The sequence below is a fragment of the Colwellia sp. MB3u-4 genome (genome assembly GCF_014077065.1).
Classification (GTDB): Bacteria; Pseudomonadota; Gammaproteobacteria; order Enterobacterales; family Alteromonadaceae; genus Cognaticolwellia.
This window is the reverse complement of sequence record NZ_JACGVE010000089.1, coordinates 115,344-173,014: the sequence shown is the minus strand read 5'-3', so window position 1 is coordinate 173,014 and position 57,671 is coordinate 115,344. Positions and strand designations below refer to the sequence as shown.

General features: G+C 36.2%; 48 protein-coding genes (2 of these 48 cut by a window edge). 20 read left to right on the top strand and 28 right to left on the bottom strand.

Features of this window, described 5'->3' with window-relative positions; all coding sequences use genetic code 11:
- The 4 genes in view from H4J61_RS16375 to H4J61_RS16360 are tightly spaced (at most 37 nt apart) and all read right to left on the bottom strand, a layout consistent with a single transcriptional unit that may run on beyond the window.
- A protein-coding gene (locus tag H4J61_RS16375; RefSeq protein ID WP_182186328.1) for a TIGR03016 family PEP-CTERM system-associated outer membrane protein crosses the window boundary here: on the bottom strand, positions 1–1,616 show its 5' portion. The gene continues 13 nt to the left of window position 1, outside the view; 1,616 of the gene's 1,629 nt are visible here — the first part of the coding sequence; it begins with the start codon at positions 1,614–1,616; its stop codon lies beyond the left edge, outside the window.
- Positions 1,573–2,433: an XrtA-associated tyrosine autokinase gene (locus H4J61_RS16370; protein WP_182186326.1), complete on the bottom strand. Its 861-nt coding sequence runs from the start codon at positions 2,431–2,433 to the stop codon at positions 1,573–1,575. Before H4J61_RS16370 ends, H4J61_RS16375 begins: the two co-directional genes overlap by 44 nt.
- 3 nt (positions 2,434–2,436) lie before the next feature.
- On the bottom strand, positions 2,437–4,029 hold the full coding sequence (locus H4J61_RS16365; protein WP_182186324.1) for an XrtA system polysaccharide chain length determinant: 1,593 nt from the start codon (positions 4,027–4,029) through the stop codon (positions 2,437–2,439).
- Positions 4,030–4,066: 37 nt separating this feature from the next.
- Positions 4,067–4,690 (bottom strand): XrtA/PEP-CTERM system exopolysaccharide export protein, encoded by a 624-nt coding sequence (locus H4J61_RS16360; RefSeq protein ID WP_259363405.1) that lies wholly within the window; start codon positions 4,688–4,690, stop codon positions 4,067–4,069.
- Between the two features lie 258 nt (positions 4,691–4,948).
- Between H4J61_RS16360 and H4J61_RS16355 the strand changes: the two genes are divergently transcribed.
- Positions 4,949–6,358, top strand: a complete 1,410-nt coding sequence (locus H4J61_RS16355; RefSeq protein ID WP_182186322.1) for a TIGR03013 family XrtA/PEP-CTERM system glycosyltransferase — start codon at positions 4,949–4,951, stop codon at positions 6,356–6,358.
- 30 nt (positions 6,359–6,388) lie between these two features.
- Here the strand turns inward: H4J61_RS16355 and H4J61_RS16350 are convergent, their stop codons facing one another.
- From H4J61_RS16350 to H4J61_RS16310, 9 genes are all read right to left on the bottom strand, one after another.
- Entirely contained in the window at positions 6,389–7,555 is a 1,167-nt protein-coding gene (locus H4J61_RS16350; RefSeq protein WP_182186319.1) for a hypothetical protein, read from the bottom strand.
- Positions 7,556–7,568: 13 nt separating this feature from the next.
- Positions 7,569–8,546, bottom strand: coding sequence for a polysaccharide deacetylase family protein (locus H4J61_RS16345; protein ID WP_182186317.1), 978 nt, complete (start codon positions 8,544–8,546; stop codon positions 7,569–7,571).
- A gap of 2 nt (positions 8,547–8,548) precedes the next feature.
- Positions 8,549–9,718 carry a hypothetical protein gene (locus H4J61_RS16340; RefSeq protein ID WP_182186315.1) on the bottom strand — a complete coding sequence of 390 codons (1,170 nt, stop codon included), beginning with the start codon at positions 9,716–9,718 and terminating at the stop codon, positions 8,549–8,551.
- Positions 9,715–10,887, bottom strand: coding sequence for a glycosyltransferase family 2 protein (locus tag H4J61_RS16335; protein WP_182186313.1), 1,173 nt, complete (start codon positions 10,885–10,887; stop codon positions 9,715–9,717). The genes H4J61_RS16340 and H4J61_RS16335 overlap by 4 nt, the downstream gene beginning before the upstream one ends.
- Positions 10,887–11,411, bottom strand: coding sequence for a serine O-acetyltransferase (locus H4J61_RS16330; protein ID WP_259363403.1), 525 nt, complete (start codon positions 11,409–11,411; stop codon positions 10,887–10,889). The genes H4J61_RS16335 and H4J61_RS16330 overlap by 1 nt, the downstream gene beginning before the upstream one ends.
- A 1-nt stretch (position 11,412) precedes the next feature.
- Positions 11,413–12,618, bottom strand: coding sequence for a glycosyltransferase family 4 protein (locus tag H4J61_RS16325; RefSeq protein WP_182186311.1), 1,206 nt, complete (start codon positions 12,616–12,618; stop codon positions 11,413–11,415).
- Complete coding sequence (locus H4J61_RS16320) at positions 12,615–13,256, bottom strand: polysaccharide deacetylase family protein (protein ID WP_182186309.1); 642 nt, start codon at positions 13,254–13,256, stop codon at positions 12,615–12,617. The genes H4J61_RS16325 and H4J61_RS16320 overlap by 4 nt, the downstream gene beginning before the upstream one ends.
- 85 nt (positions 13,257–13,341) lie before the next feature.
- Positions 13,342–14,484 carry a glycosyltransferase gene (locus H4J61_RS16315; protein ID WP_182186307.1) on the bottom strand — a complete coding sequence of 381 codons (1,143 nt, stop codon included), beginning with the start codon at positions 14,482–14,484 and terminating at the stop codon, positions 13,342–13,344.
- Positions 14,474–15,814, bottom strand: a complete 1,341-nt coding sequence (locus tag H4J61_RS16310; protein WP_182186305.1) for a phenylacetate--CoA ligase family protein — start codon at positions 15,812–15,814, stop codon at positions 14,474–14,476. The genes H4J61_RS16315 and H4J61_RS16310 overlap by 11 nt, the downstream gene beginning before the upstream one ends.
- A gap of 215 nt (positions 15,815–16,029) precedes the next feature.
- On the opposite strand from H4J61_RS16310, the gene H4J61_RS16305 reads away from it, so the two are divergent.
- Entirely contained in the window at positions 16,030–16,311 is a 282-nt protein-coding gene (locus H4J61_RS16305) for a hypothetical protein (RefSeq protein ID WP_182186303.1), read from the top strand.
- A 441-nt stretch (positions 16,312–16,752) separates the two neighbouring features.
- The gene (locus H4J61_RS18100) at positions 16,753–18,687 is read left to right on the top strand and encodes a tyrosine-type recombinase/integrase (RefSeq protein ID WP_182186301.1); all 1,935 of its coding nucleotides are present in this window, start codon (positions 16,753–16,755) and stop codon (positions 18,685–18,687) included.
- Positions 18,688–18,963: 276 nt separating this feature from the next.
- Here the strand turns inward: H4J61_RS18100 and H4J61_RS16295 are convergent, their stop codons facing one another.
- The 5 genes from H4J61_RS16295 to H4J61_RS16275 all read right to left on the bottom strand — a co-directional run bounded on the left by H4J61_RS16295 (position 18,964) and on the right by H4J61_RS16275 (position 25,257).
- Entirely contained in the window at positions 18,964–20,295 is a 1,332-nt protein-coding gene (locus tag H4J61_RS16295) for an O-antigen ligase (RefSeq protein WP_182186298.1), read from the bottom strand.
- Positions 20,296–20,299: 4 nt separating this feature from the next.
- Positions 20,300–21,823 (bottom strand): oligosaccharide flippase family protein, encoded by a 1,524-nt coding sequence (locus H4J61_RS16290; protein ID WP_182186295.1) that lies wholly within the window; start codon positions 21,821–21,823, stop codon positions 20,300–20,302.
- A 119-nt stretch (positions 21,824–21,942) separates the two neighbouring features.
- Positions 21,943–23,004, bottom strand: coding sequence for a GNAT family N-acetyltransferase (locus H4J61_RS16285; RefSeq protein ID WP_182186293.1), 1,062 nt, complete (start codon positions 23,002–23,004; stop codon positions 21,943–21,945).
- Between the two features lie 379 nt (positions 23,005–23,383).
- Entirely contained in the window at positions 23,384–24,508 is a 1,125-nt protein-coding gene (locus H4J61_RS16280; protein WP_182186291.1) for an acyltransferase, read from the bottom strand.
- A 35-nt stretch (positions 24,509–24,543) separates the two neighbouring features.
- Entirely contained in the window at positions 24,544–25,257 is a 714-nt protein-coding gene (locus H4J61_RS16275) for a sulfotransferase family 2 domain-containing protein (RefSeq protein WP_182186288.1), read from the bottom strand.
- Between the two features lie 51 nt (positions 25,258–25,308).
- Between H4J61_RS16275 and H4J61_RS16270 the strand changes: the two genes are divergently transcribed.
- Together H4J61_RS16270 and H4J61_RS16265 are read left to right on the top strand one after the other, a co-directional pair.
- Positions 25,309–26,259: a DUF5672 family protein gene (locus H4J61_RS16270; protein ID WP_182186286.1), complete on the top strand. Its 951-nt coding sequence runs from the start codon at positions 25,309–25,311 to the stop codon at positions 26,257–26,259.
- A gap of 186 nt (positions 26,260–26,445) precedes the next feature.
- Positions 26,446–27,357 carry a glycosyltransferase family 2 protein gene (locus H4J61_RS16265; RefSeq protein ID WP_182186283.1) on the top strand — a complete coding sequence of 304 codons (912 nt, stop codon included), beginning with the start codon at positions 26,446–26,448 and terminating at the stop codon, positions 27,355–27,357.
- A 282-nt stretch (positions 27,358–27,639) separates the two neighbouring features.
- Here the strand turns inward: H4J61_RS16265 and H4J61_RS16260 are convergent, their stop codons facing one another.
- Positions 27,640–28,602 (bottom strand): glycosyltransferase family 2 protein, encoded by a 963-nt coding sequence (locus tag H4J61_RS16260; RefSeq protein ID WP_182186281.1) that lies wholly within the window; start codon positions 28,600–28,602, stop codon positions 27,640–27,642.
- Between the two features lie 98 nt (positions 28,603–28,700).
- Entirely contained in the window at positions 28,701–29,579 is an 879-nt protein-coding gene (locus H4J61_RS16255) for a glycosyltransferase family A protein (RefSeq protein WP_182186278.1), read from the bottom strand.
- 161 nt (positions 29,580–29,740) lie between these two features.
- On the opposite strand from H4J61_RS16255, the gene H4J61_RS16250 reads away from it, so the two are divergent.
- The 5 genes from H4J61_RS16250 (at position 29,741) to H4J61_RS16230 (ending at position 35,979) form a co-directional block, all read left to right on the top strand.
- On the top strand, positions 29,741–30,892 hold the full coding sequence (locus H4J61_RS16250; protein ID WP_182186276.1) for a glycosyltransferase family 4 protein: 1,152 nt from the start codon (positions 29,741–29,743) through the stop codon (positions 30,890–30,892).
- Positions 30,893–30,915: 23 nt separating this feature from the next.
- Positions 30,916–31,908, top strand: coding sequence for a glycosyltransferase family 2 protein (locus H4J61_RS16245; protein WP_182137280.1), 993 nt, complete (start codon positions 30,916–30,918; stop codon positions 31,906–31,908).
- Between the two features lie 104 nt (positions 31,909–32,012).
- Complete coding sequence (locus H4J61_RS16240) at positions 32,013–33,083, top strand: glycosyltransferase family 4 protein (RefSeq protein ID WP_182186273.1); 1,071 nt, start codon at positions 32,013–32,015, stop codon at positions 33,081–33,083.
- A gap of 9 nt (positions 33,084–33,092) precedes the next feature.
- A complete protein-coding gene (locus H4J61_RS16235; protein ID WP_182186271.1) occupies positions 33,093–34,070 on the top strand; it encodes an endonuclease/exonuclease/phosphatase family protein in 978 nt (325 codons plus the stop codon).
- Between the two features lie 349 nt (positions 34,071–34,419).
- Positions 34,420–35,979: a hypothetical protein gene (locus tag H4J61_RS16230; RefSeq protein WP_182186268.1), complete on the top strand. Its 1,560-nt coding sequence runs from the start codon at positions 34,420–34,422 to the stop codon at positions 35,977–35,979.
- Positions 35,980–36,094: 115 nt separating this feature from the next.
- Here H4J61_RS16230 and xrt read toward each other — a convergent pair whose 3' ends face one another.
- A complete protein-coding gene (gene xrt, locus H4J61_RS16225) occupies positions 36,095–37,471 on the bottom strand; it encodes an exosortase (RefSeq protein WP_182186265.1) in 1,377 nt (458 codons plus the stop codon).
- Positions 37,472–37,676: 205 nt separating this feature from the next.
- On the opposite strand from xrt, the gene prsT (H4J61_RS16220) reads away from it, so the two are divergent.
- From prsT (H4J61_RS16220) to H4J61_RS16205, 4 genes are all read left to right on the top strand, one after another.
- Complete coding sequence (gene prsT, locus H4J61_RS16220; protein WP_182186263.1) at positions 37,677–40,442, top strand: XrtA/PEP-CTERM system TPR-repeat protein PrsT; 2,766 nt, start codon at positions 37,677–37,679, stop codon at positions 40,440–40,442.
- A 112-nt stretch (positions 40,443–40,554) separates the two neighbouring features.
- Positions 40,555–43,326, top strand: coding sequence for an XrtA/PEP-CTERM system TPR-repeat protein PrsT (gene prsT, locus H4J61_RS16215; protein WP_182186260.1), 2,772 nt, complete (start codon positions 40,555–40,557; stop codon positions 43,324–43,326).
- 227 nt (positions 43,327–43,553) lie between these two features.
- Entirely contained in the window at positions 43,554–44,432 is an 879-nt protein-coding gene (locus H4J61_RS16210) for a PEP-CTERM sorting domain-containing protein (RefSeq protein WP_182186258.1), read from the top strand.
- A gap of 498 nt (positions 44,433–44,930) precedes the next feature.
- The gene (locus H4J61_RS16205; protein WP_182186255.1) at positions 44,931–45,800 is read left to right on the top strand and encodes a PEP-CTERM sorting domain-containing protein; all 870 of its coding nucleotides are present in this window, start codon (positions 44,931–44,933) and stop codon (positions 45,798–45,800) included.
- 352 nt (positions 45,801–46,152) lie between these two features.
- On the opposite strand, the gene H4J61_RS16200 is transcribed toward H4J61_RS16205, so the two are convergent.
- The 3 genes from H4J61_RS16200 to H4J61_RS16190 form a co-directional block, all read right to left on the bottom strand.
- A complete protein-coding gene (locus H4J61_RS16200; protein ID WP_182186253.1) occupies positions 46,153–47,034 on the bottom strand; it encodes a ThiF family adenylyltransferase in 882 nt (293 codons plus the stop codon).
- 83 nt (positions 47,035–47,117) lie between these two features.
- Positions 47,118–47,951 carry a PEP-CTERM/exosortase system-associated acyltransferase gene (locus H4J61_RS16195; RefSeq protein ID WP_182186251.1) on the bottom strand — a complete coding sequence of 278 codons (834 nt, stop codon included), beginning with the start codon at positions 47,949–47,951 and terminating at the stop codon, positions 47,118–47,120.
- A 145-nt stretch (positions 47,952–48,096) separates the two neighbouring features.
- Positions 48,097–48,918 carry a patatin-like phospholipase family protein gene (locus H4J61_RS16190; protein WP_182186249.1) on the bottom strand — a complete coding sequence of 274 codons (822 nt, stop codon included), beginning with the start codon at positions 48,916–48,918 and terminating at the stop codon, positions 48,097–48,099.
- A 113-nt stretch (positions 48,919–49,031) separates the two neighbouring features.
- Here H4J61_RS16190 and H4J61_RS16185 point away from each other — a divergent pair, with 113 nt between their 5' ends.
- Entirely contained in the window at positions 49,032–49,796 is a 765-nt protein-coding gene (locus H4J61_RS16185) for a serine protease (protein WP_182186247.1), read from the top strand.
- Between the two features lie 51 nt (positions 49,797–49,847).
- Here the strand turns inward: H4J61_RS16185 and H4J61_RS16180 are convergent, their stop codons facing one another.
- The 3 genes from H4J61_RS16180 to gpmM all read right to left on the bottom strand — a co-directional run bounded on the left by H4J61_RS16180 (position 49,848) and on the right by gpmM (position 53,459).
- Complete coding sequence (locus H4J61_RS16180) at positions 49,848–50,600, bottom strand: divergent polysaccharide deacetylase family protein (RefSeq protein WP_182186244.1); 753 nt, start codon at positions 50,598–50,600, stop codon at positions 49,848–49,850.
- Between the two features lie 94 nt (positions 50,601–50,694).
- Positions 50,695–51,888 carry a murein hydrolase activator EnvC gene (locus H4J61_RS16175; RefSeq protein ID WP_182186242.1) on the bottom strand — a complete coding sequence of 398 codons (1,194 nt, stop codon included), beginning with the start codon at positions 51,886–51,888 and terminating at the stop codon, positions 50,695–50,697.
- A 29-nt stretch (positions 51,889–51,917) separates the two neighbouring features.
- Positions 51,918–53,459: a 2,3-bisphosphoglycerate-independent phosphoglycerate mutase gene (gene gpmM / locus H4J61_RS16170; protein ID WP_220461295.1), complete on the bottom strand. Its 1,542-nt coding sequence runs from the start codon at positions 53,457–53,459 to the stop codon at positions 51,918–51,920.
- Between the two features lie 294 nt (positions 53,460–53,753).
- On the opposite strand from gpmM, the gene H4J61_RS16165 reads away from it, so the two are divergent.
- The 4 genes from H4J61_RS16165 to gpsA all read left to right on the top strand — a co-directional run bounded on the left by H4J61_RS16165 (position 53,754) and on the right by gpsA (position 56,048).
- A complete protein-coding gene (locus H4J61_RS16165) occupies positions 53,754–54,179 on the top strand; it encodes a rhodanese-like domain-containing protein (RefSeq protein ID WP_182137296.1) in 426 nt (141 codons plus the stop codon).
- A gap of 27 nt (positions 54,180–54,206) precedes the next feature.
- Positions 54,207–54,461, top strand: a complete 255-nt coding sequence (gene grxC, locus H4J61_RS16160; RefSeq protein ID WP_404842453.1) for a glutaredoxin 3 — start codon at positions 54,207–54,209, stop codon at positions 54,459–54,461.
- Positions 54,462–54,527: 66 nt separating this feature from the next.
- A complete protein-coding gene (gene secB / locus H4J61_RS16155; protein ID WP_182137297.1) occupies positions 54,528–55,037 on the top strand; it encodes a protein-export chaperone SecB in 510 nt (169 codons plus the stop codon).
- A gap of 3 nt (positions 55,038–55,040) precedes the next feature.
- The gene (gene gpsA / locus H4J61_RS16150; protein ID WP_182186237.1) at positions 55,041–56,048 is read left to right on the top strand and encodes an NAD(P)H-dependent glycerol-3-phosphate dehydrogenase; all 1,008 of its coding nucleotides are present in this window, start codon (positions 55,041–55,043) and stop codon (positions 56,046–56,048) included.
- A gap of 414 nt (positions 56,049–56,462) precedes the next feature.
- Here the strand turns inward: gpsA and trmL are convergent, their stop codons facing one another.
- Positions 56,463–56,927 (bottom strand): tRNA (uridine(34)/cytosine(34)/5-carboxymethylaminomethyluridine(34)-2'-O)-methyltransferase TrmL, encoded by a 465-nt coding sequence (gene trmL, locus H4J61_RS16145; RefSeq protein WP_182186235.1) that lies wholly within the window; start codon positions 56,925–56,927, stop codon positions 56,463–56,465.
- A gap of 112 nt (positions 56,928–57,039) precedes the next feature.
- Here trmL and H4J61_RS16140 point away from each other — a divergent pair, with 112 nt between their 5' ends.
- A protein-coding gene (locus tag H4J61_RS16140; RefSeq protein WP_310649816.1) for a cation diffusion facilitator family transporter crosses the window boundary here: on the top strand, positions 57,040–57,671 show its 5' portion. It continues 268 nt past the right edge of the window; 632 of the gene's 900 nt are visible here — the first part of the coding sequence; the start codon lies at positions 57,040–57,042; the stop codon falls past the right edge of the window.

Sequence of the window (57,671 nt, the reverse complement as noted above, 5' to 3'; positions counted from 1 at the left end):
GTAATTTTGGCGCTAACGCGGCCTTCTTCATAATTGAGCGGAGCATTGCCAGAGCTTCTGTTTAGATAGCTCACAGCGACATTAAAAGACAATGCACTATTTAAGGATGTTTCGTAGTCTAGTTGGTAACGTCGATACCTATCAGTACGCTCTAGCTCGGTATCAAGTTGCAAGCTAGTTTCAGTATAAGATAAAGTAAAACCAGCACTAGAACGGCCACTGACTCTTCGTTTTATGCTTAAACTTGCTGAGCTCAATTCGTCTTCAATACGGGTGTCGAGATTTTCTCTATTTTGCTGACTCGCATTAAAACTAATCGTTGTGCGTGGCAGTGTCAGTGAAGAGTTCCAGCTCAGTGTTTTATTAAGTGAAAAAACGTTATCTTCTACTAAAGTAAAATCTTGAATTGCCAATATCACAAAGCCCTGACCGTTAGGGTCATTAGGATTGTCAGGAATAATAGTGTCACCCTCACTGAGAATACACTCCTCTATCAGTAACGAATTATTATTGGGGCATAAATAAAACCCGACGATGTTAGCCGCAAAATTATTACGAGTTAAGGTCTGAATATCTTCAACATAACTAATGGTGTTGGTTAAACGTCTATTTCTATGTGTTAAATCAAGGCCATAACTATTACCATAAAAGCGTTCAGAAAAATTTGCGGATAGTTTGGTACGGGTTGATGGTTGCCATAGCACCGCAGCATCAACATAGGGTTTTTGCTCATCGCCATCAATATCGAGTTTTTTGCCAATCGGCTTATTATACGAAGTATCGAGACGCAGTCGGGGAGAAATTAACCAGCGTACACCTACACCATATGAATTTGATTCTATTGAACGATTTGAATTATTTAAATCACCACTATTGTCTTCATTATAGTAGCGAACAAAAGGATTAATTTTATAGTCAGTGATTAACCCTATTATGGCTTCGCTTTGGCTCTGTTTACCATTCCGGTTATTGTTGCTTAGCTTTTGATAATTATGCTCTAGTGACCAAAAGGCATGTCGAGCGCTTGTGCCGTTGGTACTGTTGATATTGGCAACTACACCTTGACGATTACCAATGTTATCTTCTGAGTTGGTTTGACGATAGCCCAGAGTAGAATTTAAGATAAAATCACTATTATCAATATTATACTCAAGGCCACCGTTATAGGTTTCTACTCGCACAGTATCGGCTGAGACGATATCTGCTAAAGCATTTCTACTGCGATTACGTGATTGGTTTGAAACGTTCACATCACCAAAAAGTACAATGCCGTTAGGCCAAAGCTGAAGCCGTAAATCACTCGCTATCGTGTGGTAGTCATTATCAAGTTTATGATTATGGCTATACAGTGCATAATTACTTTGCGACGACAAAGTAAATTTTGCTTGTTGTGCGGTATAACTGGTTTTTATATTAACCCCAGCTTGGCTTACTAAGCTAGATTGTTGATTGTTAAGAACTAAACCAACATTGTCAGTATAGGTTTCATCAAGATTAATGCTCGGGTCAAATTGCCAATCACCTGCAAAAGCAAAGTTAGAGTAAATCAATGCGAAAAAAACACTAGTGAGTTTAGTTTTTTGTGCCATACCCATAGCCGTAGCCGTAGTAGCCATACAAATCCTTATGAGATCTTATTGCTTTATTAAGTACCAGCCCCAAAGCTAAATTTTCGTTGAGGTGTTCAGTTGCCGCCTGTATATCAACAATTGAGGTTTTTGATTCCTCAACAACAATGACTGCTTGCCCCATTAAATTTGCTAATACCAGTGTTTCTGTGACGCCAATTAATGGCGGGCAATCAAAAATAACGATACGATCGGGATAACGATTAGCCAACTCATTAGCCAATGTGGCCATTTTCTCACTGGCTAATAATTCGTTAGACAAATGGTGTAGTTTCCCAGCCGGTATTAATTTCAATTTATTAATATCGGTATTGTAAATTATATCGCTTACGTGTTCTGTTTTACCCAGTAAATAATCAATCATACCAAGCTGCTCTTCAATACCTAATTCACGCATAACACTTGGCCGTAGAACATCTGCATCGACAAGCAATACCGTTTTATCTTGTTCAAGCGCTATACTTAACGCTAAGTTAATTGCAACAAAGGTTTTACCTTCGTTGGGTTTAGCACTACTGACCATAATTAAATTACTATGGTGTAGTGTTTTTGCCGCTTTACCAAAAGCATTGTTCAGCAGTATTCGCTTGATTTTACGAAATTCGTCTTTGATACTTTTCCGAGTACCGTTATCAATGAGATAACCGCGCTCTGCTAAAGCTATTTTATCAAGGGACAATTCTTGCTTTGGACTTGCGTCAATAGACTCTCTATTGATCTCTTCTAGCGGATATTGAGCCTCCTTAACGGAGGTTTCCAAATTTTTCTGCTGTTGTTTTGCTCGCGCTTTTTCGATAATACTCATAAATTATAAAATCCCTCTAATCGGCGCTAATATGACATTGGGTGCAATGGCATAAAGCATAAAAAATGCCAGCATGATGAAGAGCACACTATTAGAAATAATAAAAATCAGGGTTTTTCGTTTATGCCAACGTTGCAAGCCAAGATTTTCTGTGGCTGACACCACACCAAAGACAGGAATACCCGTAATTTTTGCTACCTGACTACTAGAGGTAACCACGGGATTAACTTGACTAAATAACAGAGATAAGCCAACACCAACACCAAAAGCAAAAATAGTCGAACCCACTAAAAATAGCACGCGTTTGGGTCCAACGGGTGCAGTTGGGGCTCGAGGTGGGTCAATAACTTTAAATTGTATTGGGTTTGTTGTTTCATTGGCTTGTTGAGCTAACAGTGCTGTTTCTTTGCGGTTGAGTAATTGTTCATATTTCTCTTTTGTAATGTTATAGCCACGATTCAATGAGGTTAACTCTGCTTCAATTTCTGGCAAAATGTGAATTTTGCTTTCAAGCTCTTTAACTTGCCGGCGATAATCATTTGCTCGAACAGTAGTTGATGCCACTTGATTTTCTAACTGATTCACTTGTATTTGCAATTGTTGTATAACGGGGTTTTGGCTGCTTAAAAGCTTACTGCCATCGTCATTTTTAGTGCTACTTAAATATTCATCAATTTCTTCACTGCGTTGATTATTTAAGTGAGCAAGTCTGCGTTTAACTTCTTTAACATCAGGGTGCATTTCAGTGTAACGTAATTGCAGTGAATCTAAATTTGCTTCTAATTCAGCAATACGACCGTCATAAGTGGTTTGAATACTATAGGAATTCTTAATGTTATTTTGAGCATTACCACCACTGGACGGAGAAGAGCTTAATTGCGCTTTCGCAGACTTTAATTGAGTCTCTAATTCACGTAAACTTAAATCAATTACTTTTAGTTGCTCTTTTACAAGATTTAACTTTTGATAATAGCCGCCATATTGACCGGGTAAAACGCCACTATATTTTTGTTTGAAATCGGTCAACCTAGACTCAGAGGCTAATAAGCGATTTTCATAGTCTTTGATCTGGGTATCTAAGAATTTTTGTGCTGAGTTGGAATCGTTTCGATTTTCACCTAACGTATTCTCAATAAAAACAGTTAATGCAGAATTAACAACATTTTTTGCCATTTCAGGATCTTTATCTAGATAAGAAATGGTAAAAATATTGTCTGCACGACCACCCGTTTTTCTAATCGTAATATTAGATTTTAAGCGATCAATTAATGACTCATAAGCTGCAGGCGTGGTGGCTTGCACATCTAAATCTGTCATACGCGTTATGCGCTCTAGATTTGGGCGACTTAACAGCGTTTTAATCATTAAACGGATTTGTGTTTGGGGATTTGTTTCAACCGTTAAACCTTTTAACAACGGACCCAGGATAGATTGAGTATCTGCGTATATACGGGCATCAGACTCATACACATTATCAAGTTGAGCAATATAAACCCACGCTAACGGGCATATTAACCAAGTTGATATAATAATAAAGCGACGCTTAAGCCAAATCCCTTTAAGGTAATCTATAATTTGTTCTATAATTTCTTGCATTCCCGACCTCTAAAACAGGTAAATAAAGCTATTACGTTTAAAACCATGTTTCAGGTATTACGATAATATCGCCAGGTAATACATCAACATTTGCTGATATTTCCCCATTTTTAATTAGGTCTTCAATAAATATGTCATATTGTTTTTGTAGACCATTTTCTATACGCACTAATATTGCCCCGTTACCATTGGCAAACTCAGTTAAGCCACCAACGCGGATCATAACGTCTAATAAGGTCATATGTTGAATGTAGTTTACTGCTTTGGGCTGGGCTGCCTCACCAATAATGCGAATTTGCTCACTGAAGGGGCCAACAAAATTATTGACCGTTACGGTCACAACAGGTTCTCGCAAATAGGTAGCAAGTATTTCTTCAATTGAACGGGCAAGTTCTGTGGGTGTTTTGCCTGATACGGGAATATCTTCAACTAGCGAAGTGGTGATCATACCATCAGGACGGACGATAAACGTGCCAGAAACCTCAGGATTACGCCAAACAAAAATATTGACCACATCGCCTGCACCAATTAAATATTTGTATGAGTCAACATCAACAGTGTTTGACGGGTGAAGCTGGGCAGGTGGTAATGTAGGCGAACTACATCCGGTTACAATATAACCTAGGGCAAGAAATATAAGTGCTTTTAATGTATTAGTCATGCATTTTTCCATGGTATTAACCTTTTTATTTACAACCGTTTTTTATATAAGCGATCAGATTGTATTTGATTTTTACATCTGATGCACATTATTTAATATATTGTAAAGATATTGTAAATCAAGTGCATTAAATATACTAACATTTGCACATACTAATCTTTACATTTAGTAATGAATCAACTCTAATAAACACCTGAGAAAATAAAAGCATTGCATGCTGGTTTATTTTTATTCACTAAAAAGGAACTTTCCAACCTTATGTCGAGCCTTAAATTTCGCGACTTATCTTCGGGTAGCAAGTCTTTAGTCCTAATCGAATTTTTCTGTTTTGCGGGGGCACTTTTGCTGAGCTTATACTTAAATATTTTATTTCATTTTGTTGCTTACGATACACAAAACATCACTTTAAACGTGTTGTTTATCCACGCAGTTGTTTTTGCTTTAATGGTTCAGCTTTCATGTTTGGCAATGGGACTTTATAACTCAAAATTAAGGGAGAACTTGCGAGGCGTAATGAGAAGATTACTGGTGTCGGTCGCCATCGGTTTCTTTATTGTTTCTTTGCTCAATCCTATTTACGGTGCTGACGCATTAGCTATTGAGCTACTAGCTATGGCGTCATTGATAAGTTTGTTCATAGTGAGTGCTGTGAGGTATTTAACGCTACGAATAGACTTTTTTGGTTTCAATAAGCGCAACATCCTAGTATTAGGAGGAGGTGAACGTGCCTCGATTATAGAAAGGCGAATGCGTCGTGATGTTGATCGACAAAACTTTTTTATGCATGGCTTTGTTGTCCTTAATGGCGATGCTGACCATGGCATCATCAATGAAAACATCATTAAGTTAGATACCTCATTAGTTAATTACGCGTTAGAGCATCAAATTGATGAAATTGTTGTGGCCAACGACGAGCGCCGAGAAAATCTTCCTGTGGATGAACTTTTTGCCTGCAAAATTAGGGGCGTTGAAATAACAGAAATCCTTGACTTTATAGAGCGTGAAACGGGTCAAATTGCTGTTAATTTAATTTATCCAAGTTGGGTTATATATTCGAATGGCTTTGCATCATCTAATCATTTACGAAACACTTTAGACTGGATTTTTAATGCGGGTATGGGCTTGATTTTACTGATGGTCACTTGGCCTATTATGCTCATTACTACCCTATTAATTAAGTTAGATGAAGGCTTAAAAGCGCCTGTTTTTTATTCTCAAGAGCGTGTTGGCGTAGATGGCCAAGCCTTCAGTATTATTAAATTTAGAAGTATGCGACTTGATGCAGAAAAAAATGGTGCTCAAATGGCCTCAGAAAATGATGATAGAACGACAAGAATTGGCAAGTTTATTAGAAAATATCGCATTGATGAACTACCACAAATATATAACGTAATGCTGGGTGAAATGGGTTTTGTTGGCCCTCGTCCCGAGCGTCCAGAGTTTGTTCAGCAGTTGATTAAGAATATTCCATACTATAATGAACGTCATAACGTTAAGCCGGGCTTAACAGGCTGGGCGCAACTTAAGTACCCATACGGCGCTACAGAAAATGACTCTTTAGAAAAACTAAAATACGATTTGTATTACATCAAACATCGCAGCTTTATGTTGGATTTGTTGATCTTAATTCGTACCGTTGAAATAGTGCTTTTTGGCAAAGGGCGTTAGCCCAATACTTGCCTACATAGTATAAATAAGTTATTTCCTAGAAAGCCTTCTACAAAGTGAGCTTAAAGCCCCAATTATTTGTATGAAGCCTAATTTAATTGAAGGATAGGGGTCTGACCACGAAAAGTAGATAAAAGCGTGCTTACTTTTTGTTAAATTAACCAGATACTCTTTACCAATATTAAATAGCGACTCATTATCGCTCAAGCGGGAAAAGAGGTCTTCATATAAGCTCATGAATATTACACCTTCTTCCATAGCTTTTATTTCAGGCAGAGGCTCTTTTTTTGCAAATAAATATGTAGCGTAAGCGTTGTTGACTCCGCAAGATGTATCGAAGTAATTACACATTCCTAATCGAGGGTTGATTTCAATGTATTTATAAATATGATCCAAAGGGTCTTGTTTAAATTCGATCATCGCGGGACCAGTATAATTTAAAGCTTTGCCTAATTTTGCGGATAAATCGATAATTGATTGATTGTATTTACTAATTGCATAGCTTGTCACTCCATAATGTGATGGAGAAAGGCGTAAACGATTAAAAGTAAAAGCTTGTGTCATTTTACTATTTTCATCAAAAAAACAGTTACAGACCCATTGTTGATTATCTTTACCTTGAATTATTTCTTGTGCTATTAAGCTGGATAAAACATGTTTAAACCTTTCGAAAAAACTATCTAATTGCTCCTCAGTCTCAATAATAATATTTTTGCAACCCAGTACCATATGTTTATGAGAACGCGGTTTTATGATAATTGGTAGAGATAATGTTTGAATTAACTGCTCTGGATTAATAATACTTTGAACTGTTTTTGGGATGGGTATAATCCTATTTATAATCTCTGTTTCTTTTGCTTTATCGATTAGTATTTCAGAAAGTTCTTTATTGGGAATGATAAAGGTAAAATTTTCTTTCAATTCAGTTGAGTTTTCAGTCAAAAATGTCACAAACCAATCAGATGTCGGGATTATAATACTATCCTTTGGCTGATTTGAAAGTATACCTAATAACTGTTTGTGCTGTTCAATATCATTTTTACCATCAAGATAAAACTTTAATTCAGGGAGTCTTGATTGGTGGATTATATCGCCTTTACTGCGTGAAATAACTTGGCACTTGATGCCTTGTAAATTGAGGCTTCTAACTACACCTAAGCCATTTGGGCCCGCCGCTAGTATTATAGTGTTTGACATATTAGTTAAAGTCCTACTTATGTTTTACAATTATCTGGCGTAATTGGCTTATGGAACAGTTATTATCAACAGGCAATCGCTTATATTGATATCGCTCTTTCTTATTCAAGTTACTAATAATTCCTGGTATAAATGAGAAGGCAAGTTCATAATTAGCTTGTTCTACTAATAACTTACTATCTTCTGTAAACGCAGCTTTCCCACCAACAGGATATGCGAACGAAGTAACCTTTATACCCAGTTTTTCTTCTATTCTTTTTTTAGAAAGTACTATTTCTTCATTTTGTTGTTTTTTACTTAAGTGTGATAATATGTTATGGCTTAAAGTATGTGAGCCAATATGCATGCGACTTTCAGACATTTCTTTTACTTGTTCCCAGTCCATAAACAATTTAGTATCTCTAGCATTGTCTGTCATTTTAGATTGGCAAATATTCTCTAATTCTTTAATTTTATCTTCCATAGAACGCATTTTATCTTGTTTTATTTTTTTCAAAATGGTCCGGATATTCAACGTTATTGTGCCTGTAGAAATATCTATAGCTTCATTCCAATCACAAAACTTAATTAATGCAACCTTACTATGCCTTATAATCCAAGCTATTTCATCCCACCATGGGATACCCGGAGAATCAAGGTGATTTGTTGCAATAAAGAAAGCAGCAGGTGTGCAATACTTTTTCAGGATAGGAAATGCAATAGAATAGTTATCAATGTAACCATCGTCAAAAGTAATTAAAGCATATTTTTTATGGATAAATTCATTTTTGTTAATTATATTTATCAGGTCATCAACACTTATTACACAAAAAGTATCATTATAAAACTGAATGTGTTTTTCAAATAACTCTTCGGTACAGCTGAAAACATTAGGATCAAAAGGGCTTTTATTCATATCGCCAATACGATGATAATTAAAGCAATATATTCCATTCGGTAAAAATGGCCATACAATGTTGCTATGAACTTTACGAATAAAAGATTTAAACATATTTACTTTACCTTATACTTAGGGGCTAAGATATTGTAATCACGATATAAATTAGGGTTGCCATCTTTGCCATCTTCAGCTGCTTTTACAATGTTGTACATTTCTCTTGCAGAAACATAATGTAGTGAATACTCATTACCATCATTATATTTATCTTCAAGATATTGGCACATTTCTTCGAATGGCTTGCCCAGCAAAGTATTCATATCCTGTTCTTGCGTGCCGTGTGTATGAATTTTGATAAATAACCAATCAGGTTTACCCTTGACTGTAATCGCGGTATCAACCCATAAATTGACTCTGTCTTTGGTTGGTGGCATTGATGCGCGAACATCACTGTTTTCAATTTGTGGGAAAATGCCTTTTTTTCGGTTTTTCCAATTTATTCCAATAGGTCCCGTTATGAGCATTAAGTCACCAGATTCACTAACCCCGACTTCCACTTCAACGCCTTTGTTGTGTGGTACTGCAACACATGGGTCACAAGTTGCGTAATAAATTTCATTTACTTGTGCAGGTTGAGTGTCGCTCGGTGCAGATGGAAAAGTAAAGTCGGCGTAACAGCCCGTTTCTTTTAGGATTGATATTTCATTATCTACACCACACATTTTTTTATCAGACCTACTATTTGCTAAACACCAATTACCATGAATGAAAGTATATTGAAGCTTTCCTGTAGATTCATTTCTGACAAAGGCTCCATGATTTTCATGCAATGTCTCAGTGAAACGTTCTAAAGTAACTTTTAAATTTTCACTGGTATCATTATCATGATGTAGATGGATTTCAATTTCACCAAACCCTTGATGGCACAAATCAGTTATTTTATCTAAGTGCTCTTGCCTGTACTCTTCTTCAGGATAGAAAAAAGAATGTTTAGGGTGATATCCATCAGCGTCTTTAAATTTACCTGCTACTTTAGGGTAATCTTGATGCCAACGCTCTATTCTAGCGCACTCTTGTTCGTAGGAGACGTTTTTCCCCCACATAGGCTCATAGTGATCGACAAAGCAAAACATTATATGTTTTGTTTTATCTGTTTTATTATTTAGAGTCATTTTTCTTTTGAGGTAATGTTTAAGCCATAAGTGTATATTTTTTTTTCTTATAATAAATAAAAATGCAGAGAAACTGCATACAATAAGAATGAAAAGTATAATAGTAAGCCTCATCGAGTTGTCCTTTGCCAAGTTCCCTGCACGTTGGAACTAAAATATTTAATAAATCCACGCATCAATGCCAGATTCATCGCCACAAAAAAAGCCAAAAGTGCGATTAACATTGTTGTTTTCTTGTTATCGGCCTGTTGTTTAATGCCATAAAAGGCAGTGAAATAAAATATTAATTGCGCCGCCAGTATCGCTTGATAAAAACCACTATCAAGTAATAATACATTGCTAATCAAGACGATCAACATCAAGTGTGGTACAAACCATCGGCAGACTTTATGGCTAATATAAGCGACAAAACGCCAACCTAATAACGGGTTTAAAGCCCAAGACATCTTAAAAAAAGCTTGGTAATTACCTAAGCCAATACGCACTCTTCTGCCTTTTTCTTCGGCAAGGTTTGGGGCTATCTCTTCAACAGCTATGGCTTCAGGGTCGTAAACTAAACGAAAACCTTGCTTTGCCACATTCATCGCAATTTGAAAGTCATCAACAATAGTGTTTGCAGGCAATGGCATAAAAAGTGACTTTCTAATAGCATAAATAGCCCCATTTGCCCCTTGTAGTGCATTCAGCCTAGATTCATGGAATTTTAGTACTTGTTCGTAACGCCAATATACGTTGTCTTTATTGTCACCCGTATCGCCATCCACTAGATGCAGCTCACCGCAAACCGCGCCAATTTTATCATTGTTAAAATGCCGAGCTAATTGCGCTATGGTATCAGATTGAAAATGGGTATTAGCATCAGAAAATATGATGATATCGTCAATGGCTTTTTCAACTAAGTCATTTAAAACACTCATTTTTCCTCTGTTGGTGTTAAAAATGTGCACATATAAATTTTCGATATTAAAGGCTGAGAGTATGTCTGCAGTTTGATCGTTACTGCCATCTGAGCCAATTAATAACGTAAGCTTTTCTTTTGGGTAATCTAAGCTTAATAAGTTTTCTATTCTGGCTTTGATGCAAGACTCTTCATTATATGCAGCAATAATGACAGTAACAGCTGGGTAATCCTTAATATTTAAGGTCCGGCGTTGATGTCTGCGCCATAAGTACTTAGTGTCACTGAAAGCTTGTTTAATACCACTAAAAGTAAATAAAACTAACGGGTAAATAAAATAACTGTAGATAATTATTGTGAGGCTAACCCAAAATAAGTTTTCCATTAACTCGCTGCCCCGTGATTTTTTTTCACATACGCTTTGGCCGGTATACCAAGCATAGTTGCGCCTTTATCAGCATTTTTAGTCAGTACGGCATTAGCACCAATTTTTACATCATCAGCGACGGTTAGCCCGCCAATAATTTTTGCACCCGCACCAACAAATATATTGTTAGCTAAAATAGGTGATTGGCCTTTTTCATCGCCAATAACCACGCCACTTTCTAGGGTAATATTATGGCCGCCAACCACTTTAGAATTAATAACGATACCCATAGGGTGCATAATGACAAAGCCAGGGGCAAAGTCAGCGCCACTGCCGATAACACAAGCGTTTAAAAATTTATTAGCCCATTGAAAAAAGTAAGCCAATAAGCCAAGTTGGTGGGTAGCACACCAGCGCATACATCGATACAGCACATTAGCGCTTGTGCCATCAGCCATGAAAATTCTGAGCATACTGACATCAGCACCATCTTGGGCAAAAATTTGTTGTTTTCGTCTTAAGTCAGCTTTTAAATTATCCATTTCAATTACCATCTCGATTTATATCTAGACTCACGAGCGATAATAACTGCGCCGCGTTATGCTGCCATTGGCGCTCGCTTTCAATATAAGCACGGGCATTAATACCGACGGCTTTATGTGCTTTTCTATCATTAACAATGTCAAAAACTTTGTCGATACAGGCTTGTTTATCGCTAGCTGGAAACAACCAACTGGTAACGTTATCTCGAACAACCTCGGCAATAGGACTAAAGTCAGGAGCGATCATGCCTTTGCCCATCGCCATAAATTCAAATAATTTCATCGGTGAACCATAATCATTTGAATCGGGTAATATCCCTAAATCCATGGCGGATAAATAGGATGAAACTTGCTGATGTGGCACTTTACCCGGTAAAATAACTTGCGATTCAACTCCGGCTTCAATCACCTTGTTTTTAATCCCCTCAAAAGCGACACCATCGCCTACTAGCAATAATACTAGTTCAGGTGTTTGTTTTAATCGATGGCAAACTAAATCTACAAACCAGTCAATACCATGCCAATGCACAAATGCACCGACATAACCCAGTACTATTTTGTTTTCAATACCGAGTTTACTTCTTAAAGCGCAACCTGAGCTTTCATCAATAACAAACTTATCTAAGTCGGCCGCATTGGGTGAAACAACCGAGTTTGCAATCTCACCGTAGGCTTGCTCAGCGACTTGCTTAAATCGCGTTGAAATAAACACTAAGCCGGTAGCATTTTTAAAAGTCCAAGCCTCTATTTTTGCAGCAAGCTTTTTAAAGCTTAATGCACGCACCCTTTGAACTTGGCAAGAGTCGTTAATTTCTAGCACTATGGGTAAGCTATGACGTTTTGCCCACCAAACACTGGAAAACATAAATAAAGAATAACGTTCATAAATAAGGGTAATATTTTTTTCTTTAACCGCTTTACGTAAACGTATTAAGGCAATTAAATTAAAAGCCAGTTCAAAAATTTCAAAGACAAATTCTGGCACATGTTTAGTCAGATCAGAAAGTATGGAAAAACTACTTGTTTTAGTCGGTGCTTTTTCAGCCTGTTCAACTGCAATGTTTGTTTCTTCTGCTTCAGGTTCGGCACCGGGCAAAGATAAAATATCAACGTTATTACCTAACTGCCTCAAGCCTTTAACAACACCTCGAATATGCACACCTTCAGCACCTCTGCCACGGGTTCTATGATGAAATAAAATATTCACTCGTATTCGTGCTCCAGGGCGCTAAAACAGTAACCTTGCTCAAGCCATTGCGGAATTAGTATGTCAAGTGCATCAATACAGCGCGTGTTGTCGTCATGAAATAGAATAATATCGCCAGACTTAACTGGCTGTTTTAGTAAGCGCTCGGCAATTTTATTAGCAGGCTCTTTTAAAAAGTCTTGAGAGTCGCGACTCCAATGCACGGCGGTAATTTTTTTTAGCAGCAGTGTCAATATTAAGCGTTTATCCCAACGCCCCTGAGGCGCTCTAAATAAGGTACAAGGTTTACCCGTAATCTGTTTAATAATGAGATTAGTTTTATCAATTTCTATGATTTTTTCAGTATGTGAAATTTTATGAAACGCGGGATGACTATAAGAGTGATTCGCGATGGTGTGAGCGCGCTTGTGGATTTCGTGCAGTAAATCAGGGTTGCTTTCTGCTCGATTACCAACAATAAAAAAAGTGACCTTAATTTGATATTTATCGAGTAAATCCAACAAACGCTCGATTACGTCAGGAACAGGGCCATCGTCAAAGGTTAAATAAAGTGTTTTTTCTTGTTGAGTTTTGCTCAATAAAAATAAACGGTCGGGCAGTATGATTGACCTGAGGAGATATTTTAATTTACTGAGCATTAAATCATAGTTCCATTATTTTGATTAAATCACATTGTAACAGTAACGATTAATAATCATACCCTGAATGTTAATAATATTGCTATCAAGTGTTAATTTTCATTAACATTTGCAGCAGTTGCTGGCGATTGTTTTGCCAAGAAAACTGTAAGCTATGCTGCTGTATTTTTTCTTTATCCCATGTGTTTGATAAAATATAAGCTAAGCCATTGGCCACGGCCAAGTCACTTTTGGCTGAAATTATTTTTCCACAAATTTTTTCATCAACCACTTCAGGAATACCACCAACATTACTGACCAATACCGGTATGCCACAAGCCATTGCCTCAAGTACTACATTTGGCACACCTTCGTTATAACTAGGTAAGGCTAAGGCACGAGCTTGGCTAATAAGCTCAGGCAATTGGTCATGATCAACACTGCCCAATAAAATAACCTTGTCACTGATGGCTAAATGTTTTGCTTGGCTAGAAATTTCACTGCGTAAATTACCAGACCCAGCATATAACAATTTAAGGGTAGGGTGTTTTTCACTTATTGCAGCAAAGCCTTTGAGAAGCTCAATGACACCTTTCTCTTTTTTTAAATTACCAACATATAAAATATAATCATCAGTTTTTTCTTTTGATATGGCATGCTGAACTTGAAATTTTTGCTGATCAACACCGTTGTAAATAACATGAATTTTTTCTTTATTAACACCCATAGCGATCATTTCATTAGCTAGAGCCTGAGAGACTGACAAAATACCTAAAGCTCTTTTACTGGCATTAACTATTTGTTTGGCGCGAGCCGGCACCTTGCCATGCAAATTAATATCACTGCCATGCACTTTAAAATAGAAGTCACAATTAAATAGCTTGCTGATCCAACTAGCCGCTACAGCATCGGGAAAGGCCCAACTGGCGAATATTTTTTTTGGCTTTTTGCGCATTAACCATAAACCAGAATGCAGCATTATCGAGGCAAACATCATAGCGCTATAAAATCGTCGACCAAACTTTGGCAGGTAAAAGTAAGGCACGTATCGCAAGTTTTCGGTTTGCTTGAGCTCTTTTCTATGTGAAATAAAATCAGCAAAGGCAATAGGCACTAAAACACTTTTAGTAAATTTATCATCGAGTTGAGAAAATTGCTGACGGTTGAATGTTGCTCGATTAGGCTCCCAAGGTAAAGGGTATAAATTAGAGATTATAACAAGTGATTGTTTGCTTTTATCAGAGTTCACAAATAGTTACTCTGTGTTTGCCGCTAACGGTTAGCGGGATATCATCTACTAGATCAAACACCAGCTGTAACTCGTTTTCAGCGTATTTATTTATCTCTTCGGCAATGTCATTTCTGTTTTGTTCAGTAAAGTGCTTATTGGTAATCAACAATATCTGCAAACGAGATATTTCGCTTTGTTTAACTTGAAATTTATCTATGCCGATAAATTCTTTAAATAAGTGTGGAAATAACTCGCCAGGAATTGATTTACCCGACGCGGTTTTAATAATATCGAGTTTACGGCCATCAATACTGCTCATAATGGGTAACGGGTTTTCACACCCGCAAGCTTGGTCTATTAAAGTGGCTCTATCACCATTAACATATCGAATTAACGGCATACCGTAATTATATAAGTCGGTAACAACCAAATCGCCTGACTCGCCAGTTATTGACTGCCCTATATCGTTAACAGTTTCTACCACTAGGTGATCACTATTAATATGAAGCTTTTTGTGTTCTTGGCATTCTGCCGACATTAACATAAATTCCCGGCAACCAAAGGTATTATAAACCTCACAGTTAAAAGCTTTTTCGATGACTTGTCTTTGAAATTCGTGTAATGGCTCGGCACCCGTCAGAATGGTTTTAGGAGAGAATACCGAGATTTTGTGTTCGATAATAAATCGAGCTAATTCATATAAAGGGTTTACATAAGAAACCAGCGCTGTGGGTCGATAACTATTTATCTCCTCTACATAGGTATGCATGTTGTTGGTGTTCATGGCGAACGAATTAAGAATTTTTCTATTGTAAAACCTATGGTACAAGTTATTTTTTATACTTTTAAATAATGTGGGTTGACCAATGTCAGCCCCCCAAAGGTATAACGTTTTTTGCCCTAAGCCTGCGCCTAACCAACCATAACCGCGCCACATAATTGCTTCTCGGCGTGTATTGCTTTCTATATCAAGTTCGAAACGAAACGGTTGCCCTGTAGAGCCACCGGTCGCTTTTTTGATATTGTTTTTTGCGTTATTGGCGACAATGTCACGATAATGCTGGGTAATATCATCTTTAGTCACTAAGGGGAGTTTGGCAAAATCTGACATAGTATTAATGTCATCAATAGAGTGTATGCCAACTTTAGCCCAAAACTTTGGATAAAAACTGGTATGTTGAAATGCATGCTCAAGTAATTTGCGCAGCTGCTGCCACTGATGTTGTTTTAACTCTTCAGGCGTCCAGGTTAAATGCTGTTCATAATGGGTGATATGTTCAACAAGATTTTTACCTTTAACAAGTTCATACATCGGCATTAATACATGACGAAAAATTGCGGTATACATCAGTAAAAATCTTCCTTTTATTTTTAGTCGTCCAATGACTTGAATTTAACAAATTAATTACATAAAAGTAACGCTTTTATAGTAATATTCTTAGATAATAAAAAATTAACTGCTTTGTTGATAATAATACCGCAGTTGTTATGACTTAAATAAAGGCATATGTAGCGTTAACTATTTTAACTAAATATCTATGCACTGACTTTTGGGCGGCATTTATGCTGTTAACTTGGCAAGCTAAAATTTGGCTACATGGTTACCTGACCAAGTCAGGCTCTAAAGTGCTTGGTGAAATTAGCTATAGCATTTACTTGTTGCACGGCATAGCTCTATATATTTTATTCACAATACTGCCGTTTGCTGATTTGTCATTTTTTACTTATGAAGAATATATTATTTCTATGCCATTTGTTGCTTGTATCGTTGTTATTAGTTCAACCCTAACTTTCTTAAATGTTGAGTTACCGAGTATGAAATATGGCAAAAAGTTAATAAAATAATTATCTTTTATGGAGATAATTATTAGGAAAAATTAACAAAAATATATTTTATCAGCAAGAAATCACAGAGCAAACAGTAATAGAGTTTAAAAGATTAATAATTAAGCATAACTAAGTTTTTTTGATATGTAATAAACACTGATAAACATTGGAACATAAACCTGCTGATACTTACTGTGGCAAGATTTAAAATTATGACTGGTCTTTACTATATGTTAGATATGAGTATTGTTTTCGATTTAGCGCTTAAAAAATTAAATTTGATTAACCACAACCCTGTATTTTCAGGGTTAGCAATCTGAAGGATATAAAAATGACTTTTAATCTATCCTTTTTGAGTATGGCATTAAAATACGTTAGCTTTTTAATATTCCCGCATACTTTAACTTTATACACCACAAAAAAAAGTAATAACTAGTGTCTTTCGATCGGAGCGTAGATGTGATATCTCACCTATATCAAGCCCAAAACACAGAATTAGAATCCAATATTAAAAACGAAATTTTACAAACGAAAAAATGGAAAGTACTGATAGCAACATTTCTATTTGTTCTTATATTATCGTTAATTTTGGTATGGACTAGAGAAAATATTTTTGAGAGTAAGGCTACTATTCAATTTTCTGCTACACAGATATCAGGTGTAGAATCTTCTTCTACATTAATGATAGATAGTTTACAAAATCAGCAGCGCCTTACAAGTAACAGAATATTAGCCGCAGTTAATCAAAGCATACTCGTTAATTATGGTATACAAAGTAATGTGCGATCACTGAGTGAAATGCTAAGTGCCGAATTGCAAAGTGGCCAAATTATTAACTTAAGGGCAACCGGAAGTAACCCTGAGCAATTGCAGCCGATTTTGTCTGCTTGGTTAGAAGAGTACCTTAAGGCCTTTGGAGAAGAAAACGACAATAATAATACTGACAGTATATTAAGGTTAAGTACCATGCTTACGGCTTTAGAGGAAAAAATATCGCAACAAAAAGTAGCATTAATTACCTATAGTCAAGATAAAGACATTGTTTCTCTTGAGCGTAACGAAAACAAAATTTTAAATAAAGTAAACTCACTGGAAAAATTGCTGCATGCTGCAGAGCAAGACTACCTTAACCAGCAAGAAATAGTAAACCGTATTAACTATGCTGAAAAAGAAGATAGGTTAATTATTCATCCTGAAGATGAAGCTACTATTGCAATGATAAGAAAAAATATAGCTAAAATTGAAAATCAATTGAGTGAATTATCTGATAAATATACGCGAAAATATATGGAGAAAGATCCTAGTATCATTTCGATGCAAAATTCGTTATTAAATTTACAAGAACAATTTAAAAAAGAGAGCCTATTAAGCCAATCTATATTCGTAAAAGAAGCTAAAAACAATTTACTGGTGGCAAAAAGTAAGGTTAGTCTTTTAACCGAGCAACTTGATGCGCTCAGTGTAAAAGCCCAAGCTTTTAATCATCGTTTAAAAGAATATGTTCGCTTGAATGATTCATTGGATAAATTGGTAGCACAAGCACAAAGCCTAAAAGATAGCTTGCTCGCGCAGGAAATGCTACAGGTAGGAAGACCTCAATTTAAGGTGCTAGAATATCCATTTGTGCCTAGTTATCCTATAGCACCTAATAATAAAAGAGACTCTTTGATTAGTGTACTAATAGCAGCGGTTGCTTCACTAATAGCGTTATTTTTGTTTAGTTATATAGTGCGACAAAAACAGGCATCAACAGTTTTTTCAAACTATACCATGGTGCCCAATGACATGAGCGATAAGCGACAACTGCTTCATCAACAAGAGGCTCAAATTTCCGAGAATCAAGTATTGCTTGAACAAAAATTTGCTACGGAAAGTTTTCGACTTTTAAGTGCTGGTGAATGTCATAAACTGGTGAGTTTTGCTAGTAAACAAGGAAAACTTGTTATTTTGCTAGTATTAAGTGGCGTGAATATTAAAGAGTTATTAGCAATTAAGTTACAGGATGTTGATTTAGAAAAAAACACCCTCGAAGTTAACGGAGCGTTCGCCAGAAATATAGTGTTATCACCTGAAGTCAGTGTGCTAACTGCAGACGTTATGGAGTATAAAAACACGCAAGACAATATTTTTGATGAAGATTATTCACTTGAAGAACTATCTCATTTAATCACTAATAGCGCTCATGACGCAGCGTTAGCAAAACCAGAAGGCATTAGCCTAGAAAGCTTGCGACATACCTATCTTACTTTTCTGTCTGAGCAAGGAATAAAATTAAATGATTTGGAAAAAATAGCAGGATATATTAACCCCGCACAGTTGTCGCTTTACCGTAAAAATAGTATTAACACACAGTTGGAAAATACAGAAGTTAGAACAATATACCCAACACATTAAATTAAGTATCTTTTGATGTGTTCAGGGCTTTATTAACAAGCCTTATAATAAATGTCAGATAATTCTTGATACATTGAAAAACTTACAATCTGGACTAACTAGCAGGCTTTAGAGCTTAGAATAATCTCTAGTAAGTTTTTAGCCGGCTCTAGGTTACTTCCTAAAGCAAGTATGCTGTGGCTAATCATAACGGCGAGTGCCGCTAATATCCTAAATTAAATTATTGTTTTGCTATCAATAACGCTGCTCAGTACGATTGTATATTGGCAGCCTAAATTATAATCCTAGCTTTAAGGAAATATAAACAGCAACGATAATTGACCAGCAATAAAGCATAGATCGAACCGCAAGGCGTGTAGAAAAGTGTATTGCATATTCTGGATTGAGCTTTACGAGTCTAATGTGGGACGCTATTGCCATACCTAAAAAGATGAATAGCAATAGTGTGAACATTCTACTGATAAAAAAGCCTGTGATCATAAAACCCACCAAAGAAAAGAACAGGGTTTTGTTTAGAAATAACTCTGCTTCTTCTTCAGGCGGGAGAGTTGTTTCAGCGTCGTCTAGCTTTTTCTTGCTAATTCTATCTTGAACAAATAGATAGCCCGTTAACGCGGTAAAAATCAATGCCCCGCCCCATAAAGAATAGCCAGGCACCCCTAATTCAGCAGCAACATGAATATATGAATTGTGTGCCACTAAGCCATGTTCTTCAAGAAACTGGCCCATGCCGATACCAAAAATAGGGTTGTGTAATAGCATGAGCACCCCAGCATACCAAGCCTCTAAGCGGCCATCGGCAGACTCGTCCATATTACTTTGTAGAGATGTTATTACTGTAGCAGCAATAGGGGCGAGAACTACAATGGTAATAAATAGTTTTGGCCCCGCATTCATGACGATAAAATATACCGCAATTAAAGCACCAGCACCGAGCATAGTGCCACGAGAACCGGTTAAATAAATACCATAAAATAGCGTCGCCAATACGCCAAACATAAGTATTTTACTGACCGCTTGGCTTTTTTTATAAAAATAAATAGCAAAAGGAATGTTCATTACTAAAAACATACCTATGTCATTTGGATCATTAAAAAACCCTAAATAAGTAATGCGCCGCTCACCAAGATTAATGTAACCAACAGAGTATGTGCCTAATGCCCAACCAGCGCCTTGATATGCCGTTTGTTGTACATGACCGTTATGCACCATAAGTAGTGCAGCAAAAAGACAAACAGCCATAAGTATGTGTTGGCGCTTAATACTGGTTATACAGTTTGAATATAAGAAGAGAGGAAACAGCGCACTGACCATTATGCGCTCAGATTGCTCGACACCTATCATGCCTGAGCCGTTCAAGAACCCTGAGACTATAATTAACGGTATTAAGCCTAATATCATCCAATGCTGTGGATACATTTTTATTGGTCTGTGCATGGCAACAGTGGCGCCAAACGCAATAATGATAAAAATTTGAATGGTTATCCACTCAATACTTATTTGAAACATTTCATGTGGACGAATAAGCACTGAGGCGGTATATAAAAATAAAAAGAAGAAGCCTAACGGTGAGTCTTCGGTTTTATTTTTTGGGAAATAACGAGCCATACTTTTATAATTCCTTTATAAATTTTTTCTTAACACCCGGGACAATACGTGCAATAACATAATGCAACAGAGTCTTTTTAATGTCCTTATTAAGTAACAATACCCAACAAATAAGTATAATAAAAGGGAAGGCTAACGTAGCAGATAATAAAAATTCTAACCAAGTGTTAATCGCTAAATAATCCAATAAGTAACTGCCGGCCATGCCTAAAATAATGGTTATCAATAAAGACTTTGATAAACACCAATAAAGCTCGCGCATATTATAATTATTGTATTGCTTAAAAAGAAATACTTTGGCAAAGACATTAAAAATAGCACTGTTGACTACACCGCCTGCGGCCAAACCGATAAGGCCAAATTTCAAACCTAAAATAATGCTTAAAGTAATATTAAATACCACAGATGTAATAGTGATCACCGAGATATATTTATGGTTTGCCTGGGCAAATAAAACCGTATTGGCCGAATTGCTAAAAGCAGCAAACAAAGATGAAATCACGCCTAAATACAATAAATTAACCGCGTATTCAAATTCATAGCCTACCCATAAAAGGATAAACACCTTACCAAAAATAAATAGCGATAAAAATAACACCGTGGAAGCGAATAAGTTAATACGGGTGGTTTGATTAAATAGCTGCTCCATATTTTCATTGCGAGCCGCTTTTTTGTTAAATAAAGGTGAAAATACCCCGGTAATCGAACTAACGAATGCTGAGGTATGCATAATTAAGTTACTGGCGATACTCGCCAAGGCCAAAGAAGGTAGGTCGAATAACTGAGTAATAATTAAAGGACGTGATTTTGTGCCAATAGTATTGGCAATACCGTTAATGACTAAGTGTTTTGAGTAAGCAAATAAATCAATAAGTTCTTTTTTGCTGGCGAGCTTAAAGCTAAACCTAAGCTCAGGAAATAATCGTTTAGCATAATGAATTTTCAGGATATTGGTTAATACATCACTAGCCAGTGTCGCGACAACAGCGCCCCAAATATTCAAGTCTGATAAGAGTAAAAAAACCATAATGGCTTTTACAATAGCGTTTAATGACGATATATTTGCATCAATATCAAAACGCAGCATACCAGAAAAAAAACCATGAAAAGGGTTCATCATAAACCCCCACAGTATCTTTACCGATAATATTAATAAAATATCAACTAAAGTAATTTGGTCTAAACCCTCAACACCAAAAATAGCCGGTACTGTAGTTAAGCCAACTAAAGTTAAAACAGAAAAACCACCTAAAACAGTAAAAAGTACAATGCCAGTTGAAAAAATAACATTAACGCGCTGTTTGTCGTTTAGCTCTAAGGCTTGTACTATTTGGCGTTGTATCGCTAGCGGAAAACCTAAATCAACAACATTAAACCAGCCTAATATAGATAAAATTAATAGCCATAAACCATAATGTGTACTGCCTAATTCATTAATAAAAAATGGTGTAAGCAAAAAAGACGTTAATACGACGATGCCACGTTCAAGAAACCGAAAAAGAGAGCTGGTGAGTAATTGTTTTTTCATTGAATGGTATATTTAGCTTTTGTCAGATAATTATAAGGAAAAAGAAAGTTATGCATTAGCTGACTTTAATTATTTTTATAGTGATAAAGTATTTATAACATTAATTTGTTAATAAATCGTTAATTAAATGGGCGGGTGAGCTTATTAACAACCTTACTAACAAATAGCTTTATGGGGTTTTTAACAAGCGTTATCGATGTCATGGCTCGAGTATCTGCATTAAATTTTGCTTTATAGCTATTGTTTATACCCCCCATCATAAAGTCGTAATATTTTTTAGGGCAATGGGTTATCGACCAATAATGCAGGAATAACCCCGGTGACAGTTTGGCAAAATTTTTCTCGTCCCAACCACTTTGATAAAAAAGGTATGTATCTTCGGTCACTAAATAATAGTGAATGGCAATGGGGTGATTATTCACAAAAACAGCACTTGCAGCTACAGAATTACTTTGATTTTTAATGAAAATTTGATGGAATTGATTAAAGTCATCAGATGAAAATACGCCATGGCCACCTTTGTTACGCCAACGATTTTGATGAAATTCAATTAGTGTCGGCCACAAAGTATTTAGTTCATTAGTGGTTAACCAACGCATTTCAGCATTTAATTTACTGAGTTGATTAGCTGAACGCTTTATGCGAGAACGTGTGTTTTTGCTAATATCTTGCAAAGAAAAGTTATCAGTAAATAAGCAATATTGAGCATAGTTTTTTGTTAGTCGTTTTCCTGAAAGCTTCAGTATGATTTTTGCAATATGTGAATCAGAAAATATGGCTCTTGCAGCCATAAAATCAAATTTATAATTTGAAATAAGCGTGACTAACTGCGAGTAAACTTCTTGTTCATGACCTACAGCAATTAAAACATCTAAATATTCAGAAGCAACTTCTGCTTGCTCTGGCTCTCCTTGCCCAAGAAGGTGTAAAGTTTTAATAAAAGGAAAAGTATCCGCTATTTTTATATAAAAAGGTGCTAATGCGATAAGCTCTTCGTCTTTATAAATGGCACAGCTTTGCAAAAAACAATCTTCTTGCCAGAAAAAATCAAACCAATGATCTAGCCATATAGTTGAAGTAAATAAATTGCTATTTTGAGTGCTGTTATTAAAGTTAACTAATAAAGTACTTAACTTTTGATAATCAGTGAGTTGAATTACTTTGATATTATGAGGTTTCATATATAACTATCACCTACTTTGGGTATACTATTTTTGTTGATTTTAACCGTTCCGATAATAAATTAAGTTGTATTATTTTAGTTAAGCTGCCCCATACATTAGTCATTACTAAACTCATTTAAAAATACCAACTCGTTTTGTATCATTTAACTCTAATCCTCTATTAATTACCCACTGTACTGTTTGAGAAAAACCTCAAAATAGAACTTTTAATACCATTTATTTCATTAATATATATTTTTTAAGGTGTTACTGTTGTATCGATATATCTAGTTAAAAAGATGAGGATTATTAGGTGTTCATTAACAGGCTTCAAAACTTAATTTATATAGCCTATTCCTGTTTTCAATTACTGAATATATATTTACTATAATGTTCATTATTTTGATTTAGCTGTATATGATAATTTTAATATATTCCAATATTGGCTCAATATATGAGTAATAAAAGGGATATTATTTTTTAGTTTTAGTGCTTTACTCTCTACTAGGTGCCAAGATAGAAATGAGAAAAACAAGGTTGCAAAAAATGAATAAATTATCATCGATAACACGGTTAAATTTGGGATTGAAGCTATTAAACTTTGCTGAATAGGAAAAGAATAAATGTAAATACCATAAGAATAATCACCTAAGCTATTGAACTTTCTTATAGCTCCTTTAGGAATATAAGCTAAATAAAACACAATGTACGGCAATAAAACAATGTAGCTTAAAAAAAACACACTTTTTTGCATCGTAGAAATCAATACAACTAATAAGCTAAATAAGAAATATTTATGGGAAAGTATTATTTTTTCTCTTAATTGATAACAGGCCGCACCTACAAAAAACATATAAAATAGACGAGAAAAGTTGTAAGAATTAACTGAATAAAAGTAATTCAATATATATATACCTAAAGCCATTACAGCTATCAGTATAAATGCATGCTTACTTATTTTTAGAAATGATTTTTTTTCTATAAAAGCAATAGATAACCCAATTACAGTTAGATAAAAATACATTTTCACTTCGAATGGTAAGGTCCATAACGAGCCATTTACAGCATTTATGTACGGATTATCAGTAAATACACCGGGTAAACTTTGGTTAACACCAAAGAATAAAATAATATTCTTAATTAAATATTTGTATGTTTCAGGCGAAGATAAATACTCTATAGGCTTAAGTGTAGTGAACCACATGCCTAATATAAATACTGAAATAAACATTGCTACGATTAAAGCCGGATATATACGTAAAACCCTAGCCCAGATAAAAGGAACTAACCCCTTTTTATTGCAAAAACTACCGGCAATTAAAAAACCACTAGTAATAAAAAAAACATCTACAGCAATTCCTCCCCAACTTGTATCAAGTAATAATCTTAATGGGACGGTGTTTGGGTCGCCTGTTGTAGTTATAAAACTATGTGAGAAAAGCACTAAAAAGGCAGCAATAAATCTAATTAGATTAAAGTTATTATCTTTAGTTTGAGAATAATTTGAAATAGTGTTGTCCATAACATCCTTCCCTGATAAGAAAATATCATTGCTTATTATAACAATTCGTAACCGAAAAGTTTGAAATCTCGCTGATATAATTTATTCACTTTATCTATAGTTTGAGGGGTATACATATCTTTATATATTTCAGCACCTATAGATGAAGTATTTTCATGGCCTAACTTTAAAACAATCCCTTTATTTTTTAAAAAAGCATATGTTGATTTCATGTCTTCTAAGTTACCAATAAAGTCACAAATTAGATTGTTTGAATCATCAACTACAAACTTATATTGAGGTATAAAGTGCTCTGCATTTTCATTAATTGCAAGCTCTAAGCCATTTAATATGAAGTCGTCAAAGGTTTTATATTGTTTTATGTATATGTCGTGCCATACTTTATCCACAATATTCATACCATTATTTTTTAGGTAATTATAAGCAGAGTATAAACGAGCGTATGGATTTCTAGAAATAGCAAAAAATGTATGCTCCTTGAATTTATCATCATCGAGTTTCATGTAGTCTATTGCTTTAGCATGATGCGATTTATTTTTGCCATATAACGCTTTTACCATAGACATTCCCGCAGACTTCGGAATATGAATAAAAATTAATTTAGAATTATCATCTGTATCAAATGAGGCTAGCTTAGAGTAGTCAATACTAGCCTTTATCTTTTTTTTCCACCGATAATATTTAACTGTTTTTTCAAAGCCAACATAGGATAATAAATTGGCTAGTTTGTATTTTATTAGTATTATCATTGTCAATTCTTTAACATTAATTATTAACTATTATGGAAGATTAGCTCATTTATGATTTTAATTAAAATAATTAAACCTATATATTGGCAATGGTTGAGGACTTACACTTCGATTCAACAATTTATTGCTAATTTTAGGCCTAGTAGTGCAACTGTAGCTTTAAAATATTTAAGTAAGAATAAATTGGATATAGCTCAAATATCAGTTAACGACATAGACTTCATCTATAAAAACCTTAAGTCATGGACGGACTCTTCTTCAGTTACCGGAAAGAAAGTTATAACTAATATTTTAGAACCATTGAAAAAAAGTGCTTCTGTTGATGATGATTGTATGGGGGTGATTGTTGAAACACGGTCACATTCTGCATTGGAGTTCGTTGTTTGTAACTTTATCGAACAAACAGGAAAAAGAGTTCAGCTCTTTCATGGTAAAGAGAATACGGCCTTCATTTTGAATTCAAAAATAGGTGATTTAGTTAAGAACGGCGTTGTGTTTTTGGTAAAGCTAGATATTGATAGTTTAAATGCAAACCTATATAACTCCTTGTTTTTAAGTGAGTCATTCTGGAGGTTGATTGTAGCTAGGAATAAGGTAATAGTATTTCAAACAGATAGTGTAATTTGTAATGCATCAAGTTATCAGTTGTCAGATTTTATTCACTTCGATTATATAGGTGCGTGGTGGCATAATCGTTTGATCCCAAATGGTTTGATTTTAGATGGCGGGGTAGGTGGTTTTAGTATTCGAAATTACGAATTATCAATTGAAAGTGTGCGTAGATTTTCAAATCATAACTGGCAAGGTGGTGAAGATGATTTTTTTGCGTTTCATATAGAATTACTTGGAGGGAAAGTAGGTAAAAAATCCGATTGTATAAAATTTTGTACTCAAAATGAATTTCTTAGTGAGAGTTATAGTGCACATCAAGTCAATAATTTAAATCCTGAAACTTTAGAACAGTTTTTACGTTATTGTCCTGATGCCGAAAAAATACTTTAAACAGTACTATTTATTAATGTGTTAACTTCAGGAACTGGTGATATTATTCCAGATAAGAACTGGCTAGTTGTTTATCAAAAACTTGTTTAAAGTGTATGATTAATTTAATAAAAACGAGTGTTGTTTTATCCTAAATAAATCTAACATTATATCAGCTAGTTCGCTTGACTAAGGAGATGTCATTTAATGATTTCAGTAATTATTGCTACTTACAACGGCGAAACCGTTTTACCTAAAACACTACAAGCACTTAGTTTACTTGAAGTCCCTAGCCAAGGTGTTGAGTTTATTATTGTTGATAATGCAAGTATCGATAATACAGTAAATATCCTGTCAAAATATGCTGATAAACTAGAATTTAAGATTCTTCATGAAGCTAAACAGGGTAAATCTCATGCTATTCATAAAGGTCTGGAACATGCTACAGGTGATTTAATTGTTTTTTCTGATGATGATGTTTTACCGGATAAAAACTGGCTAATTGCCTATATTAATGCCGCAGCTGAACAATTAGATTACTCAGTGTTTTTAGGGCAAATTAGGCCTTATTGGCTAGCACCGGCAAAAGATTGGTTAATTAAATTAGCTAATGAGGGTAGGGTGTGCGGATGCACTTCTAAAGCATTAGCAGAAGGTGAAGCATCAATCTATTGGGCTAAAGGAGCAAATTTTTGTATTCGTAAAAATGTACTTAATCAAGTGTCTTTTCGTAATGATTTATGGGTTGCTGGAAAAAATGAAGTAGGCGGTGAGGATACCGATTTTGTAAAAAAAGCAAGTGAGAAAGGCTTTCAATTATGGTTTGTACCTGAGGCTTTATTGCAACATATTATCAGGCCACATGAAATGACCATGCTAGGTATTTGGAAGCGTTATTTTCGAATTGGTCGTTCAATAGCTGCAATAACACCACAAGAAAAATTTGATGGAGTAAAAATTTTGGGGTACCCAAGATGGTTTCTATTGAAAGTATTCAAGCAGTGTTTAAGCCTTATTATAAATGCAGTAAAATTAAATTCGTATTGCTTTGCGTCACAATTGATAGAAACAGCAATCTCTTGCGGGCAAGAATATCATTATAAACATTCAGGACTATAGAATATGTAAAGTAATGTGGTTTTCGATTTTTTATCCTACTATTAGCTGATGATGTAGTGAATATCCATCCATCTACCATCACTTATGTGATAAGGAAAGTATTTACGAATTTGTTTATTACGCTTTGAAAAATTTGAACCAGAATTGTTAGATATACCTTTTGCAGGTCAATTATTATCGATGCATTATCTTGACTTTATATGACAGTGGCAGAACCTAAAAGTATGCTGCACGTGTCAGCTGAAGCCTGACTCGGTCACTAGAAAATTATTTTAATATTAGTTAGCGAAGAGGGAATTTACATTTATTTCCTTTTTTAAAGACTATGAAATGATATATTAATCTACCGTAAATACCTTTAATGGTAAATTTGGATTTGTCGAGGCAACTTCTCAACTGTAAAGAAAAACGCCCCTCATTGTACGTGTTAAAATGTTCAGCTGTTGGGTGGAGTTTTAGCATCTTTACTAACAGTAACCTTTTCAACATAAAGGCTTCTTCAAAATTCCAACCTCCATGGTATAAAGTACAATGTATTGCTTTAACCATTCCTGCATTATACTTCTCCCTTGAAGCAGTTGCAGCGATACTATTTGGTACGTCTTGCCTATAATAATGATCAATTTTCTTGGTGAGTAATATATTTTTAGCTTGTTTTAGCGCCCTCAGATGAATGTTCCAATCTTGAAAACAAGGTAAGCTTTCATCCCATCCGTTGATCATATGAAAATACTTCTTATTCCAAGTTAAGCCTTCAGTACCCCATGGGGAGTCTAAGGTAATGAATCGCTTAATTAAGTCGTTTTTTGACTCATTAGGATTAAATGAATTCCAAACAATATCATTGTCATGCACTTTTTTATTAAAAGTACCTGTAATATTAACTGTAAAGTCAATATCCTTAGGTTCATTCCTAATTACACTTAGCCTTTGTTCTATGCAATCCTTAGCTAATAGATCATCTGAGTCTAAAAATATGAGCCAGTCACTCTTAGCATTATCTGCTCCCATATTTCTTGCGCCATTTCCTCCCTGTTTATAACTGTCAGTTCTTTCGAAATAGCGAAAACGAGCATCCAATAAAGAATATTGCTCACAAATATCTCTACTTTTATCAGTACTACCATCATCAATCAAGACACACTCCCAAAGTTGAACAGTTTGTTCCAAAAGAGAGTCTAAAGTGGCAGGTAAAAACTGTTCACGATTAAGAAAGGGAATAATGATAGTTACTTGAGGTCGCATAAGTTCTTTGTTTAAGTTAAGTTATAATTACAACAATAATTGATTACTAAATGAAATTAAATAGATTTAATTATTATCAGAAACTTGTTTAAAGTGTATTATTTAACGCTAAAAAAAAGCTTAATAATATGACCTGCAAGATAATATAGCTTTCGCTCAATTCCTTGTGACTTTCCACCGGCAGTCATAAACGTTTTATAAAGATAATTAGGCATTGTGCCTTTGTTTTTACGAAATAAACTCCAATGCTTTTTTAGTACCTGAAAGTGGCCTATAACCATATTACGTCCATTGGAAGAGATATTGCCCTGATCTTCTCGTCTTAAGTATGATAAAGGTTCTGCTAAAAAGCCAATTTTCAAATCATTGCTAATTAGCCGAATAGTAAACTCTTGATCTTCTGAGCATCTAATTTTTGCATCGAAACCATTAATTGCGTCAAAAGCTGACTTTTTAATCATTAATGACGACGGTAAAACATGGCAAGCGGTAAGTACTTCACTTAGCGTTAAGCTAAAAGATTTGTCATTAAAAGTAGCTATTATGTCATTATCGCTAAACGTTTTTATACCGGTATGGCATGCTGAAAATTCAGGGTGTTTTGCTAAAAATTCAAGCTGTTTTTCCAGTTTGTTCGCTTCCCATTTATCATCTGCGTCGATAAATGCAATTAGCTCACTGGTAGCATTGCTCACTCCTATATTTCGCGCTTTGGCAGGGCCGCCATTTTCAGCAGGAGTAACGACTTTAATGTTTTTATATTCTTTAAGAAACGCCTCTGCTTTTTCACTGTAGCCATCAATAACAACAATGATTTCTTCAGGTTGGATTGTTTGTGAACATATAGATTTATAAACCTCAGAAAAAAAAGGCTCTGCGTTGTAAAAAGGAATTACGACACTAATAGTTGGAGGCATTAAACATTCCATTGTAGATGCTTGGTTAATTACTGAATGTACGTTTATTATAATAACCATTCAAGCTTTTAGCCCTATTTCTTTTAATTATAAGGAAAATGTAGTAATTTATAAGTAGTAAAAAGGTAATATTTATTGCTAAATTCAGTTTACCTTTGTGCGCGGTTTTTATAAGGGAATATAATGCAAATAAGGGAATATAATGCAAATAAGGGAATATAATGCAAAAAAATGAAAAATCGCTGAATATTTTACAGTTAACATTGTCATTCGAAAATGGCGGTCGCAAAGAAGCTATTAGAAACCTCGCAGCAGGTATGCAAGGAGCTGGACACAAGGTTTTTTTAGGTTGTGTTTCTCATTTAGGTGCAGATGAGATAGATTTAACCGTATTTGAAGACACCATTGTATTTGGTCGGCAAAAACTGTTCGACTTTGCTGCGGCAAAAAAGTTAGCGCTATTTTGTGCTTCGCATAACATAGATTTAATACATACACATGATGCTGGCAGTTTGTTTTTTTCATCGCTCGCTAAATTTTCTTTCAATAAAACACCACCTCAAATCATGACTTTTCATCGTTCATTAAACTTTGAAACAGCAAGCTTTAAAAACAAATTACGTAATATGTTTTCGCTAATAGTGAGCGAAGGTGTCATTACTGTGTCAAATGCTCGCGGTCGAGATTTCATTGCCAGCAATTTAATTAAACCTAAACGATTACAGTTAATTAATCTTTCTGCAGATATAAACAGATTTACATTTGATCTTGATGCTAGAAATCGTATTAGGGATGGCTTTGCAATTAAACCAACCGATATTGTTTGTGGTGCCATGGGGCATTTTGGTTTAGAAAAAGGCATTGATGTAGTTATTAAAGGTTTTGCTGACTTGCAACAGCGCCTTGGTGACGAAGGTAAGTCAGTACACTTGATGATTTTAGGCAAGGGTAATGAGCAAGACACTAAACGGTTAGAAAAGCTGATCAGTGACTTTAAGGTTGAAAGGGTTATTTTTGCCGGTTTTCATCCTGATCCTGAATCTTACTTTTCGGCATTTGATATTTTCTTACATTCTCCAAGGGAAGAAAATGGCGCTACGGTATTATTTGAAGCAATGGCGACAGGTTTACCTATAGTTGGGTCTTTAATTGGTGGTGTGCCTGAAGCTATCGTAGAAAATGAAACCGGTTTATTGGTTGATAGCGACACACCCAAGCAATTGGCTGATGCAGCTCAGAAAATAATTGTTAATAATGAGCTTAGAGGCGCTATGGGACTGGAGGGCTTTAAACGATGTTACCTCAACTTTACTCGAGAACATTATTTTAATCGCCATGTCGACTTTTATAGAGAAGTTTTAAAACAAAATTAACCATAAGTCATAAAGGAAATGTAATGACTACTATTACCATAGTGATAACTCCAAGAGAGCGATATTACGGTGTTATTGAGTGCATTGACGCTGTTTGTGAAAATACTGATGAGCCATTTGATTTAATAATAACGGATATTGGCTACCCAAAGGCTCTTATTAAGCAAGTTGAACAACGTATTAAAAGTATACCGAATGCTAAAATAATTGATTATGGTGGCATGGTCACGCCTATGAAAGTGTTTGAGCATTTAGTGCCTATTATTAAAACCGACATGTTGGTTTGGGTTGAAACGGATACTACTGTGTTGCCTGGTTGGATGCCGCCACTGATTGAAAGTATTAATGATGGCGCTGCTTTTGTTTCCCCATTAACGCTAGAAAAAGAGGGCGTTGATCAAGGCGCTAAGATTCGAAACCATTTATATACTTGTAAAATATTGGTTGTTGAATATGAGGGTGTTGATTACTTAATTGAAGCTAAAGAATATAGAAGAGAGCTACCAGAGAATATACCGTTAGAAATTAGGCCGACAGAAACTTTTGAGTGGCATACCGTAGCTTTTAAAACTGAAGATCTACAAGAAATTGATTTTCCAGATATGGTCATGAGACAACAAATAGATATTCCTATGCAGTTAAGAGCACAGGGTAAAACTATGGTTGCCAACCCCTTTTCAAAAGTGATATTTGATAATTTATGTACTCGATTAACCATTAAAGACATGCAATATTTCTTTTTTGTTTGGTCGCATAAGCTTAATGAAAAATCACATCGAGAGTTTGAAAAAAGATGGGGTTATAATTTTTATTCAGAGCAGTCTATTTATAATTGGGTATTTCGCCGTAAAGCTTTCTTGATTTGCCGATTCTTTTTTATTCCTATTCCCTTAGCGAATAAAATTACTGGGCTGGCGAAAAGAATTTTTTGTAAAGACTGGGATCCTTTGAAAGATCCGATCGGTGATTCAAGACAATTATCTCAAGAAATAGGTAATCCAGAGCCGAATCGTTAGTGTCTACTTAATTGTATTGTTATTTCCACCTCTTTTGAGACTAACACTTCACAAGAGGTATTTTTACACATTCATATTTATTATATGTTCATTCTAAGTTTGTTATGAAACAAAAAAAAACAAGTAAAAAAGTAGCTCACATTATTGGTAGCTTAAAAATTGGCGGAGCTGAACGCTTTATTATCGATTTGTCGATAGCGCAAAAAAAACTCAATATACAACCTGCAATTATTTCATTAGGCAGCCCAACCGATGATTTGGTTGGTACTTGCCACGTCAATAACATTCCGGTTGCCTCTTATTCAAGTCACTCATATATAAAGTTATGTAGAGTGTTTATGGTTTTATTAAAGTTTGATGTAATTCATGTACATTCTCCTCATGCGTTAAAATATTTAAGCTTATTCTTACCTTTGCTAAGAAAGACGGTTGTTTATACCAGACATGGTGCCGCACCATACTCTTCAACACCCTGGTTAAGGTTTCACCAAAAAATTAAGCAATATATAGCTGCCGTTACTTTTGTTTCTCAAGAAGGTAAAGATAACTTTCATCAAGCTCATGAATGGGGAAATGTTACTAGCGTTGTGGTTGATAACGGTGTTTTGATAGAACCAGTAAATAAAGTGCCTGCTAAAAGTGAGGTTTTAAGAATTGGTTCAGTCGGTAGGGTTATTCCTTTAAAAAACCAGATAGGATTACTTAAAGCTATTCAACGCTTACCTGCTGACTTACAAACTAATGTTGAAATACACTTTTTTGGTGATGGCAAAAGTTTAGAAGATTTAAAAACTTTCTATAAAGAAAAAACGCCTACTTTAGCTGTTACCTTTCATGGCATGGTGAACGACCGTGAACTGATTTATTCCTCTTTAGATTTACTCGTTGTTACTTCCGAAACGGAGGGGTTGTCGATGGTAATTATTGAAGCTATGGCCAATAGTATTCCCGTTGTCGCAACTAATGTGGGTGGTAATCCAAGACTGGTCAAACATGATGAAACTGGCTGGTTGTTTGAATTTGATGATGATCAAACATTGGCAGAACAGATACTGAATATTATGAATAATAGATCGCTTGTTGATGAAATAGGCACTAATGCTCTTGCTTATATTACAGACAATTTTTCTATTGAGTCATCAGCTAAAAAATATGCTGAGCTTTATGAAAAATAGAGAAGCTACATGTTTAAACGTTTAAGCCAATCGTATTTTATTTTCTGTTGTGGTATGTGCTTTTTGGTCACATTATTACCTTGGTGGCCGACTTACGAAATACTGACTATTCCTAAGTATGCGTTATTATTTGGTCCACGTTGGTGGTTGTTGATTGCTGTTATTGGTTTGTTGTTTTTCTGGCGTTATTTGTCAAAAGCACAATTATGGTTTTCTTCATTGTTAATTTTATTATCACTAAATTTTTTAGACTTTCAATTGCCTAGCCCAAGTTCATACTTTTCAACTTCAACTTCAGATGAAATATCAGTGCTTAGTGCTAATATTGGTGGTGGTGGCTCTAAGCGAGAGCTTGAGTATATTGGCTTCACTAGGAAGCCAGACATAATTTTATTGCAGGAAGCTAGAAACATAGCGCTTTCAACGCTATTTATTGATTATGATTTTAAGGAGTGTATTTCTGGTTTATGTATTTTTAGTAAATACCCTTTCAAACGAGTTAAAGTACTAAGTAGAAGGTTATTTGAGGGGTGGGGGACTTTTGCCATTTTCTATCAAATTGAAACCCAGTTTGGTCAAGTTTCTTTAGCGAATGTACACTTTGAAACGCCGCGTTCAGTACTGATGGGCTTAATTTATCGTTTTTTTGATTTTACATTGGCAAACACCATAGAGAGTAACCGGCAATTTGAAGCTGAATTAGTCAGCTTGTGGTCAAAAAACAAACCTTACACCTTAATTGTGGGTGACTTTAATATGCCGGAAGATGAAAATACTTATCAGCGTAATTTTACACATTTAAATAATGCGATTGGCATCAAAGGTATTGGTTTTAACGCCACTAAGCATACGGTATGGCATGGCGTAAGAATCGATCATATTTTATATTCTGATGACTTTAAGTTAAAGGCTGTTGATGTTGTTGAGGTTATAAATGGCGATCACCAGCCCGTGTTTGCTACTTTTAGTGTAGGTAATACCCATTAAATTAATTAAGGATTCAGCTTTACCTTTACCCTCACTTTACATAAGTAATGAGAGCAAATTTTAACAACAAGGTGCTTGATGGGTGCTTACATCGCCTTTACTCGTCATCTGGGTAATTCTTGATGCTTCTTTAATACCTTGCTCTAATGACTTACACCTCTTGATAACATGGCTCTAGGGCATTAGTAAAACCTAGTATATTGATGTAAGCCTCTAGAATAATACAAGAATATTTTGTTGAGCAATAGCTGGCGTGTGTGTTTGAAAGCAACAATATTATTAAATAGTTAGATCATTTAAATGGCTCACTTAGTTAGTATTATGGGTGTCATTAATAAAAGGATTTTTGATGTTAAAATTAGCGCTTATTGCGGTTTATATTGTTTTGGTTTTTTTCTCAACTCATAGCTTAAGTGTTGAAAATACTATTACATTTGATCTTGCCACCATTAATAAAACCACCAATGAAGAGTCGATATTTTTATTGCTACCCATTCCCAATCAACGTGTTGCTTTGAACAGTAGCTTTTTTTTAACTGCCAATAACCATCCGATTAAAGCTAACTACCAGGTACTTAATACTTGGCCAACCATGAAGAGTGAGCCATTTATTCGCCTGCTGTCGATTGACCTTAGTCGTTTGCAAGACTTTGCTGAAGCACTGGGGCCTAAAGAACTGACGCCTAAAACACTGACGCTTAGTTGGTTAGATTCAGATAAAGCACTTGTTGTTCAGCAAATTAATGTTAATCAATCTAATTTAAGCCAGCTTGTTTATCCTTCAACATCATGGCTGGTGCAAAGTATATTACTACACCCTGATAAAGCACTAGACACCGATTGGTATACAGAGCCGCAAAAAAAATACGCCCATTATTTAACCAATCAGGCCTTGTTGAGCAAAAAAGGTTACCCAGCACGCAAAGCAAGCCAATGGTTGTATGACCGCCCGCAAGCCATTTATCAATTATTTTTAATGTCAGGTGAAAATCAATGGTTAACAAAAGCCAATAAACTTGCAAAATTTTATAGTAAAAATATTGATAAAAGTGGCCTATTTGTTCTGAAAAAAAACTTTGACCCTAAATATTTAATGCCGAAAGGTTTGTTGTATCGGTACTTACTGAGTGGTGACGTTGAAGCAAAAAAAACACTGAAGCGAATTTTTGAACGTTCACTAGATTGGGATGAAAGTTATAGTTTAGGGCGTGGTTTTTGGACTGAGCGTAATCAAGCGGCAGCATTAAATGTGGCTGTTTCCTATTGGGAGCTAACCAATGATGCAGCAGCCTTAGTTCGCATCAATAGCATTATTGATGCGAGCGTTGCGATGACGTTTAATCCTGACAATAACTGGCCATTAAGAGGTTGTCCGCAGCATGGTTATAAATCACATGAAGGTTGGGGGGATGACACGCCGGCTTGTTCACCTTGGATGATGGCTTTATTAGGTGATGCACTATGGCGCTTTTATCAACTAACCGGTGATGTGCGAGCCGCGTCTTTAATTGATGCCTTTGGCGACTTTATTTTGAATTATGGTATTTACTATGGTGATGCTAGGGTAAAGAATATTGTGATTGCTAAATACATAGTATCTATAGAAAACCCTAAGCAGGAAGAGTTGAATCAATGGACAGATCCGCAGCATGCTTGTGATGTTGCCGCTTTATTGGGTAAGTCAGCGTATATAAAGCAAATAACCAAGCAGGATAACTTTATGGTGAAAACCTTGTTTCGTGCTTTGTTAGAGCAATGCTCAGGCACTTATACGAGATTAATAAAAGCACAAAAAAGTAAGCGAGAGAAAAATTACTGGGTGCTGAAACCGCCGCGACGTTTTGGTTGGATGTATTCAACTACCAGTGACTTACCTTGGTTAAAGAGCTTGTTGTTAAATACTGACTAATATTGCAATAGACTTACGTGACCTGGTCAACTAAATGTAGAGACCTTAGTTAAGTAGTTTTCTTAATTTCATCATGTTGACCTAGTCAGGTAGCGTGTTAGTTGATGATATTATTTTAGAGGTTTTGTAACTCGGCCTCACAATTGAGTTGCTTGCAAGGTATAAAGGTCCAATGTAATTTTGTTTGATTGATGTTTTCGATTGCCATGGTTAATCGGGCGATTTTGAAGGCGGTAAGTGACGAAAATTGTTGTTGGTTGATTTCATAACTGACCAGAATTAATGCGCTTTTACCCTGATTTAAAATGCGGTGTATTTTTTTATTTTGACGGTTTTCTTGCCAAATGTTTCTCCAACCACTAGGTATTAAATTATTTTCATAATAACTGGGTTTACCATCTAAGACTTCACCATTAAAAACATAAGTAAGCTTAATAGTGTTGTCGTTTGAAGATATATTGTGAGTGACAAAAGAATAAAAATGTATTTTTGGCTGTATTTCAAAAGCAGCATCGCTGGTTAAATTTTCAGTAGCAGTAGCAGGTACAAGCATGGTGCTGAACGTGGTTGATGACAAACCCAACATTAATACCAATACCGCCATAGATGGATAGCTGGGGCGATTTTCGATTTGTGTTGTATTTGAGGTTGAGGCAATTAAGTCAATGTCAGAAAGCTTGTTACCCCACCAAAAAAGAAAAATCATAAATGGCACATAAAGATACCAGCCAAAAGTATTATGATCTTGCATCAAACTACTTTCCATATTGGTATATTCACCAATTAATATTAACGCTGTAATTCTTATCCAGTTAGTCAGTAGTGCCCCAATTATGGTCATCAATAAAAATAATATTGCTCGTTTAGTGTCTCTGATATTAAGAAAAACAAATAGAGAACCAATAGCTAATGAAACAATCATATATCTTAATCCACTGCATCCGTCCGCTATTTCGAATACACCTGCAGGAATAGTTACAAAGTTGCCTTCTACATAAGTGGGCACACCCGTAAAGTTCATCAGGTAAGTGACAGCCGCTGTTGACACATTTTGTAATAAAGGGACTAATACCCCCCAAAAAGGAAATATAAAAATGAGGAAGGCAGCAGGAAAAACAATATAATAATTAAACCGAAACAGCATAGTTACACTGGTGATAAAAACCGCTAGTAACGCCGCCCAATAACCAACACTTATTTGTGCGTTACTGGTTATAAACAATAAGCCACAACTTAAGAGTAATAATATAGTGGGCACCACAGTCCATGTTTCTTTGAATTGTAGTGTGCCATTTCGAGACAATTGATAATAAAGATATAGACTAATAAAAGGTATGAGGTAAGCATGAGAATATGTACCATCATCAAATCCGTGTCGCCAAAGGGTTAGCAGAACAGGAATATTCAGCGCACAGATAGCAGTGAAAATTATTAATATACAAAGAAAAGGTTTATTAATTGTTGGCAGTTCAAAAGAGACATTTCTATTCATTATTAACCATTGATATCCATATTGTCTAAATTCAATACTACCGAGTATAACGCGTTAGTGGTAGTTATTTTTCAGCTAGTGATAAAACGCTTCACTAATATTATTACGGGTTAATTTTTCTGATAATTGTAAACGGCTTGTTAAATTAGTAGTATGTTATATGAAGTAAAATATAGTCTATCTAAGTTAATAAAGGGATTTAATAATGAAATGGTTAAGTGTCTTAGTTTGTTGCAGTGTATTGATTAATATCGGAGGTTGCAGCGAAAGTGAAACCGCTTTAACTCATCTCAATAAAGCAAAAACTTATTTCGATGAAAATAAATTTAATGAAAGTATTATTGAGTTAAAAAATGCGATAAAAAAAGCACCTGATAATGCCAATGCTAGGTTTTTATTAGGTCAACTTTATTTGCAACAAGGCAGTGGCTTAAATGCCGTGAAAGAGTTAGAAAAAGCGCAAGAATATAACTATAGTCCTGTTAAGGTACTCCCGCTTTTGGCTCGTGCATATATCTTGGTAGATGCAGATACTGATATTCTTGCTCTGAATGAACAAGCACAACTGTTACCTGATGATATCAAAATTCGCTATTTAGCCTATAAAACCTTAGCAGCCATTCGCACTGAAAACATCGCACTTGCAACGGAGGCAGCAGCACAAGCGAATGCGTTTGACTCGGTTAGTCTCTATTCTATGATGGCGGTGGCTTATTTAAATTTAGCAGAAAAACAAGTGATTAAAGCCAATACTCAAGTGTTGCGGGTGTTAACTGCTGAGCCAAAAAATCCCGATGCTTTAATGTTACAAGGTCAAATAGCTACGGCAATGAATGATCATGCTAGAGCCAGTAGCAGTTATTTGCAGTTTGCTCAAGTACAGCCAAAATCGAGTGTGGTGATATTGTTTTTAGCTGACTCTTTACTTAAAGAGCAAAAGTTTTCAGCAGCTGAAAAATATGCGGATATTATTTTGTTGAAGTTACCTAATCAACCCTTTGCACATTATGTTAAAGCCATAGCGCTATTTGAAATTAAAGCCTATCGAGGTGCAAAAAATCATGCGGAAATCGCGTTGCGCAGTAATTTTAATCGACCTTATTTACAGCTTATAGCGGGTGTTAGTTCATATTTTTTAGATGATTTTGAACAAAGTCATCATCATTTAAATTCAATAGTGCAATATTTAACGCCAGAGCATCCTGCGCGTAAAATTTTTGCTCTTAGTCAGTTACAATTGGGTTTGGTAGGTGAAATAAGTGAGACATTGAGTGGCTTTACGTCAGTATCAAAAGAAGATGATAAATTCTTATCTTCACTCAGTTATCAGTTAGCTGAATTAGGTGCCTATCAAGATGCCAAAGCATTAGCGCGTCAAGTTAGCACTCATGAAACCGATGACACTGTTACCAATGCCGAGCAAAATATTCGTGAGGGGATGTTAAAGCTAGTGCTAAATGATCCTTCAGGTATACAAAATTTAAAAGCTGCGCTTGCGCAATCACCTGGTATGTTATCCGCTGAGTTAGCCTTAGCATATGCGGCTATTCAGACGGGCGATTTTGACCAAGCATTGGATATTTCACAGAAATGGAAAAATGAATATCCAGATAACCCCGTTAGTTATAATGTATTGGCGGGTGTCTATTTAAAAAAAGGAGAATTAACAAAGGCTAAGGAAGCACTGTTACAAAGTCTAGCCATTGCACCCAATAATTTATTCGCATTAACTGAGCTAACCTCAATAGCGCAGCGGCAAAATAATGATCAGGCGGCTAAACGCTGGTCTGAAATGGCGGTAATCGCTTTTCCTGCAAATGTTAAAACTCTAAGACAGCATTATGGGCTATTTAAGAATGAGTCCGCGTTTGCAAAAATTAAAACCTTGTTTGAAACAAATAAAGCCGACTTGTCTTATGGAATACTTTATACCGAGGCGTTATTAGATAGGGATAACATTATGGCAGCTGACCAAGTTTTAGCTTCATATCCTAGCTCAATAACGTCACCTAAAAAATTATGGCAGCTAAAGCTTTTTGTACAAAAAAAGCAGGATAATGACATTAATTATCAACGACTACTCGAGGATTGGCTTCAAACAAATCCTTACCATATAGAGCCAGTTTTGTTATTGGTAAAGCAATTTGTTAACAAACAGCAAGCAGACAGGGCACTCGTGCTGATTAACAAATCGCTTGCTGGGCCACATAAAGATAATAAAATGCTTAAAATGGCGAAAATGCAATTGCTGCTTGAGGAAAAATTATTACGCGAAGCTAAAGACTTTTATACCCAGTTAGAAAGTGAGGGAATGAACAAAAAGCTTAGCCAAGGTTTTCAAGGCAGAATTTATTTATTAGAGAAAAGTTATGCACAGGCAATACCGCTGCTAAAAGCGTATTACACCCACTTTCCATCCAGTCAAAATATTATCCTCTTGGCAAGTTCACTGCAGGGTGATAATCAAGCCAATGCAGCAATTACAAGTCTAGAGTCGCATCTTGTCAGTAATGAAAAAGATGACAAAGTGCGCACACAGTTGGCTAATTTATACTTACAAACCCAGCCAGATAAAGCGATTAGTCACTATGAAAAAATATTAACTAGGCTGCCCAATAATATTATAGCCTTAAATAACTTAGCTTGGTTAAATATAGAAAAAGGTGAATTAGAAACAGCGTTATTACATTCTAAGAAAGCAATGGATCTTGCCCCTGAAAATCCAAATGTTGTAGATACAAGAGGGATGGTTTTACTTAAGACTGGGAATAGCTTGGGTGCATGGAAGGCGTCATCAAAAGCATACAAAATAAGTAATGGCCAAGATATCAGTATCGCACTTAATTATGCAGAGGTATTAATCAGTATTAACAAAAGCCAAAAGGCATTGGATGTATTACAAAAGGTAGCTAATAATAGTGGCACTAGGCAGAGAAAGAATTCACTTATAACTTTAGCGAAAAGTAATTAATTAGTTAATTTTATTTAAAATTTGAATAATAGTGAATTAACCTCTATTTTCAAATAAAAAATTAAACCTAGCGAAATATATAATTGTTATTTAAATACAAAAGGATAGGATAATGCTACTAGGGAAAAACACTCAAAAAGTTATTGTTGCTTTAACATTAATAATGTTACTTCTAGGCTGTGGTAACAATTACACACCAGAAGAATATATTGCTGCCGCGAAGGCATCTCTAAAAGAAGGGAAGAATAACGAAGCGATTATCAGCCTTAAAAATGTGCTGAAACTTGACGCAAAAAACTCTGAAGCTCGACTATTATTAGGTATTACGTATCTACAAGAGGGCATTTGGTTGTTGGCTGAAAAAGAGCTTGATAGGGTCTTGGAGCTAGGTAATAAAAATATGGTTGTTTTACCTTTATTAGCTCAGGTGTATTATCACTTAAATAATAGTAGCGCTATTAGTGAATTAATAGCTAATAATTTATCGGCAGATGCCAATATTCTTATTATTCCAAGAACATATTTAGGTCTTTCTTATATTCGTGATGGTGAGGTTAATTTTGCGAAAGTTGTTTTTGAACAAATAATTTCAGATAATATTGAGTCACCGTATACAAAAGTAAGCCAATCTTGGGCTACGGGTTTAAACAACGATTATGACAATGCGCTGCAATTAATTGATGAAGTGATATCTTCACCTCCTGTACTAGACATTGCTATTATTTCTAAGGCACAATTTCTATTTGCTAAAGATGAGATGAGCAAAGCAGCAGAAGCGTATGGTGCCTTTTTAGCGGTTCATCCAAAAGATCTTTATTCTAGATTAATGCTCGCATTATCATTAGCTAAAGCCTCAGATTATCAAGCGGCCGAAAAGCAAGTCGACGTGATATTGAAAAACCTACCATCTCAGCCTCTAGGTAACGAAATAAAATCGCAGATCAGATTCGTCGATAAAGACTATGCACAAGCCAAACATTTTGCTGAATTAGCCTTACGAAGAAATAATAATTTACTCATTTCAAGAGTGGTTGCTGGTATAAGTGCATACCAACTCAAAGAACCAGAACTGGCTTACTCTCATTTAGTAAAAATTAAAGATCAATTATCACTAAAACATCCAGCACAACGCTTATTAAATAGTCTTCGATTACAATTGGGTTATGTTGATGAAAATATAGCGGCATTATCAGCCGCTCCATTAGAGGAACTAGATGTCGAATTATTAACTTCATCTGCTCAAGAGCTATTTAATTTGGGGCGGGTGGATACTGCAGAACGATTGCTCTCAAAAGCATCCACTATAGCACCTGAAGATGGTTTTATAGATTTTCAAATGGGTATACAAAAATTACTGAATAACGATGATTCTGCAGGTGCTTTTTTTGAGGCTGCATTTGAAAAGAACCCTGACGAAGACACAGTAGCAGCTATGAAAGTACTGAAACTGATCGATGAAAAAAATTACGAACAAGCGATTGAAATCACCAATGGTATTAAAAAACGCAATGAAGAGCTGGCTTATGGCTTAATGGCGGCTATATTTAAACGCCAAGAAAAATATGATCTAGCAGAAATAGAGCTTAAAAAGGTGGTGGAGTTAAACAATAAGCAAGTGGGCGCATTATATTCACTGGCTGATTTGGCGAAGCAAAAAAATAACCTTGAGGCCGCTATTGGTTATTATCAGGAAATTCTGATTATTGACCCAGATCAGGTTCATGCCATAAACGCTTTATTAAAGTATGTCACCAACAGTACTTATCAAGCAGAAATTAAATTATTCTTTGAATCAAATATTACTAATTCTGCGGGTAATGCTACAGCCAGTCTAGCTTTAGCTGAATATTTTGTATTTCAGCAGCAATTTAATGAGGCAGAAAATATTTTAGCGAAGGCTTTGCTACAACACCCAACTGATTTACGTTTGAATTTATTATTAGCAAAAATTTACATGTACCACAAAGACTATGCGTCAGCGCTCAATCAAGTAGATGCCTACATTCAGTTTCAGGATAGAGAACCCAGAGCTTATCTTGCCAAAGCCTTAATTTATAATGAAATGGGGGATAAATTTAATGCTCTGCAATCACAAATACAGGCCGTAAAGTTACAGCCTAATGATTTTGTTGCACAAACAGACTTGGTTGCGTTTTATTTAGCTAACAATAAATTGCCTGAAGCAAAGAAAATATTAGCAAGCTTAGCTAGCAGCCCACAAGTAACGCTTAAAATTAAGCGTTTAAAAGGCAAAGTAGCATTTATGGAGCAAAATTATCAAGATGCGATAAAGTTCTTACAGCCAATATATAAAGAAGTAAATTCTCAAGATATTATTCTTGAAATTGTTCAGTCTATGCAAAACCTTGGACAGGAAGCACAGGCTATTAAGATCATTGATGAAGTTTCTAATCGTATTAAGTCAGATATTCCTGTGGTTATTTTATTAAAGCAGGCCGAACTCTATTCTAAACAAGGGCAGCCGGAAAACGCTATTGTTATTTATAATCAATTACTGAAGAGAACCAATAATCATTTTGCAATTTCAAATAATTTAGCATGGGCCTTATTGGCACAAGGTGACACCAAACAAGCGTTAGAGCAGGCGAAACTCGCGATAAAAGAGGCTCCAGATGAGGTTATTGTGCAAAATACTTTTGGAGTGGTTTCTTTAGCTGCGGGGAAAAATGAGCAGGCTTTAACCTACTTAAAGAAATCTTATGAAGCAGAACAAGCTAACAGTAACTATACATTACATTACATTCAAGCATTACTGATAAACAATCAAAAGCAAGTCGCAAAAGAATTATTGCAACGGCTTGATGGGTCAACATTGTCGGCAGATAGTTTGAAACGCTTGGTGCAGGTAAAAGAGGAGATCTAACTAAAGTCCTTAACTTGAAGTGTCAACTTTTTTTACACAAACCAAAAGCTATTTTTTTAGTGGTTGAAAAATTACCATTAAAACAGCCAATTATCATGTTGGCTTATTTTATGCAAATTTATAATCTGGTGAGGTTATTTTACTATTTAATACTATTTAATTTTACTATTTAATTTTGCATATCAAGTTTTTTTGCAAATTAGTTTACTTCTAAAAGGAATGAAAAAATGAAAAAACTAATTTCTACGCTTATCGCTTTATCTCTAGCTGGGAGCCTTTCCGCAACGGTAGCCGCCGATGAATTTTATATAGATATTGGCACTAATAACGGCGGAAATAGCAATACAGCTGCTGGCGACACGACAACAGGTTGGTTAGACCAATTATCAGTTAGATATGAAAGTACCTCTGTTATCACTGATGGCGGTACTGGTGCGGCAAATTCTTTAAGCGCGGGTGATACAATCTTGTCAAAAGGTGGTGTTAACAACGATAATTTTGATGGCACACAATTACAAGCCAGTCTTACAGGTAACTTAATTAACAACTTTGAACCAGCACAAATTGGTGGAAACGGTCCAAGTAATAATGGTTATCTGAATGGTAGTCTTGTTTGGGGTCTAACTTTTGGCTTCGATGATTTGGTAGGAAGCTGGAATGGTACATCGTTTGTATATAGTGGTGGTACATTATCTATGTATTATTTTGATAATTCAATGAGTGTTGTTTCAGATCTTGTTCGATTATTTGATCTCAATGTGAGCAGTGGCGGTGACACGGGTATTGCTACAGTTTTAAATGGTACGTTAGGTAATTTTGGAGCGCTATCTGCCGTTAATGGGGTTGATGCTGCAGATGTATTTAATTTTGCGCTAGGTTCTTTTGGCGATCTGAGTGGACCACCAAATAACAGAACGGTGAGCTTCAATGCTTCACAAGATACCCAACCTGTAGGCCCACTTGTATTCTCAGGTGGTTCAGCCGAGACAGGGGCAACACATAATGGTTCTGTTAATTTTACTCAAGTGCCAGAGCCAACTTCGCTAGCTATTTTAGGCTTAGGTTTACTGGGTTTTGCAGGAGCTAGGCGTCGTAAAGCTAAATAACTTTGCGTATTATTATTTGAATCTGCAATTAATGAAACCGCCGTAAGGCGGTTTTTTTATGTATCCATACTACTTATTTATACTATCTAAGTACCGTGTTATAGCGTGGTAATACTATTTCTTGTGCTCATGCTCGTACTTGTGCTCATGCTCGTACTTGTGTAATACCCAATTTAGCTTTTTGCTCGTGGGTTATTTATTACCAAAAAAGTGAAGTTTATCTCGATAACTAAGCCAATTTTTTAAAGGCTGAGTAAGAAAACTTAATAACTGTGAGTAATAATTTTAGTTAGATTTAGTTAGACTTACAGAGAGAAGATTCTCTGTGCTTGCTTTAAATAATAACTAGTGTCGAATTTATTAACACTAGAGATAAAATTCATAAACTTTATTTAAATTAATTTCAATAAATCAATCGGTTAACTGTTGTGGCTTAACTTTTGCATATCTTGGTGTGATTAAACCTATCTTGGTGTAATTAAACAATAAGGGATTAACATGAAAAAAGTAGTAACCAATATAACAAAAGTAGTAACAACACTTGTTGCTTTATCCTTTGCAGGTACTTCAGCCGCAGATCAATTTTATATTAATGTAGGTCAAAATTTTGGTGGTAATGCTAACACAGCTGCCGGTAGCACCACCACAGGTTGGTTAGATCAGCTATCAATAGTGTACAAATCAACTTCAACTATTACTGATGCTGGAAGTTATGGCGTAGCTGACGAGGTGCTAAGTGCTGGTGATAGTATTTTATCTTCCGGTGGTGTTTCAAATAATACATTTACAGCTTTCGATGACTTAGGCTCTAATTTGATAAATAATTTTGAGCCCTCAGCAATCGGAAGCTTTGGTCCAAGCAATAATGCTCTAAATGGACAGTGGGCTCTAACTTTTGGCTTTACAGACCTTGTAGGTACTTGGAACGGATTTGGCTTTGATTACACGTCAGGTACAGTGTCTATGTATTATTACCAAGATGGTATGTCAACAGTTGGTGACCTTGTACGTTTATTTGACTTAAACGTTAGCAGCGGTGGTGATACCGGTAACGCTACTGTACTAGGTGGCAAGCTAACTAACTTTGGTAATACTGCCGCGGTTAATGGCGTAAATGCGGGTGATGTATTTGTTACTAAGTTGGGTACATTTGAAGAGTATGCTTCTCTACCTGGCAATAACGTTTACTTTGCTGCATCGCAAGATACACAACCTCTTACTGGGGTAAATTTTGTTAATGGTGTTGCTACAGTTTCTGGTTCACATAATGGCTCTCTAAATTTTCAAGTGCCAGAGCCAACTTCGATTGCTATTTTAGGTTTAGGTTTGTTAGGTATGGCTGGCGCAGCACGTCGTAAAGCTAATTAGTTATTAAGTTTTAATAAATAATTAAGCAATAAAAATACTATCAAATAATGCTGCTCACTTAAGGTGAGTGGCATTTTTTTATCTAATTTACAGGAGTATACATCAAATTATACTCGGTATTAATGCCGTAAATCAGCTTGAGGGTTTAGAAGTTAGTTGATTGTTGTAATACCAAGTTAATTAATTTGGTATTACTTAAGCTTATCAGTTTATAACGGAACATTTTAAATTGATAAGCCTTATATAAAAGTCGATTTTGTGTGTTCTACTATTAAAAAAGCAGTAGAACAGGAGTGAATTTAGTGTGACCTATTTGACCATTGAATTAATATGTTTAGCGGCCAATGATGAGTTATTTAAGTAACTGTTTAACACGCCAAAACATAAAACGCTGTAGCCAGTTTCTATTACCCCAAGGGCGCCAGGTTTTAATTAGGTTGTTTCGGTATGCATCAAAATGCATGCCATGAGGCGCGTGAATAACGTCACCACGTTGTAATAATATTTTTAATACATTGGTACAGAGTGTGCCTGCAGCTAGCGAGATACCCATACAGGTTGATGGTACTTTCTTTTTAAGAAAATTAACTGATGATCTATCCACTAAATAATGGCGCTGTTGCACCGAAGGTGAAACACCGATAACAAAGCGAATAATATTGTCGTTAAAAATTTGAGCTTTTTCTTCTTCACTACTATTTGCTGCAGGATCTACAATGGCAAAGTATTCATCAAAAGACATTTTACCGGGCATAAACACTAAAAAAGCGGCGCCCATGCCCATCGGTGCTGCTGTTATTGTTGGAATTCCTTTTTCATAGCAACGGCGGAATACTTTGCGCCTGATCTCTAACACAAAAATATCAAGACTATCTACATAGATATCTACACCATCTAAGAAGTCATCCATATTGTCTTCATTAATGCCTGAGCTGAAGTTTTTTATATTGGCTTCAGGATTGATACCTCTAATGGTATCTTCCATAACTGCAGCCTTGGCTTGACCCAAAGTTGACATGTTAGCACCGGCTTGGCGATTAAAGTTTGCCACATCATAATCATCAAGATCAGATATATGAAAATTTCCAATACCTAAACGAGCTAATACTATGGCGTGATCACCACCCACACCACCTAAACCTCCAATAGCAACTTTGGTGTGTCTAAGTTTTTGTTGTTCTTCCTTGGTCACCCAACCGATATTTCGAGAGAATGCTTCTTCATAGTTAAACATGAGGATCCTTTTATATTAAAATTTAGGTTTATTAAGCTAGTATCAGTTGTTGATCTTAGTAATAGAATTAATATGGGAGATCATTATTTCAAACTCAAACTCAAACTCAAACTCAAACTTTTACCAAGTTCTCTTTCTATCTCTTTATATAAACATTTAAATCCAGGAGACAAATTTTTCATAAATATGGTTGCATTAATATAGTACGGCGCCCGTAAACCATGATAATCAATAGCTTCTCCAAGCTGAATAAAATTGATACCAACGAACTTCATGCTACGTGCTAACCTAGGTTCCATCATGACGTAAACATGTTTAACACCTGTTTCCATACCCATTGCTGCTGCTGCCATATATAATCCAATGGCTATAAATGGAAAGCAACGTAGTTCTGTTTCTGAGTAGGTGGGTTCATTAATAGCACCAAGCGCGGAGCCTCTGAATTTATCTATTTTACGACGTCTAAATTCCGCTTTTACGGCAAGTCGTGATATTTCAGCTATTTCATGGCGTGGAAAATTACTTGGATGCAGTTCCTTATTTTGTATGGAATCTAGGCAGTATTTTTCTATCGGTAATAGTTCAGTTTCGTTTGCTGATTTAACTACTCGTACACAGCTAGTATAGGTATTAGAAGGTTTATGTTTGATCATCGCGAAGATGGATTGAGCGTCAAATTCATCTTGCTCTTTGCCTTCGGACTTTACTTTTTCATAGGCCAATTCTTCGCAATAAACATTGTGACGAATACGGAAAACTTCGTCGCGTAATTCATCAGTATCGGCAAATTCTGGCTGCAAGAATTGGGTGAAATGCTCAGCAATATTCATCGCATCATGATTGATTTTCATTGATGCAATGCGTTTGGTGATGGCTCCAACCACGGGCACGTTTAGTAACTTCTTGCTCCAATTCATTACTTTTAGTTCCTGACTTTTAGTCGGTTATGCATGACGATAATTATGTTATTTTTAGTATAGCTATATAATTAATTTACCATTTTATGTAATGATTATGAAACAAAATTGTTAATTATTTATTAACAATTTTGTTTTTAAGCACTTAACGGCCATGATTATTTTTAATAGGCACAATTTGCATTGCAGTTTCATAGCCAATATCAAAAAGTGAAAACTTTTCTTTTTCACTCATGCCAAAATCAACGGCTGAGCATAAGCCGGTGTTGATAATGATGGTATTGTGCCAAAAGGCGTCATTAATATACTCACGTGATATGGTTGTCATAAAGGTTCTGATCAATAACGTCACGTAATTTACGATAGGAAATAGCCCATTTGTTTTGAGCTCGTCATACTCATGCTCACCGCGCAGACGAAAACACAATACGGGTGTGCCGTCCATAGCCCAATCTCGGTGTAAGGCATCTTCAGATAAAATACTGCCATCAACCATTAAATGTTTACCAAAGGGTTTAAAGCTGAAAACCAGTGGAATCGACATAGAAAAACGCACGGCCAAAGAAACTTTCATATTAGGTGTTCTTGCTCGGTTAAAAATAACGGGTCGGCCAGTTTTAACATCGGTGGCTACTATATGTAAGTTTCGATTTAGGTCGATAAACCTTTTACCTGCTAAGTGTTGGTCAACCCATTGTTCAAAAATGTCACCGGAACTTAAACCGCCATTACGAATTAAGCACACTAATGAGAAACCTTTAAATTGGTTGTAATCTGTGGTTATCGCAATATGTTTCATTTCAGCTATCGATAATCCAGCAGCATAGAAGCTAGCAATTATGCTACCTCCCGATACGCCAACAAGATGAGAAAAATCGATATGCAAATCTTTTAGTGCTTGCAAAACGCCGATATGAGCAGGTAAGCGTGTTCCTCCGCCAGCTAAAATAGGCACTATATTCGCCACATATATCTCCTCGCTGTATCCTATTATTTAATTATGGGTAAAAATGACAAAATCGCTAGCAAAAAAATGTGCTAAGTTCAGGTAAAGTTTAAATTTTTAAAAGGAGTAAAAATATGAATAAATTATTACCATTATTAATCTTTATTGGGCTGATATTCAGTTCAATAGCCTGTGCTGATTTCGCGGATACGGTGAGTTTACTTAAACCTTCTGTGGTTGGTATTGGTGTTTATACGCCGACAGGACAGCCGAAAAATCAACTTTATGGCACGGGCTTTGTTATTGGTGATGGCACTTATATCGTGACCAATCATCATGTTATTGAGCAAGAGTTAGATGATAATTTATTACAAAAATTAGCCGTATTTACCGGTAAGGGCCGAGCGGCGAAAGTAAAATTAGCTAAATTGGTTGCCCATGATGAGGATCATGATCTTGCTATCCTTAAAATTGAAGGGCAGGCGTTACCGGCATTATCATTAGCAAACAATGACTTTCGACGTGAAGGCAGTGCTATCGCATTTACTGGATTCCCAATTGGCGCCGTTTTGGGGCTTTATCCTGTAACACACAGAGGTATTATTGCTGCCGTAACACCCACTATTATACCCGTTGATGATGCAAGACAAATAAGCATAGCTATGCTTAAGCGCTTAAGAGATCCTTATTTAGTGTATCAATTAGATGCAACCGCTTATCCGGGCAACAGTGGTAGTGCTATGTATGATGTTAAAACGGGTGAGGTTATTGGCATTATAAATAAAGTTTTTGTTCAGCAAAGTAAAGAAACCGTGATCAGTAAGCCGAGCGGCATTACCTATGCGATACCCGTGAAGTATCTACATAAACTATTAAAAAAGCATAATATAAAGGGCTAGTGACTATATATGACCTGATGATTTCATCAGCGGCTAAAGTACAAAAGTGGGTTAATCTTCAGCATTTGTTTGTTGATTTGAACTGGCCATTTTATTGTTTAGTAGTCTTGATATCGGTACTAGTTCTATGTTGTTTTTCTCGAGCAAGGGCAAGAGCTTATGTAATGATCTGATGGTTTCAGGATGTGGATGAGCGATAGCAACAACGCTACGATAACGTTTAGCATCGAGTATGAGTTGTTTAAATTGACTGAGAATATAGGCGTGTTCTAATTTATTATCGAGAAAAATATGTCGATGTAAACTGGGTACGCCAAAGCTTATGGCAACTTCTTCTGCTTGGCTAGCGCCAGTGGTTAAGCTATCAATAAACATTAAATTTCGTTCACGCAAAAATTGCATGGTCCACGCCATAGGTTGATATAGCTCGGTAAGTTTACTGCCCATGTGGTTGTTGATACCTAATGCGAAAGGAATTTCAGCAAAGGCATGAGTTAAGCTTGCTCGAATACCCGTTTCATTCATGGCACTGGTTAATGCGCCTGGTCCGAGTTTTTTGCCATTTTTCGCTTCCATTGGAATATGCAAAATAACATCATTTTTGTTTGCTTTTGCCTGTAACGCCAATATTTTTCCATAGGGCGTATGGGGAAGAATCGCGTAACTGATATTCCCGGGCAAATAGAGTGCCTGAGCGTCGCTTTTTCGATAGCCAATGTCGTCAATAATGATCGCTACTTGTGCAGGTTGAGCATAAAGCAAAGCAGGCCAAAGTAAGCTAAAGGTTAGTAGAAGTCGCAGCACGGTTAGTTTTTTTTGATGAGGTAATAAATCATTATCTAGGGTAACAGTTCAGATGGTCAAAATCGACTAGTTAAACGCTTAACAATGCATAAGCTTATTTACACCAAAGTTTAGGGTTGACGGCTATTCCGGTATGTCGAATTTCAAAGTACAGGCCTGAGTTGGCTTGACCACCACTTTGACCTACCAAAGCTATAGGTTCACCGGCTTCTACACGGTCGCCAACAGCTTTAAGTAACGCTTGATTATGGCCGTATAAACTCATGTAACCATCGCCATGATCAACCACAGAAACTAGTCCATAACCTTTAAGCCAATCTGAAAATAAAATAGTGCCATTGTGAATGGCTTTAACTTGTTGGCCAATCGGTGCTGAAAGAAATACCCCTTTCCATTTTAAGTAGCCCTGTTTACTTGAGCCAAAACGGTGACGAATTTGCCCTTTAACTGGCCAACTCAGTTTACGTTTTAATTTACTCAAACCGACTAGGTTATCTACTTTTTGTGCGGCAGCAGCCATTTTTCTCAACAAGGCAACCAATGCCGACTCTTCTTGTTCTAATTTAGCTAGCTTCTGTTGTTCGGTAAGCGCCTTTTTATTGAGCGCTTTTAAGGTTTGTTTTTGTTTGGTTTTTGATAATTCGAGCAGTTGTTTTTGCTGACTTTGGGTTTGTGTTAATTGCGTTAATTGTTCAGCTTGCTGCTGGTATTGTGCTGTCACATCATTCAGTTGAGTAATTGTGCTTTTAAAGGTTTCAATTTCTTTAATACGGGCAGCATTGAGGTATTGATAATGAGTAATAGTACGCTGTACGTTACTGGGTTTTTGTTGGTTAAGAATTAACTTTATATAGTCGTGATGGCCGGTAGAATAGGCGGCTCTAAGTTGCTTGGCTAATATCTGCTCTTGTTGTTTTTTGGCCAGTGCTAATTGTTTTTTTTCTGAGCTAAGTTGGCCTAGTTTTTGGCGTGTTGTGGTTAGGCTAGTACTGGTATTTGCTAAGTTTCGGGCCACTTCACCTATGGCGATATCGTCTGTTTTTAATTGTTGCTCTAGATCACTAATCTCTACATTAGTACTTGATAAGGTTTGTTTCTGTTGATTAATAGCTTGTTGAATATCAGACAGTTGCTGATTGGCTTTTGCACTGCTTTGGGCACTACTTTTAACATTAGCGCCTGTTTGGGCAAAAATATCAAACGAGCAAAACATCAGCACTAGGCCAATAAAAAAAGCGTAGCCAGTGCTAAACTGGCTACGTTTTAATATTGGCTTGCTGATATTCATCTTAAAAAGCATGTTTAGATTAAATTAAGTTAAGTTAAGGTTAATAATTTACACCCGGTCATTTCTTTGGGTTGAGGCATATTCATTAATGATAAAATAGTGGGAGCGATATCACTTAGCGCGCCTGTTTTCGCCATTTTTGCGTTTCGACCAATATAAATTAACGGTACAGGTTCACAAGTATGTGCGGTGTGCGCTTGTCCTGACACCTTGTCCATCATTTGTTCTGCGTTGCCGTGATCAGCGGTAATTAAACACTCACTGCCAGTTTTCTCTAATGCGGTCACTATTCTACCAATACAAGCGTCGACGGCCTCGCAGGCTTTTACTGCGGCATCAAAATCACCGGTATGACCTACCATATCACCATTTGGATAGTTACAAACAATAAAGTCATGCTCACCGCTTTCTATTGCGGCCACTAATTTATCGGTTAACAGGGTTGAGTTCATTTCTGGTTGTAGGTCATAGGTTGCTACTTGTGGTGATGGCACTAATATTCGTTGTTCACCAACAAAAGTATCTTCTTTACCACCACTGAAGAAAAAGGTTACGTGTGCATACTTTTCTGTTTCTGAAATGCGCAGTTGCGTTTTATCATGCTTTTCTAGCCATTCGCCTAACACGTTATTAAGTTTTACCGCTGGGAATGCAGAGGGCGCATCGATGTCGGCGGCATATTCGGTTAGCATAACAAAACTGCCGAGTTTGGGTTGTTTTTGGCGTGTGAAGCCTGAAAATTTTGTGTCGGTAAAGCAGCGGGTAAATTGGCGCGCACGATCGGCTCGAAAATTCATAAAGATCATGGCATCGCCATCTTCTACCTTAATCACTTCACCCTGTTCGTCGGTAATCGCTGAGGCTTTGACAAATTCATCATTTTCGTTGCGCGCGTAAGCGGCATGCAAAGCATCAATCGCCTGAGTATAGTGAAACTCGGCTTGGCCTGAAACCATTAAATTATAAGCTAATTCAACGCGTTCCCAGCGTTGATCTCTGTCCATGGCATAATAGCGGCCAATGACTGAGGCGACTTGCCCGCAACCTAATTCAGCAAACTTTGCTTGTGCTTTTATTAACGAAGCTTCTGCACTGCGTGGTGGCGTATCACGGCCATCTAAAAAGGCATGTAAATAAATCTTTTTTGCGCCTTTTTCAGCCGCCATTTCTAACATAGCAAAAATATGATCTTCATGGCTATGGACGCCACCTGGAGATAATAGACCAAAAACGTGTATCGCTTTATTGTTGCTAACGGCGTTTTCTACCGCATTGACTAAAACAGGATTGCTTTGAAATTCTTTATCTTTAATCGCTTTGGTAATACGAGTGAAGTCTTGATACACAATGCGGCCAGCGCCTAAGTTAACATGACCTACTTCAGAGTTACCCATTTGCCCGTCAGGTAAACCAACCGCCATGCCTGAGGTCTCAATCAGCATATTCGGTTTATTCGCCATTAAGTTATCTATTACCGGGGTTTTGGCATGATAAATAGCATTAGACTCTGGGTTTTCTCTATATCCCCAACCATCTAAAATAATAAGAACTGTTGATTTTTTGTTTGGCATCACGGCTTCCTTTATATAAGTAATGAGAAATAAAAATAATTTTCAACAGCAGTATATCAAGACACGCAGTGAATATCTTCTGTCTATGTAGAGAAAATAGCAGAGAAAACACTTCTGATCTCATCAGTTTTACAAGTCAATTATGGTGTGAAAAGTTACAGCAATAAGAACAAAATTTGTCGATGGGTATTAAGATATTAAGTAAATCTGTTTTTCTATGAAAAGTTCAGTTTGGGTTTAGTTTATTAGCCTGTATACTATTGCCAAATTTTAGTTAATTAGAATATAAAACTTATGGACCAACTTATCACCTTCGCAATGAGTCAATCTTTGCTCAGCACTATTTGGCTATTTATTGTTTTGATGATTATTGTCATGACGATCAGAATTCAAATGTCACCTATTAAACAATTAAGCACACAACAAATGACTTTTTTAGTTAATAGAGAGTCAGGTGTTGTTGTTGATAGCCGAAGCGAGAAAGACTTTAAAGCCGGACATATTGTCGATGCGTTACACCTTGGCAATGATAAAGTCAGTAAAAATGACTTTTCTAGTCTTGAAAAACATAAAGATAATCCCATCATTATAGTATGTAGTGCTGGCATGAGCGCAGGCAAAGTGGCTAACCAGCTAGCAAAAGCGGGTTTTACTCGAGTAAGTTTACTTAAAGGTGGCATGAGTGCTTGGTTAAGTGCGGGTTTACCTGTAACCAAGTAGTATGCAACCAAACAACGGACTATGATAATGGCAGTTGACATATATACTAAAGTAACTTGTTTTTATTGCATGAGAGCGAAAGCTTTGCTTGATGACATGAAGGTTAGTTACAACGAAATAAAAATTGACGGTGATGCACTATTGCGTGAAAAAATGATCACACGCAGTCAGGGCAGCGCAACAGTGCCACAAATATTTATTAACAACGAGCATATTGGCGGTTGTGATGAATTACTTGCATTGCATGCGCAAGGAAAATTAGCTTCACTCTTAGCACAATAATATCAGTGAAAAAACATAGAATAAAAATGCCTTAAAAAAGGCGTAACACTTAGGAAGTAACATAACATGGCTGACGAAATTCAAAACGGCGCAGAAGCAACAACTGAACAACAAGCACCACAATTTGCTATTCAACGCGTTTATACCAAAGATATCTCATTTGAAACTCCAAACTCACCGGCAATTTTTCAAAAAGATTGGAAGCCAGAAATCCAGTTAGATATTGATACTAAATCAACTAAACTTGCTGATGATACTTATGAAGTAACTTTGTCGTTAACCGTTACGGCTAAAGTTGAAGACCAAACCGCTTTTCTAGCTGAAGTACAACAAGCTGGTATTTTTACCATAGGTAACCTGCCTGAAGCACAGTTAGCCCATACTATTGGTGCATTTTGTCCTACCACTTTATTCCCTTACGCGCGTGAATCAGTAGCGAACCTAGTTAGCCGTGGCTCTTTCCCACAAATTAACTTAGCCCCGGTAAACTTTGAAGCTTTATTCGCCAACTATGTACAACAACGTGCAGCACAAGCGAATGCCGAACAAGCACCAGCAAGCACAGAAACTCACTAGTTTATGAGCCCTGATTCTGCAGCAATTTCCGTCATTGGCGCTGGCTCTTATGGCACAGCGCTAGCAATATGTTTAGCCCGTAATGGTCATAAAACATTGCTTTGGGGACGTGATACTAATCACGTTGCTGAAATGGCGAGTACACGCGCTAATGAAAAATATTTACCCGGTAGCCAGTTTCCAGAAGCATTAGTGGTGAGTGATGATTTGGCCAACGTAGTCGCGGCCAGTAAAAATATTTTATTGGTGGTGCCGAGCCATGTATTTGGTGAAATGTTGGAGAAAATCAAACCTTATCTAAGAAAAGATACGCGTTTGGTTTGGGCTACTAAAGGTTTAGAGCACGATTCAGGGCGCTTATTGCAAGACGTAGCACGAGAAATCCTAGGTAATGACATATCGTTAGCTGTGCTTTCTGGACCTACTTTTGCAAAAGAAATGGCCGCAGGATTACCAACGGCGATATCTTTATCTTCAACCGATGATGCCTTTGTTGAAGATATATCTAACTTATTACACTGTGGGCGCACCTTTCGTGTTTACAGTAACAGCGATTTTATCGGTGTACAGTTAGGCGGAGCGGTTAAAAATGTTATTGCCATTGGTGCCGGTATGGCTGATGGTATTGGCTTTGGTGCCAATGCACGAACGGCTTTAATTACCCGTGGCCTAGCCGAAATGACCCGCTTAGGTTGTGCATTAAACGCTGAACCGTCAACATTTATGGGCATGGCAGGGCTAGGTGATTTAGTATTAACTTGTACTGACAACCAGTCACGTAACCGTCGTTTTGGCCTAGCGTTAGGCGCTGGCGCAGGTGTTGAGCAAGCGATTGCTGATATTGGCCAAGTGGTTGAAGGTTATCGCAACACTAAAGAAGTTTATATGCTGGCACAGCGCATGGGTGTTGAAATGCCGATTGTTGAGCAGGTTTACCAAGTACTTTATTGCGGTAAAGACGCCAAATTAGCCGCGGCAGATTTATTATCTCGTGATCGTAAATTTGAATAAGGTTAACTAAACCAACATTGTTGGTTACTTAATAAATAACGGGCAGTTTAAAGAATGACTCAACGTTGAAAATCACCCGTAGGCTCTATGCATGCATGCATGTATGTATTTATTTATGTAGGGTGGACTTTAGTCCATCAAGTTAAATGAAATTTAACGGTTTTCTCCATAAACTACATTAATTTTTCAATCTATATTTACAGATTTAAAACATAATTCCCGCTACAGATGTTTGTTTGCCCATCACCTTAATCCCCTGATCAACGTTCCACGGACTCAAGTCCGACCGACAATAAAACTCTGAACGTTGAAAATTACCTGTAGGCTCTATTCAGGTTGGACTTTAGTCCATCAAGTTAAATGAAATTTAACCAGTTTTAACATAAGGTTCATCAGGTTATAACTGACCTACTTTTACACTGAGTCTGCAAAGCCTAGCTGTCGCCATGCCTCATAAACAATCACAGCGGTGGCGTTTGATAAGTTCATACTGCGGCTATCTTTTAACATAGGTATTCTGATTTTGTCTTGGTCAGGTATTTGTTGTCTAACATCTTCGGGTAAGCCACCGGTTTCTGAGCCGAATAAAAGATAATCACCGGACTGAAAACTGATATCACCATAATACCCGGTAGACTTTGTGGTCACCGCTAATATGCGCTTAGGTTGCTCACTTTCAATAAAACTTTGATAATTCGCATGGCGCTTAAGTGCTGCAAACTCATGGTAATCTAAACCGGCTCTGCGCAATTTTTTATCTTCTAGGTCAAAGCCGAGTGGTTCAATTAGATGTAACCTAAAGCCGGTATTAGCACATAGGCGAATTATATTACCCGTATTGGGTGGAATTTGAGGTTGAAATAAAACGACATCTAACATATCAAGTGCTTAATAAATTATATAATTAAGTGGTATTATACCGTGCTTGATTCGGCTTTGCTTTATCAATGTTCAGCAATGTTCAGCAATATTTATTCATTAGGAGGACTTAGTGCAGGCTAACAAGATAGATTCAAACCAATATGCTTACTTAGTAAAGCTAGCAGCATTTGCGGCAACAGCAACGGCGTTGATTTTAGTGGTCTTGAAGCTTTATGCTTTTTTTGTCACTGATGCTAGTGCCATGTTAGCTTCTGCGACTGACTCGATTTTAGATTTATTCGCTTCCATCATGAATGTGGTGATTTTACGTTTCGCTTTGGCTCCGGCCGACAAAGAACATAAATTTGGTCACGGCAAAGCGGAAAGTTTAGCCGGATTGGTACAGGCCGCCTTTGTGTTGGGTTCTGCATTATTACTGGTGTTTAATGGTGTTGATCGCATTATTAATCCACAAGAAGTGGTGCGCACCGAAGTGGGTATTGTGGTCTCAATTATTGCTATTGTCTTGACCTTGTTGCTGGTGATACTGCAAAAATATGTGATTAACCGGACAAAATCTGTCGCTATCAGTGCCGATTCTTTGCATTATCAATCTGACTTAATTCTGAATTTAGGCGTGCTTGCGGCCCTGTTTTTAAGCCAAGGTTATTGGTTACAAGCGGATGGGGTTTTTACTGTTGCGGTCGCTATATTTCTGCTCATTGGCGCAGGTAAAATTATCTGGAACAGTGTTCATCACTT

What these genes read in the sequence shown, in the direction of transcription:
- H4J61_RS16370 (WP_182186326.1), bottom strand. Translation starts at nt 2,433, where the DNA reads ATGAGTATTATCGAAAAAGCGCGAGCAAAACAACAGCAGAAAAATTTG.
- H4J61_RS16365 (WP_182186324.1), bottom strand. Translation starts at nt 4,029, where the DNA reads ATGCAAGAAATTATAGAACAAATTATAGATTACCTTAAAGGGATTTGG.
- H4J61_RS16360 (WP_259363405.1), bottom strand. Translation starts at nt 4,690, where the DNA reads ATGACTAATACATTAAAAGCACTTATATTTCTTGCCCTAGGTTATATT.
- H4J61_RS16355 (WP_182186322.1), top strand. Translation starts at nt 4,949, where the DNA reads ATGTCGAGCCTTAAATTTCGCGACTTATCTTCGGGTAGCAAGTCTTTA.
- H4J61_RS16350 (WP_182186319.1), bottom strand. Translation starts at nt 7,555, where the DNA reads ATGTCAAACACTATAATACTAGCGGCGGGCCCAAATGGCTTAGGTGTA.
- H4J61_RS16345 (WP_182186317.1), bottom strand. Translation starts at nt 8,546, where the DNA reads ATGTTTAAATCTTTTATTCGTAAAGTTCATAGCAACATTGTATGGCCA.
- H4J61_RS16340 (WP_182186315.1), bottom strand. Translation starts at nt 9,718, where the DNA reads ATGAGGCTTACTATTATACTTTTCATTCTTATTGTATGCAGTTTCTCT.
- H4J61_RS16335 (WP_182186313.1), bottom strand. Translation starts at nt 10,887, where the DNA reads ATGGAAAACTTATTTTGGGTTAGCCTCACAATAATTATCTACAGTTAT.
- H4J61_RS16330 (WP_259363403.1), bottom strand. Translation starts at nt 11,411, where the DNA reads ATGGATAATTTAAAAGCTGACTTAAGACGAAAACAACAAATTTTTGCC.
- H4J61_RS16320 (WP_182186309.1), bottom strand. Translation starts at nt 13,256, where the DNA reads ATGCTCAGTAAATTAAAATATCTCCTCAGGTCAATCATACTGCCCGAC.
- H4J61_RS16310 (WP_182186305.1), bottom strand. Translation starts at nt 15,814, where the DNA reads ATGTATACCGCAATTTTTCGTCATGTATTAATGCCGATGTATGAACTT.
- H4J61_RS16305 (WP_182186303.1), top strand. Translation starts at nt 16,030, where the DNA reads ATGCTGTTAACTTGGCAAGCTAAAATTTGGCTACATGGTTACCTGACC.
- H4J61_RS16295 (WP_182186298.1), bottom strand. Translation starts at nt 20,295, where the DNA reads ATGGCTCGTTATTTCCCAAAAAATAAAACCGAAGACTCACCGTTAGGC.
- H4J61_RS16290 (WP_182186295.1), bottom strand. Translation starts at nt 21,823, where the DNA reads ATGAAAAAACAATTACTCACCAGCTCTCTTTTTCGGTTTCTTGAACGT.
- H4J61_RS16285 (WP_182186293.1), bottom strand. Translation starts at nt 23,004, where the DNA reads ATGAAACCTCATAATATCAAAGTAATTCAACTCACTGATTATCAAAAG.
- H4J61_RS16280 (WP_182186291.1), bottom strand. Translation starts at nt 24,508, where the DNA reads ATGGACAACACTATTTCAAATTATTCTCAAACTAAAGATAATAACTTT.
- H4J61_RS16275 (WP_182186288.1), bottom strand. Translation starts at nt 25,257, where the DNA reads ATGATAATACTAATAAAATACAAACTAGCCAATTTATTATCCTATGTT.
- H4J61_RS16270 (WP_182186286.1), top strand. Translation starts at nt 25,309, where the DNA reads ATGATTTTAATTAAAATAATTAAACCTATATATTGGCAATGGTTGAGG.
- H4J61_RS16265 (WP_182186283.1), top strand. Translation starts at nt 26,446, where the DNA reads ATGATTTCAGTAATTATTGCTACTTACAACGGCGAAACCGTTTTACCT.
- H4J61_RS16260 (WP_182186281.1), bottom strand. Translation starts at nt 28,602, where the DNA reads ATGCGACCTCAAGTAACTATCATTATTCCCTTTCTTAATCGTGAACAG.
- H4J61_RS16255 (WP_182186278.1), bottom strand. Translation starts at nt 29,579, where the DNA reads ATGGTTATTATAATAAACGTACATTCAGTAATTAACCAAGCATCTACA.
- H4J61_RS16250 (WP_182186276.1), top strand. Translation starts at nt 29,741, where the DNA reads ATGCAAAAAAATGAAAAATCGCTGAATATTTTACAGTTAACATTGTCA.
- H4J61_RS16245 (WP_182137280.1), top strand. Translation starts at nt 30,916, where the DNA reads ATGACTACTATTACCATAGTGATAACTCCAAGAGAGCGATATTACGGT.
- H4J61_RS16240 (WP_182186273.1), top strand. Translation starts at nt 32,013, where the DNA reads ATGAAACAAAAAAAAACAAGTAAAAAAGTAGCTCACATTATTGGTAGC.
- H4J61_RS16235 (WP_182186271.1), top strand. Translation starts at nt 33,093, where the DNA reads ATGTTTAAACGTTTAAGCCAATCGTATTTTATTTTCTGTTGTGGTATG.
- H4J61_RS16230 (WP_182186268.1), top strand. Translation starts at nt 34,420, where the DNA reads ATGTTAAAATTAGCGCTTATTGCGGTTTATATTGTTTTGGTTTTTTTC.
- xrt (WP_182186265.1), bottom strand. Translation starts at nt 37,471, where the DNA reads ATGAATAGAAATGTCTCTTTTGAACTGCCAACAATTAATAAACCTTTT.
- prsT (WP_182186263.1), top strand. Translation starts at nt 37,677, where the DNA reads ATGAAATGGTTAAGTGTCTTAGTTTGTTGCAGTGTATTGATTAATATC.
- prsT (WP_182186260.1), top strand. Translation starts at nt 40,555, where the DNA reads ATGCTACTAGGGAAAAACACTCAAAAAGTTATTGTTGCTTTAACATTA.
- H4J61_RS16210 (WP_182186258.1), top strand. Translation starts at nt 43,554, where the DNA reads ATGAAAAAACTAATTTCTACGCTTATCGCTTTATCTCTAGCTGGGAGC.
- H4J61_RS16205 (WP_182186255.1), top strand. Translation starts at nt 44,931, where the DNA reads ATGAAAAAAGTAGTAACCAATATAACAAAAGTAGTAACAACACTTGTT.
- H4J61_RS16200 (WP_182186253.1), bottom strand. Translation starts at nt 47,034, where the DNA reads ATGTTTAACTATGAAGAAGCATTCTCTCGAAATATCGGTTGGGTGACC.
- H4J61_RS16195 (WP_182186251.1), bottom strand. Translation starts at nt 47,951, where the DNA reads ATGAATTGGAGCAAGAAGTTACTAAACGTGCCCGTGGTTGGAGCCATC.
- H4J61_RS16185 (WP_182186247.1), top strand. Translation starts at nt 49,032, where the DNA reads ATGAATAAATTATTACCATTATTAATCTTTATTGGGCTGATATTCAGT.
- H4J61_RS16175 (WP_182186242.1), bottom strand. Translation starts at nt 51,888, where the DNA reads ATGAATATCAGCAAGCCAATATTAAAACGTAGCCAGTTTAGCACTGGC.
- gpmM (WP_220461295.1), bottom strand. Translation starts at nt 53,459, where the DNA reads ATGCCAAACAAAAAATCAACAGTTCTTATTATTTTAGATGGTTGGGGA.
- H4J61_RS16165 (WP_182137296.1), top strand. Translation starts at nt 53,754, where the DNA reads ATGGACCAACTTATCACCTTCGCAATGAGTCAATCTTTGCTCAGCACT.
- grxC (WP_404842453.1), top strand. Translation starts at nt 54,207, where the DNA reads ATGGCAGTTGACATATATACTAAAGTAACTTGTTTTTATTGCATGAGA.
- secB (WP_182137297.1), top strand. Translation starts at nt 54,528, where the DNA reads ATGGCTGACGAAATTCAAAACGGCGCAGAAGCAACAACTGAACAACAA.
- gpsA (WP_182186237.1), top strand. Translation starts at nt 55,041, where the DNA reads ATGAGCCCTGATTCTGCAGCAATTTCCGTCATTGGCGCTGGCTCTTAT.
- trmL (WP_182186235.1), bottom strand. Translation starts at nt 56,927, where the DNA reads ATGTTAGATGTCGTTTTATTTCAACCTCAAATTCCACCCAATACGGGT.